The sequence below is a fragment of the Cupriavidus basilensis genome (assembly GCF_029335485.1).
Lineage (GTDB): Bacteria > Pseudomonadota > Gammaproteobacteria > Burkholderiales > Burkholderiaceae > Cupriavidus > Cupriavidus basilensis_E.
This window is the reverse complement of sequence record NZ_JARJLM010000688.1, coordinates 1-51454: the sequence shown is the minus strand read 5'-3', so window position 1 is coordinate 51454 and position 51454 is coordinate 1. Positions and strand designations below refer to the sequence as shown.

The 51454-nt window shown below is 65.1% G+C and carries 42 protein-coding genes; 15 read left to right on the top strand and 27 right to left on the bottom strand.

Annotated elements, in window-relative coordinates:
* Positions 1–41: 41 nt before the first annotated feature.
* Genes P3W85_RS42630 through P3W85_RS42615 form a run of 4 tightly spaced genes read left to right on the top strand, consistent with a single transcriptional unit; the run spans position 42 to position 5037 of the window.
* On the top strand, positions 42–785 hold the full coding sequence (locus P3W85_RS42630) for a DUF3348 domain-containing protein (RefSeq protein ID WP_276269248.1): 744 nt from the start codon (positions 42–44) through the stop codon (positions 783–785).
* A gap of 10 nt (positions 786–795) precedes the next feature.
* A complete protein-coding gene (locus P3W85_RS42625) occupies positions 796–3675 on the top strand; it encodes a DUF802 domain-containing protein (RefSeq protein ID WP_276269247.1) in 2880 nt (959 codons plus the stop codon).
* On the top strand, positions 3672–4319 hold the full coding sequence (locus P3W85_RS42620) for an OmpA family protein (RefSeq protein ID WP_276269246.1): 648 nt from the start codon (positions 3672–3674) through the stop codon (positions 4317–4319). Before P3W85_RS42625 ends, P3W85_RS42620 begins: the two co-directional genes overlap by 4 nt.
* Positions 4312–5037, top strand: a complete 726-nt coding sequence (locus P3W85_RS42615; protein ID WP_276269245.1) for a DUF2894 domain-containing protein — start codon at positions 4312–4314, stop codon at positions 5035–5037. Before P3W85_RS42620 ends, P3W85_RS42615 begins: the two co-directional genes overlap by 8 nt.
* A gap of 96 nt (positions 5038–5133) precedes the next feature.
* Here the strand turns inward: P3W85_RS42615 and P3W85_RS42610 are convergent, their stop codons facing one another.
* Positions 5134–5316, bottom strand: a complete 183-nt coding sequence (locus P3W85_RS42610; protein WP_276269244.1) for a hypothetical protein — start codon at positions 5314–5316, stop codon at positions 5134–5136.
* 627 nt (positions 5317–5943) lie between these two features.
* Between P3W85_RS42610 and P3W85_RS42605 the strand changes: the two genes are divergently transcribed.
* Positions 5944–6690, top strand: a complete 747-nt coding sequence (locus P3W85_RS42605; RefSeq protein WP_276269243.1) for a type VI secretion system accessory protein TagJ — start codon at positions 5944–5946, stop codon at positions 6688–6690.
* A gap of 71 nt (positions 6691–6761) precedes the next feature.
* Here the strand turns inward: P3W85_RS42605 and P3W85_RS42600 are convergent, their stop codons facing one another.
* The 19 genes from P3W85_RS42600 to gspG all read right to left on the bottom strand — a co-directional run bounded on the left by P3W85_RS42600 (position 6762) and on the right by gspG (position 33823).
* Positions 6762–7385 (bottom strand): SCO family protein, encoded by a 624-nt coding sequence (locus tag P3W85_RS42600; protein WP_276269242.1) that lies wholly within the window; start codon positions 7383–7385, stop codon positions 6762–6764.
* 238 nt (positions 7386–7623) lie between these two features.
* The gene (locus P3W85_RS42595; RefSeq protein WP_430869719.1) at positions 7624–9252 is read right to left on the bottom strand and encodes a c-type cytochrome; all 1629 of its coding nucleotides are present in this window, start codon (positions 9250–9252) and stop codon (positions 7624–7626) included.
* 122 nt (positions 9253–9374) lie between these two features.
* Complete coding sequence (locus P3W85_RS42590) at positions 9375–10151, bottom strand: hypothetical protein (RefSeq protein ID WP_276269251.1); 777 nt, start codon at positions 10149–10151, stop codon at positions 9375–9377.
* Positions 10152–10224: 73 nt separating this feature from the next.
* Positions 10225–11010 carry an outer membrane lipoprotein-sorting protein gene (locus tag P3W85_RS42585; protein ID WP_276269241.1) on the bottom strand — a complete coding sequence of 262 codons (786 nt, stop codon included), beginning with the start codon at positions 11008–11010 and terminating at the stop codon, positions 10225–10227.
* 47 nt (positions 11011–11057) lie between these two features.
* The gene (locus P3W85_RS42580) at positions 11058–11543 is read right to left on the bottom strand and encodes a hypothetical protein (RefSeq protein WP_276269240.1); all 486 of its coding nucleotides are present in this window, start codon (positions 11541–11543) and stop codon (positions 11058–11060) included.
* Positions 11544–11679: 136 nt separating this feature from the next.
* On the bottom strand, positions 11680–20448 hold the full coding sequence (locus P3W85_RS42575) for an Ig-like domain-containing protein (protein WP_276269239.1): 8769 nt from the start codon (positions 20446–20448) through the stop codon (positions 11680–11682).
* 17 nt (positions 20449–20465) lie between these two features.
* Positions 20466–22067 carry a multicopper oxidase family protein gene (locus P3W85_RS42570; protein WP_017225289.1) on the bottom strand — a complete coding sequence of 534 codons (1602 nt, stop codon included), beginning with the start codon at positions 22065–22067 and terminating at the stop codon, positions 20466–20468.
* 10 nt (positions 22068–22077) lie between these two features.
* The gene (locus P3W85_RS42565; protein WP_035807946.1) at positions 22078–23610 is read right to left on the bottom strand and encodes a multicopper oxidase domain-containing protein; all 1533 of its coding nucleotides are present in this window, start codon (positions 23608–23610) and stop codon (positions 22078–22080) included.
* A gap of 263 nt (positions 23611–23873) precedes the next feature.
* Complete coding sequence (locus tag P3W85_RS42560; protein WP_017225287.1) at positions 23874–24482, bottom strand: hypothetical protein; 609 nt, start codon at positions 24480–24482, stop codon at positions 23874–23876.
* A complete protein-coding gene (locus tag P3W85_RS42555) occupies positions 24479–24868 on the bottom strand; it encodes a type IV pilin protein (RefSeq protein WP_017225286.1) in 390 nt (129 codons plus the stop codon). The genes P3W85_RS42560 and P3W85_RS42555 overlap by 4 nt, the downstream gene beginning before the upstream one ends.
* 6 nt (positions 24869–24874) lie before the next feature.
* The gene (locus P3W85_RS42550) at positions 24875–25393 is read right to left on the bottom strand and encodes a type II secretion system protein (protein ID WP_035807942.1); all 519 of its coding nucleotides are present in this window, start codon (positions 25391–25393) and stop codon (positions 24875–24877) included.
* Between the two features lie 3 nt (positions 25394–25396).
* Positions 25397–27730, bottom strand: a complete 2334-nt coding sequence (locus tag P3W85_RS42545) for a type IV pilus secretin PilQ (RefSeq protein WP_276269237.1) — start codon at positions 27728–27730, stop codon at positions 25397–25399.
* Positions 27731–28342: a hypothetical protein gene (locus P3W85_RS42540; RefSeq protein WP_276269236.1), complete on the bottom strand. Its 612-nt coding sequence runs from the start codon at positions 28340–28342 to the stop codon at positions 27731–27733.
* Positions 28339–28905 (bottom strand): hypothetical protein, encoded by a 567-nt coding sequence (locus P3W85_RS42535; RefSeq protein WP_276269235.1) that lies wholly within the window; start codon positions 28903–28905, stop codon positions 28339–28341. Before P3W85_RS42535 ends, P3W85_RS42540 begins: the two co-directional genes overlap by 4 nt.
* A complete protein-coding gene (locus tag P3W85_RS42530; RefSeq protein ID WP_017230877.1) occupies positions 28902–29432 on the bottom strand; it encodes a hypothetical protein in 531 nt (176 codons plus the stop codon). The genes P3W85_RS42535 and P3W85_RS42530 overlap by 4 nt, the downstream gene beginning before the upstream one ends.
* Positions 29429–30337: a hypothetical protein gene (locus P3W85_RS42525; RefSeq protein ID WP_276269234.1), complete on the bottom strand. Its 909-nt coding sequence runs from the start codon at positions 30335–30337 to the stop codon at positions 29429–29431. Before P3W85_RS42525 ends, P3W85_RS42530 begins: the two co-directional genes overlap by 4 nt.
* The gene (locus tag P3W85_RS42520) at positions 30318–32021 is read right to left on the bottom strand and encodes a GspE/PulE family protein (RefSeq protein ID WP_276269233.1); all 1704 of its coding nucleotides are present in this window, start codon (positions 32019–32021) and stop codon (positions 30318–30320) included. The genes P3W85_RS42525 and P3W85_RS42520 overlap by 20 nt, the downstream gene beginning before the upstream one ends.
* Positions 32022–32034: 13 nt before the next feature.
* Positions 32035–33234: a type II secretion system F family protein gene (locus P3W85_RS42515; RefSeq protein WP_276269232.1), complete on the bottom strand. Its 1200-nt coding sequence runs from the start codon at positions 33232–33234 to the stop codon at positions 32035–32037.
* A gap of 67 nt (positions 33235–33301) precedes the next feature.
* Positions 33302–33823 carry a type II secretion system major pseudopilin GspG gene (gene gspG, locus P3W85_RS42510; protein ID WP_276269231.1) on the bottom strand — a complete coding sequence of 174 codons (522 nt, stop codon included), beginning with the start codon at positions 33821–33823 and terminating at the stop codon, positions 33302–33304.
* Between the two features lie 314 nt (positions 33824–34137).
* Between gspG and P3W85_RS42505 the strand changes: the two genes are divergently transcribed.
* On the top strand, positions 34138–35274 hold the full coding sequence (locus tag P3W85_RS42505) for a PAS domain-containing sensor histidine kinase (RefSeq protein ID WP_017230872.1): 1137 nt from the start codon (positions 34138–34140) through the stop codon (positions 35272–35274).
* A gap of 138 nt (positions 35275–35412) precedes the next feature.
* On the opposite strand, the gene P3W85_RS42500 is transcribed toward P3W85_RS42505, so the two are convergent.
* The gene (locus P3W85_RS42500) at positions 35413–36240 is read right to left on the bottom strand and encodes a response regulator (protein WP_051078635.1); all 828 of its coding nucleotides are present in this window, start codon (positions 36238–36240) and stop codon (positions 35413–35415) included.
* Between the two features lie 854 nt (positions 36241–37094).
* Between P3W85_RS42500 and P3W85_RS42495 the strand changes: the two genes are divergently transcribed.
* On the top strand, positions 37095–37979 hold the full coding sequence (locus P3W85_RS42495) for a peptidylprolyl isomerase (RefSeq protein WP_276269230.1): 885 nt from the start codon (positions 37095–37097) through the stop codon (positions 37977–37979).
* 60 nt (positions 37980–38039) lie between these two features.
* On the opposite strand, the gene P3W85_RS42490 is transcribed toward P3W85_RS42495, so the two are convergent.
* Positions 38040–38711, bottom strand: a complete 672-nt coding sequence (locus tag P3W85_RS42490) for a lytic transglycosylase domain-containing protein (RefSeq protein ID WP_276269229.1) — start codon at positions 38709–38711, stop codon at positions 38040–38042.
* Positions 38712–39014: 303 nt separating this feature from the next.
* Here P3W85_RS42490 and P3W85_RS42485 point away from each other — a divergent pair, with 303 nt between their 5' ends.
* From P3W85_RS42485 to P3W85_RS42475, 3 genes are all read left to right on the top strand, one after another.
* On the top strand, positions 39015–40337 hold the full coding sequence (locus P3W85_RS42485; RefSeq protein ID WP_276269228.1) for a cytochrome C: 1323 nt from the start codon (positions 39015–39017) through the stop codon (positions 40335–40337).
* 21 nt (positions 40338–40358) lie between these two features.
* Positions 40359–40679, top strand: a complete 321-nt coding sequence (locus P3W85_RS45405) for a high-potential iron-sulfur protein (protein WP_346430334.1) — start codon at positions 40359–40361, stop codon at positions 40677–40679.
* A gap of 444 nt (positions 40680–41123) precedes the next feature.
* On the top strand, positions 41124–41765 hold the full coding sequence (locus P3W85_RS42475; RefSeq protein ID WP_276269227.1) for a DsbA family oxidoreductase: 642 nt from the start codon (positions 41124–41126) through the stop codon (positions 41763–41765).
* A 185-nt stretch (positions 41766–41950) separates the two neighbouring features.
* On the opposite strand, the gene P3W85_RS42470 is transcribed toward P3W85_RS42475, so the two are convergent.
* The gene (locus tag P3W85_RS42470) at positions 41951–42742 is read right to left on the bottom strand and encodes a DUF2182 domain-containing protein (RefSeq protein WP_276269226.1); all 792 of its coding nucleotides are present in this window, start codon (positions 42740–42742) and stop codon (positions 41951–41953) included.
* 53 nt (positions 42743–42795) lie between these two features.
* Entirely contained in the window at positions 42796–43560 is a 765-nt protein-coding gene (locus P3W85_RS42465) for a DUF899 domain-containing protein (protein WP_276269225.1), read from the bottom strand.
* A 125-nt stretch (positions 43561–43685) separates the two neighbouring features.
* Here P3W85_RS42465 and P3W85_RS42460 point away from each other — a divergent pair, with 125 nt between their 5' ends.
* Both P3W85_RS42460 and P3W85_RS42455 read left to right on the top strand, forming a co-directional pair.
* Positions 43686–44906 carry a helix-turn-helix domain-containing protein gene (locus P3W85_RS42460; RefSeq protein ID WP_276269224.1) on the top strand — a complete coding sequence of 407 codons (1221 nt, stop codon included), beginning with the start codon at positions 43686–43688 and terminating at the stop codon, positions 44904–44906.
* 9 nt (positions 44907–44915) lie between these two features.
* Positions 44916–45602, top strand: a complete 687-nt coding sequence (locus tag P3W85_RS42455) for a Vgb family protein (RefSeq protein WP_276269223.1) — start codon at positions 44916–44918, stop codon at positions 45600–45602.
* A gap of 69 nt (positions 45603–45671) precedes the next feature.
* Here the strand turns inward: P3W85_RS42455 and P3W85_RS42450 are convergent, their stop codons facing one another.
* From P3W85_RS42450 to P3W85_RS42440, 3 genes are all read right to left on the bottom strand, one after another.
* Complete coding sequence (locus P3W85_RS42450; RefSeq protein WP_276269222.1) at positions 45672–46073, bottom strand: cupin domain-containing protein; 402 nt, start codon at positions 46071–46073, stop codon at positions 45672–45674.
* 82 nt (positions 46074–46155) lie between these two features.
* Complete coding sequence (locus P3W85_RS42445) at positions 46156–46983, bottom strand: AraC family transcriptional regulator (RefSeq protein ID WP_276269221.1); 828 nt, start codon at positions 46981–46983, stop codon at positions 46156–46158.
* A 119-nt stretch (positions 46984–47102) separates the two neighbouring features.
* Positions 47103–48041, bottom strand: a complete 939-nt coding sequence (locus P3W85_RS42440; RefSeq protein WP_051078465.1) for a MurR/RpiR family transcriptional regulator — start codon at positions 48039–48041, stop codon at positions 47103–47105.
* 90 nt (positions 48042–48131) lie between these two features.
* On the opposite strand from P3W85_RS42440, the gene P3W85_RS42435 reads away from it, so the two are divergent.
* The 3 genes from P3W85_RS42435 to serB form a co-directional block, all read left to right on the top strand.
* Complete coding sequence (locus P3W85_RS42435) at positions 48132–49295, top strand: M20 family metallopeptidase (RefSeq protein WP_276269220.1); 1164 nt, start codon at positions 48132–48134, stop codon at positions 49293–49295.
* Between the two features lie 51 nt (positions 49296–49346).
* A complete protein-coding gene (locus tag P3W85_RS42430) occupies positions 49347–50348 on the top strand; it encodes a Bug family tripartite tricarboxylate transporter substrate binding protein (RefSeq protein ID WP_276269219.1) in 1002 nt (333 codons plus the stop codon).
* 255 nt (positions 50349–50603) lie between these two features.
* Positions 50604–51454: phosphoserine phosphatase SerB (serB, locus tag P3W85_RS42425; protein ID WP_276269218.1), on the top strand; the 851-nt coding region annotated here is incomplete at its 3' end.

Here is a 51454-nt window from a genome sequence, read left to right as displayed (position 1 = left end):
CCGCCGGAGTGTAAACTCCTCCCTTTTTTGACTCTGGTGGTATGGTGCAAGCCCCCCGGCATACAGGTTTCAGCGGCCCGGCCCTCGTTCGCTTGCTGGCTCGCCTGACGAACGCCGATGTTCCCGAATCCAGCCAATCGCTCTCGGACCGGCTGAGCCAATGGCTTGGCTGGACGGATGCCATCGCGCTGTCCGCGGCCCTGAACGGCAGTCCGCCGGCGGTTGCCAGCGGCGCGCGGACATTCGGCAGCGCCGAGGAGCGCGAGTGCGCCCGTGTGCGGACCGCGCTGGCGGATGCCATTGCCAGCGATACCGCGTTCACCCCAGCCAGGCGGTCCGGGCGCACGCAGGCGCCGACGGAGGCAGCCCCCGCGGACACGGATGCCGATTACTCGACTTTTCGTCAGCGGTATCTCTCGCTGCAGCAGACGATGGAGACGAGCATCGGCAACCTGCGCCCCCGCCTGCGCGGGATGCTGGCAGCCAGGACGCCCGAGATGAGCCGGCTCGCGGTGGTGGATGCCGTGATGGAGCGCGGGCTGATTGTGCGCGAGCGGAGTCTGCTGGCTACGGTGCCCACGTTGCTCGCAGGTCACTTCGAGCGTTTGCGCCGGGCCGAGCGGGCGGCGCTGGCGGACGCCGAGGCCTCGGATGCGCCCGCGGCGATGACGCCCGGCACCTGGCTGGAAGTGTTCCGCAAGGATATGCGGAGCGTGTTGCTTGCTGAATTGGAAGTTCGTTTACAACCGGTGGAAGGCCTGCTAGCGGCTCTTCGCACCAGCTAATTAGGACGCCATGTCCCGAAATCTTGTTAATTTCGCTGTTTTCCTGGTGGGTCTGGCCGCCGTGTGCTGGATCGGCGCGGGCTATGCCGGCTCGAATACGCTGGCGCTGGCCGTCACGATGCTGGTTGGCGTTTGCTATCTGGCGGGCGCGTTCGAGTTGCAACGCTATCAGCAGGCCACGTCCAGCCTGATGCGCGCCTTGGCAGGCCTGTCGGAGCCGCCGGCCAGCCTGGGTGCCTGGCTGGATCCATTGCATCCCAGCCTGCGCAATGCGGTACGCCTGCGCATCGAGGGTGAGCGCGTGGGCCTGCCGGGGCCGTCGCTGACGCCGTATCTGGTGGGCCTGCTGGTGTTGCTGGGCATGCTGGGCACGTTCCTGGGCATGGTGGTGACGCTGCGGGGCACCGGGATGGCGCTGGAAAGCGCGACGGACCTGCAGGCGATCCGGGCTTCGCTGGCCGCGCCGGTCAAGGGCCTGGGCTTTGCGTTCGGCACCTCGATCGCCGGCGTGGCCACTTCCGCGATGCTGGGGCTGCTTTCCACATTGTGCCGGCGCGAGCGGATCCAGGCGGCGCAGATGCTGGACGCCAGGATCGCAACGACGTTGCGCATCTACTCACAGACCCATCAGCGCGAGGCGTCCTTCACGCTGCTGCAACGGCAAGCCGAGGTGATGCCCGCGCTGGTCGACCGGCTGCAGGCCATGATGACGGCCATGGAGCAGCAGAGCCTGGCCATGAACGAGCGGCAGCTGGCCAGCCAGGACGCCTTCCAGGGCAAGGTCGAGGCCGTCTATACCCGCCTGGCCTCCTCCATGGAGCAGTCCGTCAAGGAAGGCGTCGCCGAAAGCGCCCGCGCCGCGGGCGCGGCACTGCAGCCGGCCGTGGCGGCCACGATGGCGGGTCTTGCGCGCGAGACGGCCTCGCTGCACGAGACTGTCTCGCAGGCCGTGCAGCGTCAGCTGGACGGCCTGTCGGCGGGGTTCCAGGCCACGACGAAGGATGTGGCGGAGATCTGGCACAAGGCGCTGACCGGCCAGCAGCGTACGAACGAGGCGCTTGCCCAGGACCTGCACGCCTCGCTCGATGGCTTCGCCGCGACGTTCGAGCAACGCTCTGCCACCCTGCTGGACGGCGTCTCCGCCCGCCTGGAAATCGTGGCGGGCAGCGTATCCGCGGCGTGGAACGACGCGCTATCGCGGCACCAACACGTCAGCGAGAAGCTGGCGGGCGACAACCAGCACGCCTTGGCGGCAGCTGCGGCGACCCTGGAACAGCACTCGGCATCGCTGGTGCGCGCGGTGGGCCAGTCGCATGCGGACCTGCAGGCGGAATTGGCGGCGCGGGATGAACAACGGCTGGCGGCCTGGGCCGGGACGCTCGGTGCGATGACTGCAGCGCTGCGCCAGGAATGGGAGCAGGCCGGCGCGCACACCGCCAGCCGGCAGCAGGAGATCTGCGAGACGCTGGCGCAGACCGCGCGCGACATGTCGTCCCACGCGCAGGCGCACGCCAGCAGCATGATCGCCGAGATCGACCGGCTGGTGCAAGCCGCCGCGGAAGCCCCCAAGGCTGCAGCAGCCCTGCAGGCGGAACTGGCATCGCGGGACCAGGAGCGGCTGGCGGCCTGGACCGAATCCCTCGGTGCGATGGCCGCCACGCTGCGCCAGGAATGGGAACTGGCGGGTGCGCACACCGCCAGCCGGCAGCAGGAGATCTGCGAAGCGCTGGGTCAGACCGTGCGCGACATGTCATCCCAAACGCAGGCGCATGCCAGCAGCACGATCGCCGAGATCGACCGGCTGGTAGCCGCCGCCGCGGAAGCCCCCAAGGCTGCAGCAGCGCTGCAGGCGGAACTGGCGTCGCGGGACCAGGAACGGCTGGCGGCCTGGACCGAATCCCTCGGTGCGATGGCCGCCACGCTGCGCCAGGAATGGGAGCTGGCCGGCGCGCACACCGCCAGCCGGCAGCAGGAAATCTGCGAAGCGCTGGGTCAGACCGCGCGCGACATGTCGTCCCAGACGCAGGCACATGCCAGCAAGACGATCGCCGAGATCGACCGGCTGGTGCAAGCCGCCGCGCAGGCCCCCAAGGCTGCAGCGGCCCTGCAGGCGGAACTGGCATCGCGGGACCAGGAGCGGATGGCGGCCTGGACCGGGTCGCTCGGTGCAATGGCGGACACCCTGCGCAAGGAATGGGAGCAGGCCAGCACGCAAACGGCGAGCCGGCAGCAGGAAATCTGCGAGACGCTGGCGCAGACCGCAAGCGATATCTCGTCGCGGACGCAGGCACACGCCAGCGAGACCATTGCCGAGATCGGCCGGCTGGTGCAAGCCGCTTCGGAAGCCCCCAGGGCCGCGGCCGACGTTATCGGCGAACTGCGCCAGAAGCTCTCCGACAGCCTGGCCCACGACAACGCGATGCTGGAGGAGCGCAGCCGCCTGCTGGAAACGCTGGCCACCCTGCTCGATGCCGTGAACCACGCCTCCACCGAGCAGCGCACGGCGGTCGACGCGCTGGTGGCCACGTCGGCGGACCTGCTGGATCGTGTCGGCACCCGCTTCACCGACAAGGTCGAGGCCGAAACCGGGAAGCTGTCGGAAGTGGCCGCGCAGGTCACCGGCAGCGCCGTCGAGGTGGCAAGCCTGGGCGAGGCATTCGGTGTGGCCGTGCAGTTGTTCGGCGAATCGAACGACAAGCTGGTGGCCCACCTGCAGCGCATCGAAGCGGCGCTGGACAAGTCCCTCGCGCGTAGCGATGAGCAGCTCGCGTATTACGTGGCGCAGGCCAGGGAAGTCATCGACCTGAGCATGATGTCGCAGAAGCAGATCGTCGAAGACCTGCAACAGCTCGCCGGCCAGCGGGCACTCGCCGGCACCGAGGCAGCATGAGCGAGGACATCGACGGCGGCCTGGAGCCGACAGTACCGGCCTGGGCTGTTTTCGGCGACCTGATGTCGGTGCTGCTCGGCACCTTCGTCCTGATCCTGGTGAGCGTGATCGGCGTGCAGCTGGAACTCTCGACCCGGCTGGAACAAGAGGTCAAGCAGCGGCAGGTGGAGACGCAGCGCCGCAAGGCCCTGGAAGACGCGCTGGCGGGGCCGCTGGCGGCGGGCCGGGTGACGCTGGTGAATGGACGCATCGGCATCAGCGGCAGCGTGTTGTTTGCGCTGAACTCCGATCAATTGCAGCCCGAGGGACGGGAAGTACTGAAGAGCCTGACCGGGCCGCTGTCCGCATACCTCCAGGCCCGGGACGAGATCCTGATGGTAAGCGGCTTTACCGATGACCAGCAACTGCGCGACGGCAACCGCCGCTTCGCCGACAACTGGGATCTGTCGGCCCAGCGCGCATTGACGGTGACCCGCGCGTTGATCGATGACGGCATTCCGTCGTCCTCGGTATTTGCGGCCGCGTTCGGCTCCGAACAGCCCGTGGCGTCGAATGCCGATGTGGCGGGACAGGCCAAGAACCGCCGGGTGGAAATCGCGCCTATCTCCAGGCCATCCCGGGAATCGGTGAAGCCCCGTGAGTAACGACGGAACACAGAGCAGCGAGGCAGGCAGCGGGACAAGCCACGCCCGGGCGACGCTCGACGCATGGCGCGAGCGCGGCGCCGATCGCCTGGATCCCATCCGCTTCCATTTCATGGACGCGCTCGATCGGCGGGCAGCCGGCCACCGCGGCGATGCGCGACGCATCCTGGACGACAGGCTGTCCGGCCTGCTCAAGGCCTATGGCGACGATATCGAAAGCGCCGCGCGCGCGGCCGGCGATGCCGACGGCACGCCATCGGCACCCGCGCCCGCCCGCGGGGCGCTTGGCGATCTGATCGATTACATCGCCAGCCATGCCCACAGCCATGCCGAGCGCCACACCGCCAGCCAACCGCCGGCGGATGGCGGCGGCGCTGCGGCGAGCCCCCCCCTGCCCCGGCGCGCCGCCAAACCCGAACTGGAGGTGCTCGATTACTTCAGGGACACCTGGTCCAAGGTCAGGGTCAGTTCAGATCGACAGTTGCGGCAGTCACTGCAGCAGGTTCCCGACAATGCCGGACCGCTCAACTCGAGTCACCTGGTGCATCGGGCGTTCCTGCTGATGCACGAGCTGTCGCCAGGCTATCTCCACCAGTTCCTGTCGTACGTCGACGCCCTGTCGTGGATGGAGCAGCTGAACGGCGGCGGCGCCTTGCCTGCCAAGGACGCCCCTCGCGCCGGCAATACCAGGAAGGGTGCGCGGGGCAAGACACGATAGACAGTGCCATGAACGCCGGCAATCGCGCATTTTGCTCCTCTCCCCTGCGGCGAGCACAGACCCCAGCCTGCATCCCGGTGGGCAGGGCTCGGGCAATCAGACCCGGCTGGCAAATTGCCTGAGCACTTCCGCTATTTGCATCGCTTCCGATTCTGACAACTCAACCGGATCATTCTCCTTTGTAACTGCCTTGATATGGATGGATGAACCCTGCTCGATCCATACTCGAACGGTACCGTCGCAGGATTCGAAATAGTCTTCATTTGCCAGGTTCTGCATTGCTATTCACCAGGTTGGGGGAAGGTTGGATAGCGCCTTTGTCGCGCGGCCACCGAACAGCCTGTTCCGCGGTTCTTCCGACCCGCTGCTTCGCTGCCTGACCGCCATCGTATCCATATTCGCATCGAACGGCATCAACCGCTTTGCCTTTCGCCGCAGATTTGCGCTGCTGCCGCTAGCAGGAACTTGTCCTGCTTCGCCTGCGGCCCGCTTGCCTCACGCCGTCCTTTCGGCCTGACACCACGCCTGATTCGTAGGATGCTGCCCCATAGCAAGCGGTATCGCCCGCCTATACACTGCAACAATCGCGAGTGAAATCGCGCTGCGTCTGCAGGAAAAAACAGCCGCCTCGTTCCGATAGCCGAGGTGCGACGAGGTTCATCCCGACAGCGTCATATCCGTCTGTCCCGGCCTCAGGAAATCGGGAGAAACGCCATGAAGAAAAAGCTCGATAGCGGCTCTCCACCCGGGTCCCGGTCGAGCCAAGCCAGCATCGTTCGTCCGCCGCAGGGTTCGCTGGAGGATGGCGCGGCATGGGTCCTGGCTGCGCAGACACATATCGAATTCCTCCTGGCGGAGTCGCTGACCTGCACGAAACAGACACGGCAAGCCTGGCGCCCGCACTGGATGGCTTTCCAGTGGAGCTGTGTCACCGGCCAATGGCATATCGCGCGCACCATGCTTGCGCGCTGCGCAAGCACGGCTCCGGAGCTTCGCCAGTGCATCGACCAATACCACGGTTGCCTGGGAGCCGAGCGTCAGCGAGCGAGCGTCTTCCTCGGCCAGCCCGCTTCCGGCCCCTTGCGTCCCAGCTATCTGCCCGGCACGCGCCAGTGGGTCAGCCGACGGCTGTCTTCGATGCGGACCATCAATATCACGGGGCGCCTTGCAACGGATCTCGGCACCGCACCGTATGACGTGACCCCAACGGTGCTACCGGGAAGCACCAATCTTGGCCCGTTCTCATGGCTGCGCGATAGCGATGACCGGCTGGGGCCGATCAGCGAAGTATTTCTCGGGGGAAGATATTTCTGGATTCCATTCGAGATGATGGCCGTCATGACCTTCCCCCCACTCGTCTATCTGCTTGACAGGATCTGGCGGCCGGTCGAGATTCTGCTATGGGATGGGACAAGGCACGCCGGCTTTCTACCCGCACGCTATGTCGGATCGCAGTGGGTCGACGATGACCTCAAGCTTGGCCATGGCACAGCCTGGATATGGCTTAACGCGTTGCTGCAAGCCGGCCTTGGCGAGCGGCAGTTCTGCTCGGAGCTGCGCTGCTGGCCGCTCTCCCAACTGACCATCGTCCGTTTTCATTGCCCTCCGATTCCCGGCTTTCTGCTGGCAAGCGGAGACAGCCCGCAGGATTAGCGGGCGATGCCGGATATCGGGAGACGGGGATGAAGGACGCGCCACGCTCGCATCGCGCCCTCCCTTTTCATTCAACTCGCTTCGACCAGCTTCCGATACGCCTGCAGCAGCTCGTCGGCAGTGGCAAAACCGTCGATCCGCACCCATGGATTGCCAGGGGCCGCCCGCAGGAATACCACCGGACCGTGGTTCATCTTGTCCTCGTGATAGACGTTGAACGCGCGCTGCGTTGCTACGCTCGCGGCGAGCGCGCCGGTGTAGTGCTGCCATTCGGGGCCCGCCCCGAACTTCGTCGCATACTCCCGCAAGCGCGACGGCGTGTCCTGCTCCGGGTCGATCGAGATCGACACCATATGCACCTTGTCCCGGTCCGGGCCAAGTTCGCCCTGCAATTGCGAGAGCGTCTGACTGATCACCGGGCAAACCGATGTGCAAGTGGTATAGATGAACGTCAGCACGACCGGACGGCCATCGTCCAGCTCGCTCTTCAGGGAGACGGTCTGTCCATCATCCCGCACCAGCATGACGGAGGGTAGCGCGTAGGCCACCGTCGATGTGCGCGTGTCCCGCATCATGTGGTGATGCGCATGCGGATCGGCACCATCGTGCGCAATGGCATAAGGTATCACCGCGGCGGCCGTGCTTCCGGCCGCAATGGCCAGGACCAGCGCCTTGCCCCATCGTTGCTTGAACATTCCCATGGCATCCTCCTTCAGAAATCATCGAAGCGCTGCGGCAACAGACCGCCCGGCGCCGGGTTCCCCTCCGGCAGCTATCCCGCACCTGAATGGTAGAGACCGGCCATGCGGCGCGGTATGGGTCGACGCCCTACCGCGGCGGTAGGGCAATCCATCCTGGCCTCTCGCCGGGACCTGCATCCGCATCCGGCGACTCGCGGCTCCCCCGGGGATGGAGGCCTTTTGGGGCGCGTGGCTACGGCACCGTCCACTCGCCGTCGGCGGCCAGCCGGGTGCGCTCGGGTTCGGCGAACCGGACGATGTATCCGCCTTTGGAAGCAAAGCGCTGACCCGGCCCGAGCGTCAGGCGTGGATAGTATCCGGTGATGATCCGGCGTTCGATCATGTCGTCGATGCGTTCCACCAGATAGTCGCGCGCAAACGTATCGGCCATGTGGCTCAGGGTCTCCGCCAACAGGCCACAGGCAAGAAACGTATCGGCCTGCGTCTGCTCGGCGACGACGGGAATATGCCGGATCGAAAACCAGCCGAGCGCGTAGTCGACGCGGACGCGCCGGCGTTCCGGCAGATCGACAGGATAGGCCAGGCGTGTCACGCCGCGCCAGCCCGCAGGCAGGGGCGTGCCGTCGAGCCCACCCATCAGGCCCGACATGAACACGTCGGCGCGCGGCGGCGGCACGCCTCCCAGCGCGGCGACATCGCCCGGGCGCAGCCACAGCATGAGCGCGTCCGCTCCCGCTGCACCGCGCAGCGCCTGAGCAACGCTCTCGCCGTGCGCGAGAGCATGGCTTGACACCGCGACGCCGTGCCGCTTGAGCAATGCGGCGAGCGCCTTGGCGCCCGGCTCCCCGCTGTCGCCGGCACGATAAATCTGCTGCACCGACCTGGCCCCCTTGCCGTTGCCTGCATCGATGATCCGCTTCGCGATCAGCTCCGCTTCCAGCAGCACGCCGCTGGAGAAATAGAGGGAATAGAAGTCGGTCTCGCCGTTGACCGGCACTTCGACATTCGGAAACAGACATGGCACGGCTTCCTGCTCGCAGAATGCATGCACCGGCGCCCAGTTCCTGCCACCGAGCCCGGACACCACGGCAAAGACCGGCTCCGCCGCCAGATGCCGCTTGAGCTGATCCTGCCATGTCGCTTCCGGGCCGGTCAGTTCCCAGACGTGCAGCTGCCAGCGGCGATTGACCATGAACATCATCTTGCGCGACGCGCGTAGCGCCGGAGTCGGCCCGAGCGGGAACGTGTTCTTGTCCGCGAAGTAGTGCTCGAGCACATCCAGCATGCCGCGGCGCTTCACCGGATCCGCATCCGCGGTGATGATGGTGGCAAAGTGAAGCACCGTGTCCGTGACCCCGCTCGGCCGGCGCTGGTCCAGCCGCTTCAGATAGGCGATGAGTGCGGCCATGTCGGCATCGTTCAGCGCGAACTGCGGCATCAGGTAGTTTAGTGGCCGGCCCTCCGAGTCAAGGCCTTCGCGGATAGCTCGGGCAATGGTCTCATCGGTATACGGATCGCGATCGGCACGCATGCCCTCGACGAAGGGGAGATCGAGGTCCTCGAGATTCCTGGCACGCGGGTGAAAAAGATACCGCCCGGTGATCGGGGGGACGGTGCCAAAGCCCTCTTTGGCGCCAAGTCCGCTGCGCCGGTGGCAATTGACACAGGCCGCGGCCGCCCCCTGCATGCGCAAGCCGCCATCGCGGCTCGCAGAGAGCGGCTGACCCGAAGGCAACACGCCGCGCAGGAAGATCGCTTCACCGGCATCCGTTGCCGATGCGGCGCTGGCCTTGCCGCCCAACGCCGCCAGTGCGGCGACCAGAAAGCACACGAGGATCGCCCACGCGGCGGATCGGCGCACTCGCGCGCCAGCCGATCCGCCGGGCAACAGCCTTGCCCGAGGCGAGATCGCACCGTCACTCGCGCGCGTCCCGGCGGGGCGCACCGCCCTTGCAGCCGGAAGGAACGGTCTCCGTGCCATCGCTATGGGGCCCGCCGGACCATTCCGCCCGACCCTGGCCGCACCTCGGCACCGATCGAAACCGCTGCCTTGTCCTGTCTCGGCGTGCCAGGCTTCGCGAACATCCAGTCGCCCAGCGATGGGTTGAACGAGACCTCGTCGATCACGAGTTTATCCTTCGCCTGTGCCGTCGCCACGCCGCTCTCGATCGTGCACGGTATCTGCAACCCGTCGATTGCCCGGTAGTCACGGTAGAACACGGTGATCGTGTGCGACTGGCCGAGAACGTTGCGGGACTCCCGGTCGTACCGGATCTCCAGGAATGTCTTCGCGTCGATCCACAGCAGGCGGCTGCCGCCCGAAGGCAGCCGGATGCGAAGGCGATATGCCTTGTGCCCTTCAACTTCATCGGCGCCGTCGAGCGTAACGGCAATCCCCTTGGCCTGGTAGTCCATGAGCGGCCCGTCGATGACCTGCTCGTCATGCGCGAACTGCATCTCTTCCATCGTGTAGGGCTGCAGATTCGGCTTGCCGTCCTGGCTCGGATGGAGCTTCCAGCCGTGGCTGCCGTCAAACACGCGCACGGCCATCTGGTTGAGCGCCGTGATCTCGAAGCGCGTCTTGTTGGGGCGTTTCATCGCCAGCAAGAAGTGCGCAGGCGCATTCGCACTTTCCACGTGCCCGACCCAGACCATGGTCTGGATCTTCCGCCAGGCATCGAGCCCTCCCCTTGCATCGGCGTTCTTCTCGGCGATCTGGGCGGCGCTCAGATCGGACGCCATCACCGGCTCCGCCGCCATCGCCGCCACCGAGATGCAGGCGGCGAGCACCCTCGCTGCGATCCGTCTTGTTGTCATAGCCCCCCCAATCCCCTTACTTGCCTGGCACCTTGGCCGATGCCAGCTGCGGCTTTGCAAACAATGCATCGTCCACCGGCTGATTCACCGTCACTTGCTGAATGGTCATCTGGTGGGTTTTCTTGACGCCTTCGACAACCGTTTCCATGACATGCGGGATCTTCAGTCCGCCCTCTGCCTTGTAATCCCGGTAATAGACCGCCACGTTGTGCATCCTGCCGTCCAGCTTGCGGGGTTCGCCGTCCATCTTCACTTCAAGAAAACTCGTGGCGTCCACCCACAGGCGCCGCTCCACGCGGTCTTGCATCGTCAGCTTGAGCCTGTAGGCCTGATGCCCCTCCACTGACTCCATGCCCTGCAATTCGAGCTTGATGCCCTTCCTGGCATAGTCGACCAGCGGGCCGTCCAGTTCCGCCGCTGCGGCGGCCACCCTGGCCTCCGCAGGCGTGTAAGGCTCGACCTCGTCGCGCCCCAGGAAGGGCCTGACCTTCCACCCCTGCGTGCCGTCGTAGACCTGCAGGGCCGTCTGCTCCTGGAAGCGAAGCTCGAAGCGACTCTTGTGCGGCCGCTTCATCGTCGCCACGAATGGCAGCTTCACCTCCTTCTTGCCCCCAACGTCGATCTGGCCCGACATGGTCAGGCTGTTCACCGCGCGCCAGGCCTGGAGCCCGCCACGGGCCGCCACGTTCCTGTCGGCGATCTGGGCCGCCGTCATCCGGCCCGCGGGCGCGCTTTCCGTCGCCGCGCCGGCCGAGGCCGCCAGGGAAACCAGGCCCAATGCCAGGAAGAAAAACCGGTTCATGAGTACACCCCCCTCGATCCATGCCCCAGGATCCCGCTCACGCGCGATCACTCGACCACCAGGCCGTCGATATGAAAGGAACCGATCATCACGTTGACGCGGTCCCCGGCTTTGATCAAATTACCCTTGTTGGAAAACACCATCCAGTATTCCTGCCCGACTTCCAGCGGCCCGGACTGCCGGAGCTGGCCGATCTTGTCCATGACCGGAATCTGGAGCAAGGCCCGGCTCCTTTGCCCGAACAGGTAAGGCGTCGCGCTCTTGTCTGCCAGCACCTTGGCGATAACCGGATCGGTAACGCGATAGCTGAAGCGGATCAGGTTGCCGGACGCGGTCCTGCGTACATGCAGGTTGTCGACCCCGCCGTAGAGATCGTAGTAGGCCATCGCGTGCTTCGGCACCTTTACCGGGGAATAGGGCGAGGCCCTGGCGGGTGCCGCCACCGTGCGTGCCGGTACCGCCGGCCGGGCTTCCTCGGGAAAGGCCGACTCGGCGAAGGCACTGCTTACCTGGATGCTGCTCACAAGCAGCATCGCGATCGCCGTTACTCGACTGGCATGGCTGGACATGTTCGTACGTCACCCTGGCGGCCATCTGGTCCTGGTTCTTCGGCACGGGAGGCGGCACAAGCCGCACCCCCTCTCCCCTTGCTTCCAGCTCCCCTCCCCTTTAGCGTGTCGCCACTCCGCTCAAGGCCGACGTCTGCGTGCCGGCGCCATCGGTGATGCTGAGCGTGCCGTTCTGAGTGGAGTTAGCGGCATCCTGGCCAGGAGGCCTGAATTGCACGGCGATTGCACAGGTCCCGTTCGGCGCCAGGCTGGTGATCCTGTTCGCCGCGATCGGGTTTACCGTGCCGCACGTCGTCTGCTGTGGAACGATGATGAAGTTCGTAGCATCCACCGTGATCACCGGATTCGCAATGTGGGTCAACGGTACTCCGCCCGTGTTCTTCAGCGTGAACACATCGATCGCCCCGGACCCGCCGCGCGCCACGCTACCGAAGCTCTGCGTGGACGGTGTCAGGGCCGCGCCGGACGCGGTCCCGGCCACGAACTCGACCGCGCCGATATCGTACTTGCCGCCTTGCGGCCGGGTGGTACCGAAGAAGTCCTGCTTCGGAGCACCCGCGTCGGTGGCCGTATTGATTGCCGGCGAACCCGACGTGATGGCGTAGTTCCCCAGCGGTACGCTATAGCCCGGGCTGCCTGACGAGATGCTTGCATTGAACAGGGAAAGCGGCCCATAGGACATGTTGATCCACTGGTTGCCTTCATCGGGCGTCGCCGTCGGCATCAGGCCGAAGAGCGGGTTGGGCAGCACGGTATCCGCGATACCCGGAGGCACGGCGAACCCTACCCCGCCACCTTCGGGCGGCACCCGCGAGCCATTGCAGTACTGGCTGTAGACCGCCGGGTTGGAACCCAGGTTGTTCGCTCCCTGGTAGTCCGCGGCGTCGGTCAGGATCGAGAACTGCGGGTTGAGCGTCAAGCCCGACTCGTGTTTGCTCGGTCCCGAGTCGCCAAAGGCGCCGATGTCCCAGTAGACGGCCTTGGGATCGCAGTAGCCCGTCGTCTTCCCTGCCTGGTTCAGCGTCGGGTTCAGCGTCACCGTGTTCTGCAGGCCGGGGATCGATGCGTTGGGGCCGCCCACGGTGATGTAGAACGAACGGTTCTGCCAGAAGAGATTGTTGGCCAGCACCGGGTTCGAGAACGTCGTGCATATGTGGGTCGCTCCCGGGTCCGTCCCTGCCGGGCAAGTCACCGTGGCGCTGCTGAACGCTGCGATGAAGTTGGGCGTGTGACGCGCCGTCTCCAGGCCAGCCGGCTGGTAGGCCGACGTCGTGATCGGATCGCAGGTCGTCTCCGCACCCACCGTGGTGCAGTGCGTCGGTGGAGGTACATTGGCCTGAGCGGCTGCCGGCGTGTTGAAGAGCACGCCTGCCGACGCCGTCGCATCGTTGGAAACGATGGTGTTGTTGATGAAGTTGACGCCCACCGCATCCTGGATCGACACGCCGCCCCCTGCCCAGCCCGCGACGTTATTCGCGATGATGTTGTTGGTGACGGAAACCTGGTACCACTTCGACGAGTCCTTTGGACTGCGCTGCACATCGGTGCCGTTGATGTTCTGCAACCGCAGCCCACCGCCCTTGCCGCTTTCCGCCGTGTTGCCGACCAGGAGATTGCCGTCGATCGTCAGGCCCGGGCCCACGCCGTCGGACAGCTGCGGCGCGCAATCGACGTCGGTGGTCTGGTTCTCGCAGAAGGTGCCATCCGGCGGTACACCCTGGGCGATGATGCCGCCCCCGTAGGTAGGCAACGTCGGGTTGTTGCTTTGGTTGAACAGCACCACGTTGTGCGAGAGGTCGCCGTTGTAGCTGAACCCGAAGTGGGCAATGCCGCCACCATCGCCGCTGCTCATGTTGCCGCACACCCAGTTGTAGTTGAAGTGGTAGTTGTCGGCCCCGGAACAGAAGGTCACCCCCCCAGCGGACGACGGCGTGGTCGAGTTGATTTCGTCGCCATAGGAAGCGTTGGAGGTGACCGCGTTGTGATGCACGTTCACGTTCATGTTGTAGCCGAACGGAACCTGCGTCACGCCGTCCGCACCGATGGTCCCGTCGGGAACCTCCACCTGGCCAATCGTGATACCGCCCGTCAGCGTACCTGCATTGCCGAAGACGCGGTTGTTGGCGATCTCCATATTGTGGTTCCAGCCGTGCAGGAATATCCCGCCACCGCCTTGCGAGCTATTGGTGAAGGTGATGCCATCGATGCGCGACGGGTTGCACAGGAAATTGCTGGGATACGCAGCGCAATCCGCGGCGCTTGCCGTCAACGGCGTGCAGATGCCGTTTGCGAGGCAGTTGGCGTCCGGCTGTCCGTTGACATCCTGCACGCCCTTCGCCAGCACCGTAATGGCCGCCCCTTCGTACGCACCCATCAGCGTGGGCTCTATCAGAAGCTCGCCCAGGTTGCCGTTGAGCGTGTTGTCCCAACCGACGGTGGGCTCGAACGGTATCGGGTCGATCTGCCGCTGCATGGACGACGGGCAGCTGTAGGTATTGGACGGATCGAAGGCGTTGGTCGGCGAAATCGCACCGCCATTGCGAGACACACCGAACAGGCAGCTGACCTGGGCACGCCAGGGATCCATCTTGCCCGAGGGGTGGGTATTCGCATTGACCGTCACCGAGGCAGCGCCAACGCCCTGCAGCCGGACCGGCTTCCACATCAGCAGCATCTCCTTGTAGACGCCCGGGCCCACGATGATCAGGTCGCCTGGGCTGGCCTTGTCGATCGCCTTCTGGATGGCGTCGCTCGTGGCGTTCTCGCCGGCGACATAGGTAGGCGGCTTGCCGCCAATGGTAACGGTGACGGTGTCCACCGACTTCTTGCCGTTGCCGGCCGTGATCACCAGTTCGCCATGGTCCGACGGCAGGGTGGGCACGGTGACCGTGATCGACTGGTCGGTCCACGCCGTGATCTGCGCAGGCACGCCACCGATGGTCACGCTCGACGCCACCGCGCAGGCGCCGCCGGCGCTGGTGCACTGGCTTCCGAAGCCGTAATGGCGCGTGATGAACTTCTGGTTGAATGGCGCCTTGCTCGCCCCCGGTCCACTGTAGGCGTGATTGATCACCTGCTGATCGCCCAGGGCGGTGATGGTCAGGCTGCTGCCCGCGGCACCAACCCAGGGGCCGGCACCGCCGTTGCTGGCGTCGCCAACCACCGTCGAGATCCCCGGCGTGGCATCCGGGTACGCGCAGTCGGGCTGGTTATAGCCATCCGCGAAAGCCTGCACGGGCACCACCGGCGTGTCCATGTACTGCGTCTGTCCCGGCATGAATGGGATCTCGTAGCAGAACTGGCTGTACGCGGGGTTGTACAGGGGATCCTTGATGGTCTGGCCTGGATGCGCGGGATCCGGCATATCCGGGTCGTTCATGCACGCGACCATCATGGTGGGCGCGTAGCCGGTCGGATTGGGCGGATTGACCTGCCAGGTCGAATAATTCAAGCCATTGAAGATGCCCCACTGATCGGCATATACGCGGGCAACTTCATTGCCGGAGAAGTCCTTCATGGACACCGGCACGTTGGGCACGGCGAACTTCTCGCCGAATTGCGGCGAATACGGGTCGAACTCCGAAGAGAAGTCGTCCAGCATGAAGCCGGTGTAGTGCGCCGAGACATGCGTCGAGCTGAAGATCCAGAACTTCGCCAGCACGGTCATCTGATCCGTGAGGACGACTTCCTTGCGGTCGCACAGGTGGCGCGACGCCCCCGCGAACGGTGCCACCTCCTGTGAGCCCGGGAACAGGCTGATATAGTCCGGCACGATGCGCAGGGCACCCACGCAAGGCCAGAAGCTTTCGACGCTCCCGGTGTCGCCCTCGTGCCTGGGAGAAGACCCCAGATCCGAAGTCGGGTTCTGCGCATTGTTCGGGTTGTACGCGGCATTCACCGCCGCCTGGTCGGGCAGGATGAAGATATTGCCAATGCTAGCGAACTGCTGCGTCACCGGCGCGATGTAGTTGTCGCCAATCAGGATGTTCTTGTCTTCCTCCTTCACCAGTTCGTAGCCCGGAGGCACGATCACCTCCACCACGTACTTCCCGGGCGGCAGCATGGGGACGCCTCCCGGCGTTCCGCCAGGAGTCACCGGGCTGCGCGTGCAGATCTTGCAGTTGGTGCCGGTCGGCATGCCGGTTCTCGGGTTGCGGGCGGTCACGCTGGGGAATTGATACATCCCGTCATACGGCGCCGGCTGCAATTGATTGAACATATGCATGCCGTCATAGCACTTGAACTGCGAGTTTGACGGCAAGGCACGATGGTGCGGATCAAGCCACTGGGTGGTGTTCTTCAGTGTGAAGAAGTAGGGATCCGTGGTTTCCTGTCCCGGACAGTTCATATTGGGCACGCCGTCCGCGCGGAAGCCCTGCGCCCAGTCATCCCAGCTACTGGTCGTGGTGGTGTCCGCGAGGGTCAGGCTCGGCGTTCCATCCGCAGCGGTGCCCTCCTGATACAGGTTGACGGTGACGTTCGGCACATTGGGGGTCCACTTCGTGTGGATCAGCAGCATGGGATCGTCGAACGGGCGTGTCGAGGCGTAGATCACTTCACCCCGGATGCCGCCGTTCTCGTTCGTGGCGAACGGCGTCTTGCCGAATTCGATGAACGAGCTCTGGCCGGAGAAGCCTTGCCAGCCGAGCGTGGTCACCGACGGCGGATCGATCCGGCCGGTCGATGGATTGGACGTACTGCTGCCCGGGCCGTTCAGGATCGAATAGCCACTGCAGTCCGCGTTGTCGCAGTACACCGCGCCGGGTACCCGAAGGTGGGACGGGAGATGCGCAGTCGCGGATTCCGTTGTGTTGGCAAAGTGCTTGGCGATGGTCGAACTGCCTCCGCCAGGCGTGCCATCCGGCGGTCCTCCTGCGTCATAGACCACATGTACGCCAGTCTGCTTGAAACGGGTGGTATCGGCCTCGACCACATACCAGTTGAACAACGGGAATACCTCGTTGAAGGGAGCATAGCCGTTGAGGTCGGTGTTATTGAAGTTGGAATAGCTGCCATCGCGGAAGCGTATATTGGTCGGGACCAGCGTCAGGCCGGGCTCGCTGGATTGCGAGACACCATCGCCATTCTGATCCAGGAAGGTACGCGTGTAGAGATTCGTGTGCCATTGCAGGACCGCAAGATCGCCGACATTGACACTCCTTGCATTGGGTCCCAACTGCACTGCCGTGGCAAGGCCGTCGACGATCTGGTCGTTCCACTGGTCGAATACCGTGATTCTGAAGGTGCCGTCGGGCAGACCGGAAAAGCTGAACTCGCCCTTGTCGTTGCATTTGGTGAATGCAATATCCTCACCGTCCGGGTCGCCCATGCTGACGAAGCACTGCGTGAACGCCAGGGAATCGCGCGAACCGCTGCCGTGGAGATGCTGGTTGGGCGGGCGGCTGTAGTGCAGGTTGGTGATTCTGCCGTTGACCGAATTGGCGCAAGACGCTCCGGGAATGTCGCACAACCCGGATTTCGCGGCATTGGTCCGGCGATCGTTGATGATTTTCGCGTTGGCAAAGCCGACGGCGACGTGGAAGCCGGCTGGCCCGAACTCCTGGAAGTACGCCGGCCCGCCTATCTTGACGAACGCGTCATGGGCCTTCTGGCCGTCGAGCGTATTGGTCTGCAGCCACTCTTCTCCCCTGCCGATGCGGTCGGCGGCCGGTGTGGCCACCACCCCGTACCTGCCGGGCATCAGGTTGGCGATGATGGCCTGGCCGACCAGCGGCGAGGGCGTCTTGCCGTCGGATTCATATTTCGGGCAGGTCGGAACCATGCCCACCAGTCCGTCGTTCGTCGTGGTCGAGATCGGGCACGCATTCAGGTGCGTGACGGGATCGATCATCCCCTGCAGGGCATTGGACAGCGGCATGTTGAACATGTCGTAGGTCATCTGCCCGGTCGGGTCACCCGTGCCGCCAGCGTCGTCCCAGAGCTTGATCTCAAAGCCACCCAGTCCCGGTTCGCGGGCCGTCCCGAAGGTGTCCGTGCCACCGCTGACGTCGACTTCACCGTTGAGCGGCGCATCGTCCTCGAACACGAACACCGAGACCTTCGCCGTGGGCACTGGTGTCTGTGGCAGCAGCACGTTGACCGTCTTCTGCGCGGGCGCGATCGGTGCACCGCCCATGGTGTGGCCGCAGGCTCCCGATCCCGGGGCGAAATCCGCCCCGCCCGGGCCCGACGGGCAATCCAGCGCGATGCTGAACGGCCGCTTGGCCCCATTCGGCTTGCTCGGGTCGACCGGCTTGGGCGCACCCGCTCCCGCAGCGAATGTATTGCCGGCATCTCCCGGCAGGATCGAGATGTAGTAGTGCTTGGTGGGGTCGAGTACGACCTGGCTCGGATCGACGGGCGCCTGTTGCACGGCGTCCGTGCGGCAAACGCCGTTGCCGATGTCGCATACGGCAGGCATGTGCGAATTGCTCGACGGGTCGAACACGGTCTGCCCACCTTCGCAAGCCGCGCGGCCGACACAGCCCGAGGCAACTACCGGCATATAGCTGACATGGAAACTGGTGCCCAGGCTGGGAACCGGCAGCGGTGGGCAGTTGGCCGGCCGCTTGGCCGAATTCACCTGGCAGGCGGGATCGATCTGGAAGGTGCGGTCTTCCTCGATAATCCAGCGATAGTCGGTGAGCTTGACCGGCGTCATCCCGGGCTGTGTGCTCGGTGCGTCAAGTACGTTGACAGTCAGGCCACTGCCGCCGTTGAAGGTCACGGTTGCCGTCGCGCTATTGCTCGGCGTCTTCTGCGAATTGACCGCCCGGTACTGGAAGCTCACGCTGACGCTTGCGCCCGCGGCCGGCGGTGTTGAGGGTACCGCCGTGAACGAGCCGTCCGCGTTCAGCGTAACCGTGCCATTCTTCACGGTACCGGCGACAATGGAGGCCGACAAAGGTAGTCCCGATGGATCCTTGTCATTCGCGAGCACACCGGGCGGCGCGATCCGCAACTGCGATGCCACATTGCTGGTGAAGCTGTCGGCCATGGCCATGGGCGCCCCGCCCAGGCAACTGCCGGTACAGGCGGCCAAGGTCACCGTCGCCTTGATCGCGGGATTGCCGTTCGCCTGATACGTGAAGCTGTCGGACGTCGTATTGGCATTCGGCGCATAGGTGAATGTACCGTCCGCGTTCAGGGTGACCGTGCCCCTCGTGGGCGCGGTCAGGATCTGGACGCCGTAGACGCCGACGTCGTTGGCAATCACGCCCTTGGCGGGGTCCGATATGGTCAGGCTGCTCCCCGGAACCAGGAAGTAGGAATCGGGGTTGGCCTTCGCCGTCACGCCACTGGCGGGAAGGGTTGCGCCGCTGGCACCGATGTAGGCCAGCATGCCGCCATCGCGCTGATTGTTGGTGGACAGGCTCAACTGGCGGTCGAACACCGCCAGCGCCGCGGGCGTGGTCGCCGGAGCGACAGGCATGGGCGCGTTGACCAGCACATCGTAGGTCTTGCCCGCGGCCAGGAATACCTCATTCTGGATCCGGGGCTTCCCGGGGAGCGGGTTGCCGTCCTCTGCGACCAGCGAAAACCCGGAGGTCACCTGTGGCTTGCCCGAGCTGCTATCCGTGGTCAGCCCCCCAACGATGGAGGGGACATGCATGCGCAGCCCGGCGTTCACGAATCGCACCAGGACATTGCCGGTGGCGGAGGCAGGGCTGGTTGCGAACAACGAACCCGTGGCCTTGGTCCTGTCAAAGGCGACGCCGTTGATCAGGTAATAGCGCGGATCGTAGTTGACCGCCGGCGGATAGCATGCGGCCGCGCCGTCGCTGCAAATGACGCCTTTCGTTGACAAGGCCGCCACCAGTTGGGCGTCGGTGCCGGCGCCGCCGGTTCTCGTTGCCGCCGCGGCAGGAACCGAGTAGTAACCTGTACCGCCGCTGTCCACCGCGACGGCGGTGATTGCGCCGCTACCGTCGACGCTTGCGACATGGCCAGTCGCGGCAACCGAGGCGCCGCCGCCGGAGAACGTGACAGGGTCGTTGACCTGATAGCCTGAGCCACCGAGCGGATTCCCGGCGGAGTCGAGCGCCACGGATACGACGCTGACTGTGTCCCTGAGGACGCGGGCGGAAGTCTCGCTGAACTTCGCTGTCGATACGGCCTGCGCCACGCCGGCGTTCTGCGCGGCGTCGATTTCACTGAGAAGCAGGGGCACCTCTGCGTTGTAGGTCACGCCCGGATAGGCAGTGCCCAGTGCGGGCGCCACGGGAGCGGTGGTGACCACCAGCACGCCATACAGGCCCATCGGCCCCTGGATCGAGGGGTGGGTGCCCGATTCGATCAGGTAGGTGCCCGGCTTGAGGTTGTTCCAGGTCAGCACCGTCGCGCTGCCGCTCCCGGTCGTCGGCACCTCGGTGGCAAACGACTGGACACGAGGCCCCTGAGCGGGCGGATTGAACGTGGCGCCGTTGGTGGTCCCCGCGACCGGCCAGGTGACACTCTGGATGGCGTGGGTCGGGCTGGCCACGGTTGTCCGTGTGGTGCCAAGGCCGCCGCCCAACTGACCCACGATCACCAGTGACGTGGGTATGCCGGTGGCCGCACCCGGGGGAATCGGCAGATTGTTCTTCAGGTTGATCGTCAGGTTGCCCGGCGGGACGGTGATCACGATTGGCGACCAGCTCATCCCGGCGTTCGGATTCAATCCCGCGCAGGTGGCCGGCGCTGCGGCGCCGGTGCAGGTGTAGCCCCACATCGGGACAGACTGCCCGTCGGGGAGCGTGGTGGTGGTGGCATTCGCAGTCAGGTTGACGCTCTGCGCGAACGACGCGCAGCTCGCCATGGCGAGAATGGATGCCGCGAAACCTGTCTTGACCAAGTCGAAGAGGCTCGCCTTGAACTGGTTGGATCTCATCGCGTTTCCCCTGACCGCTAATTGGCTTCGTTGATATTGAAGGCTTGCGGATCGACCAACATCATCATCATCATCCCGCCCGGGAAGATATTGTTCGTGGTGATCTCCCGCTCATTGTGGGAGTGCCACATGAACGCAAAGCCTGCTTCCGTGGTTGGCGGGTTCGCGACCGTGCCGGAGGGCGGAATCGTGCCTGTGGGGCCCACGGCGCGCACGGTTGCATCCGGTCCGAGATAAGGACTGCCGCCGTACCAGACACCTTTGGTCAGGATGTTCGCGTCGGGCAGCGTGACAGGACCGCCGCTGGCGACCTGGCCGAACGGATGGGCCTCGAGGCCTTTGTTATGGTCCTGGCACCACTCGTAGTAATTCGGTGCCGCCGGGTCGGCCGTGTAGTACCCGTTGGCGTCGGGCGTGCAGACTACCGGCTTGCCCAGATAGGCGGGAAACGCCGGGTCGGTGTAGACGCCGCCTTCAACATGGCCGTACACGTCCCAGTTCAGGCCTCGCCCTGTCCAGTAGAAGATGCCATCCATCGCCACGCCGGGCGTCGTCGTCGTGGTAAACAGCAGTGGTCCGGCAGGCGAGGCATTGTCCGTCTGGCTCAGCAGCAGGTTTCCGTCCCGCGCCAGTATGCGCACATGGTTGCCGTGCTCGTGGAACGGATGCTGCCAGCGGCCGTTGCCGATGATCCGCAGCAGCACGAGCTCGCCGGGATGCATGTGCGGATTGCCGTTGTACGGCTGGTGCGGATATTGCGCCGCGTAGTTCGGGTCCATGTCGTCGGGCATGGACCGGCCATTGATCATGAAATAGGCCGGATGGTAAGGCTCGGTCTCGACCGTCATGCAGCCGTTGGGCCGCGTGCAGGCCTTCCCGGCCGGCGTGCCCACCTGCTGCTCCGCCTGCGTATGGATGCGCGGATCCATCTCCGAGAACTGGAACAGGTACTCCCGGTCGTAGCACGCGGCGCTGTTGCTGTAGGCTGCCGCGGCATTGCGGAAGTCGGTCTGCCCGTCCGGCAGCGTGCTGCCGACAGCCCGGCAGCCAGCGGGAATGCCTTTGGGCAGAACGATGATCGCCCCGTACAAGCCCATCTCGATCTGCAGATCGCTCTGCGTGCCGCTGTAGTAGCCATGGGTCCCCTCCGTCGCCGCGACGAAGGTATAGGTAACCGAGGCGCCGTGTGCGGCTTCTCTTGTGAGCAGACCCGGCACGCCGTTCGACGTGGTGACCTGGAATCCCGGGAAGAGAATCGAGGTGTTGCCCGCGGCCGCCGGCAGGTTGTTCCTGAGCGTCACCGTCACCGTGTCACCCTGATGGACGATCAAGGTCGGCCCCGGTATCTGCATGCTCGGACAGTTCGCACCGGGAATCACCGCTGGCGACGGCGAAAACCCGGACGGCGCAGCGCCGCCGGCACGGCAACCGTATCCCCACGAGTAGACGCTCGACCCGTCCGGCTGGCTGATACGGGCCGCCTCGGCAGACAGATCGAAACTGGTCCCCGTGATGCCCGGCGACGCGGCTTGCACCGGCATGCAGAGCAACGCGGCGAGCATGGCGGAGGCGAGCCGCGCGAGATTCGCGATCCACGTGTAGCGTGTAGTGTGGCCCACGGCGCTTCTCCTATTTGCACAGCTTGGTAATCGGGTCGAACGCACCGCAGATGTGAACCTCGGTCATCAAGCCACCGAAGTTCTCGGCGTCATTCGACAGGTGGTCCAGATTGGGCGTGTACAGGTAATACGTCGATCCCGCCGGGTAGCGGAAATTTCCGCTTGCGTCCAGGGCGCTTGCGTCCAGGATCACGTCGATTGACTCACCGCCGCCCAGCGTGATGGAGTTCGTGTAGTAAGTCAGGTCGTTGCCCGACATGTCGCGCAGCAAGCGCGCGTTGATGCCGATCACGTGCATCGGGATGCCGAGCGAGGCCAGCGTCTGGAACTCGGTGACATCGAGATCCGAAATCCGCAGCAATGCCTTGCCGCCAAGCGGGATGTTGATCAGCGTCGGCAGCGGTTGAGAGAAGTGCGCCGAGCCATCCGACACCTGCGTGCTCATGGGTCCCGGCGTCACCGTGTCCGGATAGCTTCGCCCGTTCAGCAGGAAGTACTTGTCCTTCATGTCGGTGAACGGCTCCGGGTTGAAGGTCATGCCGACAAAGTGGAAGTTCGGATCGAACCCATGGATCTGGATCGGATACTCGACATCGTATGCAGTCGAACCATCGCCATCGTTGTAGGCGTAGAGCGTCGGCGAGCCACTCTTGTTGAGCTGGTGGGTGGCGCCGTTGTCCACGCGCGGCAGTGGCGTCGAGCACAGGATGTCGGTACCGCACCTGGTGCGCAGATCGTTCTGCTGGGCCTGCAACCCGGCGTACAGGGACGCGCCGGTGGGAACGCGGTTCTGGCGCGGCCGCACGTAGATCTGGCCCACCATGCCCATCTGCAGGTGCTCCGGCGGGGTGATGTGGCAGTGCCAGAAGTAGGTTCCGGCATCCGGCGCCAGGTAGTAGTAGGTGAAGCTGCCGCCGATATTGATGGCAACCGAGGCATCGGGCACCCCGTCGTAGAACGAGGAGGCGTTCGGGTAGCCATGGAAATGCACCGTGTGCTTCTCGAACAGGTCGGGCCGCATGATCATGCCGACATTGGTCAGGGTGAGGAAGAACTCGTCGTCCTCGTCGATGGCCATGGTCGGCGCCGGTATATTGCCGTTCATCACGCCGACATCCATGATGGGCCGCGGATCGACGTGGCCGGTGATCGCCCCGCCGGCATCCGGATCGGGGACCAGGCCAACCGCCCCATTGAAGGTGCTGACATCATGTACCCCATCGTGGATCGGATAGGGCCAGAGCGTATTGAACACCGATGACGGCTCCGTGCCGGGCAGGCCTTGCTTGATGTCCGCGAGGCCGGACAAGGGGCCGAAGGAGAACATGTAGGTCTGCGTCCCGTCGCCCATCGTCGAGTAGCCGTCGCCGCCCGAGATCTGCTGGCACTTGATCCCGTCGCTGACCACCCCGGCGGACGACTTTGGGTGCAGCACCGTGTTGTCCGGGCATTGGACCCGGAACGACTGCGCGAGCGCCGGTAATGCAAAGAGAAGCAATAACAGCGCCGAAAAGCCGCCTCGATATACGCGAGCACTGAACATACCGCCTCCTTCCTGCGGATCGGCCTGCGCGATCCCCATGGGACATCAATTCCTACGCCTGCGGCAACCACGTCCGTCGCTGCCGTCCATCCCTGCTCGACACCATCGCGCCATCGGCGCGGCGGGAACCGGATACCTGCATCTCGTCTTCCGTGGCTCCCTCTCCTTCCTTGTATTGTGGGGAACGCCGGCGATGGTTTGCATGGGTCAACACCCTACTGATGCGGTAGGGCATTCCATCGACGGATATCGCACCGGCGAACTCATTTCGCCCACCCATTGGTACTGAACGCAGACGCGTTGTTCGCGCCTGCGCGCCGGGCCGCCGCGTCGGCCCGCGGGCCCGCGCCTTGCGTGCCCGGGAGATCGATACCCGTGCGGATTCGGCGACCCGGCGGCAGATAATAGAATTGCCACTCGCCGTAGGTTTTCGCATTGGCGAAATCCGCATAGCGCCGGGGGAAATTCGCGTGCTTGATCGTCTGCGCGGCGGAGCTGCTCTGGACACCGTAAATGCGGTCGCCGTCGTGCAGGAACAGCCAGTCGTTCTTCCCGGTGATCGGATCCGGGTAGGCGCGCCGCAGATGGTGTAGCGGCACCGGGAAGCGCTTGTCTTCCAGCAGATCGTCAACGGATGCGGGCAACGTCCTGCCGGCCTGGTAGTAGCGCTGTATCGCCAGCCTGTATTGGTTGCCGACGAACAGCAGTTCTTCCTCTTGCAGCCGCTTTCGTTGTAGCGCCCAGACATCGAGCGCGCCCATCAGGGCCACTGAAACAAGGATCAGGGCGATCAGCAGGGCAAGCAGCACCAGACCGCGGGCGCCCCTGCCCTGGCGGCGCCAGCCCGCACGCATGCTGCGGGTGCCATTCATTTTCCCTGCACCACGGCAACGGCGGGAGCCGCCGCGGCTTCGCTCGCCGGCGCCACGTCATAGACGCCGGCCTTGTCGGCGTCCGGCGACGCAATGACGGTCCAATCGGTTCCGCCGCTGACCGGGTCCTCAGGCACGCTGCGCAGATAATGCTTCTGAACCAGCTCGTCGAGGTTCTCCGGATACTGCCCGTTGTCTCCGAAAAATTTGTCGATGGCATCCCGCATCACGGCGATGTTCTGCCGCTGCACCTGCGCCTTGCCGCGGTCGATGCTGCGAAGGTAGCGCGGTAGCGCGATCGTCAGCAGCAATCCGATGATCGCCATCACGACCACCAGTTCGATCAAGGTGAATCCATGCAGCCGATGGCCGCGAGCGGGCTTCATTGCGTTTCACCATTCTTTATAGGGAATGCCGTTGAGACCGGTGCGGTCGGCTCTGGACGACACGTCGAACACGTCATTGCCACCCTGCGGACTGCTCTCCGTGCTGCCATAGGCGCGCAGATTCCAGGTTTCCTCCGCCGGCGTGGCGGCGTCGCCGTTGAAGAACGGATCGCGCGGCACGCTGCGCAGGAACATCAGCAGGCCTGCCTTCGGATCCTTGGCATCCTTGACACCGGTCACCAGCACCGTCAGCGTGGGCGGATAGCCCGATGCGCCTACTTCCCTTTCGATCGATCCGAAATCGCTGGCGTCCTTGTAGGCATCCAGCGCGCCACGGATCTGCCGCAACGCCACCCTCAGTTCCTGCTCCTTCTCCCGCTGCACCATCAGCTCCGAGAATGGCACGATCGCCAGCGCGACAATGCCGACAAGCGCCAGTGTCACCACCAGCTCTATCAAGGTGAATCCGCGGCCAGCTGCGTTCCAGCGGCCGCGGCATCGCGCTGTGTGGGTCGGGGGCCTCATGGGTCAATGCGTTCCAGCAGGGATGGGATAGAGCGGGTTCTCGCTCGCCATATCGTTTGGCGGCATCCGCAGGATTGGCGCGGGCAAGGGCGCCGGCGCCGCGGCGGGGCCGGGCACTGGGGTCACGACCGCCGTGGCGGGCGCATCCGGCACGGCAGCGTTCCCATCCGCCGGCACAGCGGCGGCGGCTGCCGGAGCCGGTGGCGCGGCCTGGATGGCCGGGAACCGCGCCGCGAACGGGTCGGGCGGCGGCGTCGTCCGCGGCGCCGCGGGTGCCTGGCCCAGCGAGCCTCTCGGCGGTGCTGCAAAGGGTACGGGCGGCGCCGTGCTCCCTGCTGCCGCGGCCTTGGCATCGCCCCCAACCGCCGCGCCATCGACACTCGCCGGCGTGGCCGGTGCCACGGGTACAACCGGTGTCAAGGGTACAACCGGTGTCGCGGTACCGCCCCCCACCCTTCCTGGCTTGACAGGCGCGACGGGAGCGGCAACGGGCAGCGCTGCGCTGGTGGGATCGAGGCGCAACTGTTCGGTGCGCACATTGGCGTCCGTTCCCGACCAGACTTCACGCGTGTCCGCATCCGCAACACGCTGCGGGCGGATGATATGCGGCGTGATCTGCAGCACGATTTCCGTCTTGACATGATCGCCGTTATGATCCGAGAACAAGCGCCCGAGCACCGGCAGCTGGCCCAGGCCAGGCACCTTGTCCGCGGTGGTGCGGTCGGCATCCGAGATCAGGCCGCCCAGAACCTGCGTCTCGCCGTCCCTCAGGCGCAGGCTGGTCGATGCGCTGCGCGTGCCGATCTGGTAGGCCAGAGAACTGAGGCCGGTCTGCGCGTTGCTGCTCGATATCGTCTTCGTGATGTTGCTGACCTCGAGATTGATCTTGATGCCGACATCGTCGTCGCGATAGACCTGCGGCTCCACCTCGAGCTTGATGCCGACGTCCAGGTACTGGATATTCTGCGCATAGGACGGGCCACTGGTGCTAGGGGTGCTCGAGCTCGAGATCACCGGTACCTTGTCGCCGATCAGGATCTTCGCCTTTTCCTTGTTGCGGGTGCGGATGCGCGGGCTGGCAAGCAGGTTCGCGTCGGTATCCGTCAGCTTGAAGTTGGCGGTGGCGGACAGCCCGCTGACCACCAGCTGGTTGATGGGCAGCGTGTGGAGCGCACCCCATGTCGACGCGGTGCTCGGCGTGGCCATGGTGAAGCTGTTGGGCCACGCGACCCCGAGGTCGGTCAGCCGCTCGTGGGAAACCTCGAGGACCTGAACCTCCAGCATGACCTCGGGCTCAGGAAGATCCTGCGCGGCGATCAGTTGCTCCGCCAGCCGTATCGTGTCCGGCGTACCGCGAATCGACAGGGTATTGGCATGTTCGTCGATCACGATTTCCTTGATCTTCAACAGGCTCTTGAGCAATGCCTGCACCTGCTTTGCGTCGATGTTCGACAACTGGAAGGTCCTGACCTTCAGCTCCTGGTACTCCAGTTGCTTGTTCGGCGTGGCCGGGTAGATGAAGAGCGTGTTCGCGTTCAAGACCTTCTTGTCGAGCTGGTTCTGCAGCAGGATCAGATTGACCGCGTCCTCGATGGCGGCATTGGTCACGAAAATCGTCGTCTTGAGGTCCGTCCGCACATCGCGATCGAAGATGACGTTCAAGCCAGACGTGCGCGACAGCGCCTCGAAGACCATCCGCACGTTGGCATCGCGGAACTGCAGCGTCACCGGCGTACGCATGATGGATGCGGCGGCGCTCTTCTCTTCCCGCTCGGCCCGCAGCTGCCGCCGCTTGTCTTCGATCAGCTGCATCATCTGCCGCGCCTGGACATTGGTCGGATTCTCCGCAAGCACGTCGCGAACTCGCTCCGCCGCGCTGTCATACGAGCCGCGTTGAAACATCCGTTCGACCTCGGCCAGGATGACGAGGTCGCGCAGATCGATCTGGAGCGCGGCGCCCAGCTTCCGCCCCCGCTCGCTGCTTGGATCGATCCGGCTCGCTTCGTCGAGCTTCAGGATGGCTTCGTGAAACTGGAGCCCGGCCCGCAACCTTTCCACCTCGTCCAGGATTGCGTTCACCTGGCGGTCGCGCACGTGCACGTAGTTCAACTGCAGTTCGGCATTGGTAGGCTCGCGCGCGCTGGCTCTATGCAGCGCTTCCCGATCCACCGCACAGCCACCGAGCGCGATCGCTATCAGAACCGCGCCGAGTCCGCACGTGCGGCAGCCGGGAACCAGCGCGGATGGTGCCGCGCGACCTGACGCGGCGATCGACCTTTGGGGCGCGTTGCAGCGGTCTACTCTGCAGGCAATGCCCGATCTGCACGAGGAGTTCATTTACTTTCCTTCGCCCTGGGTGGACATGACCTGTTTCACATTCAGCGGCAGATAGGTAAAGGTCACACCTGTTGCCGTGATCGACTCGAGACGGTACTGGCCGTCAATCACATCGCCCAGCGAGACGATCAACAGACGCTCGCCGCTGCTCAGGAACACCTGCTCCTTGGCGGCATCCGCTCCCAGCGCGCCCACATAACCAAATGGCAGAGGCGGCGCCGTGGGTGCCGCGGGTGGAAGCGCCGGCGGGGGCGGCGCGGGTGGCGGAGGTGGTGGAAGCCAGGATGAAACGCTGAATGGATCGTTGGCCGTATCCGGCGACAGGGGGGCACGCAGCGACGCGAGCCGTTCTCGCGGCGCTATCGCGGCGACCGCATCCGCGGCGCTTTCGCTCGCCGCGACGGGCGCGCGCCGCGGCCCGCCCGCGCTCGCGGCCGGCGCGGCGGCCTGGGGAATGGCGGTCCCCGCCGGGATGCCGCGGCCATAGGCCGCCTTGATTGCCGAGACGACATCGGGAACGCGGTAGCCAGGCGCCAGGCCCCAGCAGATCAATGCCGCGATCGCCAGGCCAGCACCGGCGAAAAGCATCCTCCTGGCGAGAGCGCTGTTCATGGCCGGTCCGTCCGATAGATCAGGTCGAAGCGGATGCGGGCCTCGAGAACATTGCCGTCAACCGCCGGCCGTTCGACATGGATCTCCTGCAGCGCGGCGTTCGGCACGCTGTTGAGCACCGACGCCACAAAACGGCGAATCGTGCCGTACTGGTCTTTGACCGGGAACAGAACCTGATAGTGCGTGAAAGTCGCCCCGGGCTCCGTGACGGTCTGATACTGCGCCGAGCCAAGCGCCAGGTGGCTCTCCCGTGCCTGCGCGAAGATCACGGCAATGTCGTTACCGCTTTCCGCGAAGGTCGAGAACAAGGCCGGCAGCTTGCCCAGGGAATTCACTTCGGCCGCCCCCCGGCCGGCGTCGTCGGGATGCCGGGCTTTCGCGGCGCGTGCCTGCCGCGCGCTGTCCTGCAAACCTCGCGTCTGCGAGTCTACGGTGGGGATCGCGCTCCATGTCATCGCGGCGGCGGCCAAGGCCATTGCCCCGAGCAGGCCTGGCACGCCGAATGCGCGCCGCATCTCGAAACGCAGCGTCAGCAGGAAGTCGGGGAGCCGGCGGGCATTCATGGCTTTCTCCACACCGCTATGATCTGGAAACGCACGGGCGTCCCGGGGACGTTGGTCTCGACCAGGTGGCCGCTCAGCACCGCCTCGTGCAGGAGCACGCTGCCTTGCAGGTACTTCAGGTAGGCGATCATCCCGTCGGCGTCCTTGGCTTCGGCAGTGATGCGGATCTGGCTCTGCGCGGGACTCTGATCGATGCCGATCAGCGCGATGTCGTGGCCCGGATAATCTTCCACGATCGACAGAAGCCTCTGCCATGGCACGGTGAGCTCGCGCAGGATCGCCTCACCCTGCTTCTCCGCCAGTTTGGCGCCAGGCGTGGGAGCGGCCTTTTTAGGGGGCTTCCTGGAGATGTCTTCGCGCACCGCCATCTCAAACTGGTTTCGGGCATGATCGTTGTCCTGATACGCCCGCCACAGCGCCCTGGCGCCAAGCAGCAGCATTGCGCCCGCCACGATCAGCAAGACGACGCCGGCCGGCGCCACCGCTGACGGACGCCGGCTGAAATCGATCTTGAGCTGCGGCATCATAGTGCGAACTCCATCAAGCGCAGCGGAGCCGAAGCACCCGGCGCAACATCCCGCAAGCAACGCGCGGAGGCGAACCGCCCCTCGAACGCCGATGGATCGAGGCCGAGCCCCGCCAGATAGATCGTGCAGTCCTCCCGCCGCGCATTCGTACAGCGTTCGAATACCTGCTCGGCAATCGTCGCCAGCCGCAGCGCATCGCCGGCATCGTCGGCAAACAGGCGTTGCGCGCCATAGGCCACCCAGCGGTTCCGGTCCATCAGCACCGCATGCAGCGCCGTCTCCGCCACCACCACGAGCATCGATGCGCTGCCGCCGACGGCGCGCCGCGCGCGATTCATCATCTGCGGCAACCCGAGCTTCAGGCTCTGCACCTCCACGCGCGCCGCGTCGCTAACGTCGCGGATACCTTCGTGCAACGATCGCGACAGCGCGCTTGCGAACAGCGCGCGCCCGCCCCGTTGCATCGCGGCGCGGACCACGATGGCATCGGCATCCAGTCCGAACGTCTCCGCGAAGTAACTACGGGCGATATCCTCGACCTCCCGGGTGCGCATGGCGCGGAAGTCGCCCCGCAGGATCGCGTGATTGGCCCAGAAATCGTCCAGCACGATGCACGCGCGCCGCTTCGAATTCGCTGCGCGCCCCGAGACACCCGGTGCTTGCTCGAATGCCTGACGGAGCGCATCCAGCGCCCCCTGCTCGGAAAAGCACTGCGCCTGCGCCATCTCGATGCTGGCATGCTCGACAACCGGCGGCGGCGGCGCAGCCGAGACGGCAGCCCGCCCCCCAAGCCCGGCGCGCTGAGCCAGGCGACGCAGGTATTGCAGCCGCGAGGGGCGCACCCCGACCGCCACTGCGCACGTGCCGAGTCCGACGGCGAGGGCGTCATTCAACGATCGTGACACGATTGATCTCCTCGAGGGTCGTCTCGCCCTTCGCCATCAGGCGGACCGCGGCGGTGCGCAGGGTCTCCATCCCATAGCGGAATGCGGCGCTCTTGATGCGGCCGAGCGGCGCACGCTCGGACAGCAGTTCGCGCAGTTCATCGTTCATCCGCAGTGTTTCCGCGATTGCACGCCGGCCACGATATCCCGAGCCCCGGCAAGCTGCGCAGCCGAGACCCCGCCGGAAGCGAAATCCTGTTGCCGTGCCGGGATCGATCCCGGCGCGCGCCAGCGCGTCCGGGTCGCCCTCCTCTTCGACCGCGCACTCGACGCAGCATTGGCGCACCAGACGTTGCGCGACGACGCCATTCAGAGCCGATACAAAGCTATAAGGATCAACATCCATATTGGTGAAGCGGCCAATGACATCGAATACATTGTTCGCATGCACGGTGGTGAAGACCTGGTGCCCGGTGAGCGCAGCCTGTACCGCGATCTGCGCGGTCTCCGGATCGCGGATTTCACCGACCATGATCTTGTCGGGATCGTGCCGCAGGATCGAACGCAAGCCGCGGGCAAACGTCAGACCCTTCGCCTCGTTCACCGGGATCTGGAGGATGTCCCCCAACTGGTACTCGACCGGGTCCTCGATCGTCACGATCTTGTCGAGACCGTCGTTGATCTCGGTCAGGATGGCATAGAGGGTGGTGGTCTTGCCGCTGCCGGTGGGCCCCGTCACCAGCAGCATGCCGTACGGCATGGCAGCGACAGAGCGCATGAAGCGCATGTCGGCGTCCTGGAAGCCGAGCGCTTCGAGCGTCAGGCCACCCGCCGCCTGCGACAGCTGGTAACGATCCAGGATACGGAGCACGGCATCCTCGCCGAACAGGTTCGGCATGATCGACACCCGGAAGTCGATGTCCCGCCCCGCGTACTGTGCCTTGAAGCGCCCGTCCTGCGGAACCCGCCGCTCGGCGATGTCGAGTTCCGAGATGACCTTGACGCGCGATAGCACCTGGTCGGCAACGCCACGCCCCTCCGCCCGGCCGACCACCGCCAGCACGCCGTCCACGCGGCATTTGATCACCAGTCCGTTCGCCCGGCATTCCAGGTGAATATCGCTGGCTTTCATTTTCAGTGCGTCGTAGATCGTCGAGTTGAGCAGGCGCACCACTGCGCTGTCGTCGCTGCTGATGCCCTGCAGTGTCAGAGCCAGTGCCGATGGGTCGCTGGCGCGCTGTATCGGGTCATTGAAGGCAAGCGTGTCCAGCGCCCGCACATCCTTCTCACGCGCGGCCAGATAGGCAGTCAGGTCGCCGACGCTGGCCAGGGACCAGCCGTAGTGCATCGTTGGGCGGGCGCGCATGCGCTGATCGACGTAGCCGCGGGTGCGCGCGTCCAGCGGATCGGCGATCACGAACAGCAGGCCTGCGCCTTGCCGGAAGCACACGCACAGCCTGGTGGCCGCCTCGACAAAGGGCAGCACATCGAAGTCAGGCTCGAGCTGATGCAGTTCGCGGATAGCGATCGGGGGCATCCGAAACTCATCCGCCAATTGCGCAAGCACCGCGTCGGCCCCCGTCGACTGCTGCGCAAACAGCGCCTCCACGGCGCGGATGCCCGAGCCGTGGCGTTCGCCGAGCTCGCGCAGCGTGGCGCGGAACGGAACGCTCCCTTTTTCCTTGTCCGCGCCGGTCGGGTTCATGGCGTACCTGTACCTATTGGATGCTGGAGGCAATTTCAAATATCGGCAAATACATCAGTACGACAATGCCGCCGATGACGAAACCGATGAAGACCATCATCATCGGCTCGATCAATCGCGAGATCACATCGATCGCCCGCGACACTTTTGCCTCCTGGAATCCGGCAATCTTGTCGAGTACGGGACCGAGGCTGCCGGTCTTCTCGGCGACGGTCAGCAGGCGATAGGTGATTGCGCTCGCCAGTCCGCAATCCTGGAATGCGTCGGACATCTTTCCGCCATTGCGGATGGCGTTCATCGCCGTGGCGAGCGCCATACGATCGCCGCGGCCGATCAGGCCGCGGGCGAGATCGAGGGCCTGTACCACCGGAATGCCTCCGTCCACCAGCATCGCCGAGGTTCTGAAGAACTGCGACTGGCGATAGATGCGGAAATGCAGCCCGATGCCCGGCATCGCAAGGATGCGGTCGGCAATCCAGTCACGCACGTCTTGCCGGCGCATCACCACGATCGATCCCAGCACCAGCGCAGCGAACCCCGTTGCCAGGGACGACCCGTGCGTGTGCACCAGCCCGCCCCATGCCATCAGCCATCGCGACAGCAGCGGAAGCTCGCGGCCGCTGTTCTCGAGCAGGTTCGCGAAGCGCGGGACGACAAAACCCAGCAGGAACAGCACAACGGCCAGTCCGACCACCATCAGCACGCATGGATAGATTGCCGCCGAGACCACCCGGGAACGCAGTTCCCGCAGCGTGGCACTGTTGCGCGAGTAGCGCTTCAGGCTTTCGGCAAGACCGCCGGTTTGTTCGCTGGCCTTTACGCACGCAATCAGGACAGTCGGGAAGACGTTGTCGGCATGCGCCAGCGCGGAGGACAGCGAATGGCCTTCATCCAGTTGCCGGAGCAGCTGGCGATACACCTTCCCCGAGGCGTCGCGGCGCTCGTTTCCGCCTAGCGTGCGCAGGGCATCGATCACCCCGACACCCGCATCGAGCAAGGCGGCGAGCTCTCTTGCGAACAGCTCGACGTCGAACTTCGCCACCTGCAGTGTCAGCCAACGGGTGCGTCCGCGGCTGGCGCCGGCGGTCCGAATCGAGACGACACGTAGCCCACGCGAACGCGCCGTCGCGGCCGCACCGGCAGGCGAGTCGCTGTCGATGTGGATGGTCTGCACCTCGCCACAGGTATCGAAGACACGCATCAAGTACTTCACTTCGTTCTCCCTGCGTTCTCCCCGTGGGCCTTCCGGCACGCCGCCGCTTCACTGGCGGCACCGCGGCTCACCAGGACGTGACATCCGCGTTCTCGCCCTCGCCTCCGGCTTGTCCGTCTTTTCCGAAGGAGACCAGATCGTAGTCACCGTGCTCGCCCGGCGAGCGGTACTGATAGGGCCTGCCCCACGGATCCAGCGGCACGGCCTTTTCCAGGTAGGGCCCGCTCCAGCGCGGCTCGTTCTGCGGCTTGTTCACCAAGGCATCGAGGCGCTCTTCGGTGCTCGGGTAGGATCCGACGTCCAGGCGATACTGGTCCAGCGCCTTGCCCAGGGAGCTGATCTGCGCCTTGGCGATATTGGTGTTTGACTTGCCAAGCTGAGCGAAGTATTTTGGCGCGACGAGTCCTGCCAGCAAGCCGATGATGACCAGGACCACCAGCAGTTCCAGCAGCGTAAAGCCGCGAATCCGGCCTTCGTCCTCCCCTGCATGCGGATGGCGGCACTGCCTGGACGGGCATGCATGCTGGCACAGGCCGGTGCACCGGCCTGTGCACCTGTCAGGCGGAATCCGTTGCATATCGATGCGCATGGAAAACCCCTTGCTTTCGATCGGGCGCCTCGGCACAACCGCGGCCTTTTTCCCATTCTTGGCCAGCGAACGAAGGGAAAGTAGTGGGAATACCCGCCGAACGGCATGGGTAGAGACCCTCCACCTGCCCATGGCAAAACGCCGTATTGGCATTTGCCATCCGGGTACATACAATAAGACACACCCGAAGGGAAGTCCCCTTGGACAGCGTCTTTCCGTCTTTCCGTATTCCCGGATGTCGCCCTTGCGTGAGGAGGTGATGGCGCTTTCCGGCCGTCGTGGGCCGTGGCCGCAGCAGTATTTTAGGAGTTCCGATGGACGCAAGCACTCCCCCGGGCGGAGAGTATCTGAAGCTGCGTGACGTCACCGATGCCATGCGCAAGATGATGGCCGCGATCGATTCGAGCAACAGGGTCCTCCGCGCGATAACGGACGTTCGTGGCACCGCACTTGCGATCCTTGCGCCGGGTGGCCGGTTCCTGTCGGCAAACAGCAGCGCCGCGGCACTGTTCGGCTACTCGATTGCGGACCTGATCGGCAAATCACTTGTCGATATGGTTCGGGACAGCGACCAGACAAGAGTCAGCGAAGGATTCTCCGGCACCGCGTCGAGCGCGTTTCATTCTTTTGGCGCGGTCCTGCGCGGACGAGGAGGACGAGACACCGATATCCTGCTGCACAAGCAGCCGATTGCGGATAGCGAAGGCAAGTTCAGCGCATTCCTGGTGGTCTTCGAAGAGCCGGTCATTCTGCAGCAGGAGAGCCTCGAAGCACTGAGCCGGCCCCAATCGGAGTTTCGGCGTCTCTACGCGCACCTGATGATCGGCCAGGAAAAAGAGCGCAAGCGCGTCTCCGCCGAACTCCACGATGGCCTCGGGCAGGCGCTCACCCTGATCAAACTGATGGTCGAAGACTCCCTGCTGCGCATCGAGCGCGGCAGCGTGGATGAAGCCATCGGCTTGCTGGAATCCACGGTGCTGCGTATCCGCGAGACGATCGGCGAGGTACGCCATATCTGCAACGAGCTGCGCCCCAGATTGCTTGACGATCTGGGGCTGGCCCCCGCGCTGGAATCGCTATGCCGGCAGATAGAGCGCGCTTCGGGGAAGGTGGTCGTCATTTTCGACTGCCGGGTGAGGGAAGACGAGGTTCCGGATGGCCTCAAAGCGGACATGTTCCGCGTGGCCCAGGAGGCAATGAACAACGTCGTGAAGCACGCCGTGGCGACCGAAATCAGGGTGAGCTTGCAACGCGTCGCCAGCAATATCCTGTTGACGATCCAGGACAATGGCATCGGCTTCGAGCACTTGCCCTTGTCGGCGGACGATGCGTCGTCTTCGGGCCTGGGCCTGATCGGGATGCAGGAGCGGGTCGAATCGAACGGCGGAAGTTTCTCCCTTCAGTCAAGCGAGTCCAGTGGCACCCTGGTCTCGGCAACGTGGAGGACCTGAGCCGCCCGGCGGCAATGGCAACACTCACACGGCGGCCACCGGCGCGGCCACGCCTGCCGGCGCCGCGCATTCGTGCGGGCGCACGCCCCGCACTCGAACTGATCGCCACGAAGTGCCGCCACGACGCCGGCCAGGCAGCTACGTTGCATCGCGACAAGGACCGTTGAGCCGCCCGTCGTTTCCGGCAGCGCTGCCGGACCGGCCGTCCCTGGCGTCATCGCCGCTCCCCATATCGTCATCGGGCGCTTCGGGAGCATGCGTCAGCGACGGCTTCTCGCTGCGAGCGGGATCATAGTACTGCTTGGCCAGGGAGGTGATCAGACCCATATTGATCGCGATCAGGACCAATCCGGTCAGATTGGTTATCCCCAATTTGTGCATCAGGCTGGCACGGTATTTTTCTATCGTTTTCGGACTGAGATTCAGATACTGGCCGGCCTGCTTGTTGGACCGTCCCTCGGCCACCAGTTTCAGGACGCTGCGCTCCCTGGCGGTAAGGATATCCCACGCATTGTGCGTCGGCGCCGCAGGGTCATTGCCGCTAACAAACGATTCGACCAAGCTCCCATACATTTCCGCGCTCAGATGCTTCTTTCCCTGCATGACCGCGTGCATGGCAAAAACCAGCTCCTCGAATGAGGCGTCCTTCAAAACATAGCCATCGACACCGGCGCGCAGCGCTTCCCGAACGTACTCATCGCTCTGGTGAACGGTCAGCGCGATGATCCGGATGGACGGTGTACGGCGCCTGATCGCGGCGATCGCGTCGATGCCGTTCATGCCCGGCATCGATAAGTCCATCAGGATCAGATCCGGACTCAGCGAGATGGCAAGATGACATGCCTCCCTGCCGTCCTTCGCCTCGCCGACGACGTTGTATTCTGCGATACCGGACACCATCGAGCGCAGGCCGCTTCGTAGAAGATGATGATCTTCCGCGATCAGTACATTGCATTTGATATTCACTTTCACCCTCCCTGGGCAATTCTTCTTCTAATTCTCGTTTCCGCCGCTTCTCCGAAACGGCGATGATCTCCCATAAGAGGTTGGTCGGGATACTGTGCGGCCGCACGTGCGGCGGGCATGGGAACGTGCTCGCGCCAGATTGTCTCCACCCATAGCGTGGTCGATCCGAGCGCGGCAAGCACCGGTCTTCGGAGCGCCTCTGCGGTACGAATGCAGGTTCTGTTCCGGACAGCGTCCACCGGCGGCTCGCGGGGCCTGGCATGGAGTCTCTTCTCCATCTGCTGGCCGCCCGGCGGCTTCAGCTCGTTTCTCCCCAGGCATGGCGGTGCGGGGCACGCCGGTGCAGGCTGCGCAACGCTTGTTCTTCATCGCCTCCCCCCGGCTTATCTTTCGCCCAGCGTAATTCCGCGTAATTTTTCGTAATCCGTCGTGATACAAGGCTAGATAGGAAATCCACGGGAATGTACCAACCAGATGGATTAGTGATGTGCGAAACACAATTCATCTGAGCACAAGATGCATGTATGAACCTGGATACAAGAACGCCTGGCCCGTGGCCGGCTGCCATGGCCGGCTGCGACTGGATGGTGGCCCACCAGCCGGACGGTGGAGAGCCCTACCGCATCTGTAGGAGATTGCCCCATGGCAGGCCCGATCGCCCCCCCGCACAATGCAAAGGCCAGGAGAAAGACAAGCGCCGCCTTGTGCCACAAAACGCGAGACGAGGTGGCGACAGGATCGGCATGGGCGCCGGTTTCCGAGCAATGAACATGCGTACAACATTGCCGGGAGAAGGCTTGAATGAATGCGCGAAGCCTTAGCCGGTCATCCTTATGCCCAGGACGACGGGCTTGTTGGCGACACGCAACCGGGACACGCAAATGAATACGAACGCCTTGGCCCTCGTGGCCGTTTCCTTTGCCTTCGCGCTTGGCCAGGCAACACCCGTTTCCGCCCAGGACGCCACCAGCAAAGCCGCCGTCAGCTTGCCGAAGGACACCCTGGCGATCGTCAATGGCGTGCCGATTCCGCAGTCGCGGCTCAGCGACGCCATGCGCGCTGCGCGTCAGCCGGATACGCCCGAGCTGCGCCGGCTGTTCAAGCAGGAGCTGATTGCGCGCGAGGTGCTGCGCCAGGGTGCCGAGAAACAGAACTACGGCGCGAAGCCGGCGGTGGTGGAAGCCGTCAATGCAAGCAAGGCCGCTACCGAGACTGAACTCTACCTGCGGGACAACGTGCATCCCGAGCCGATCACGGACGCCCAGGTCCAGGCTCGCTACAGCGAAATTGTAGGGTCGATGGGAGAGGAGGAGTACAAACTGCGGATTCTCTCCGTTGCCGATGACGCAACGGCGGCGAAGGTGCTGGAACGATTGAAGTCGGGCACTGCGTTCGACGCGCTCGTGCGCGAGTACAGCATTGCGGCAAGCAAGGAAGACGGTGGCGAAATGCCGTGGGTCAGTTTCAAGACGCCGGCAACCGAGGGAAAGACGCAAGGTGTGCCGCTGGCCGTCGCCCAGGCCGCGGCGCAACTGCCGGCCGGCGGCGTCACGCCCGCGCCGCTTGTCGTCGACAACGTGCGCGTGATCGTCAAGCTGGAAGCCAAACGGGCGGCACACGTGCCGACCTTCGACCAGATGAAGGGCGCGATTCGCCAGCAGCTGCAGATCCTCGCCCTCAAGAACGCGAGCGCCGGCTTCATCGGTGCCCAGGTGCAACGCGCGACGATACAGCAATGACGGCAGGCGCCTCCGGCAGGCGACAGGCCGGAGGCGCTTGTCACTGACTGTCACCGACTGTCACTGACGCAGCGAGAACGGCGCCCGCGGATAGCCGCTGCCCCCGCTCAAGCGCCGATAGTGGGCCATGACCATCGGCACATAGCTCTGCGTCTCCGCATAGGCCGGGATGTGATAGCCGGCCTGGATCACCGCGTTCTCTCCCGCGTTGTACGCCGCCAGCGCCAGCTCGATATCATCCCTGAACAGATCCAGAAGAAAACGCAGGTACTTTGCGCCGGCCCGCACATTGTCGCGGGGATTGAGTATGTCGCCGGCGGAGAACCGCCTTGCGGTCTCCGGCATCAATTGCATCAGGCCCCGCGCGCCCTTCCTGGACACCGCATTCGGGTTGTATCCGGATTCGACCGCGATCACGGCCGTGATCAGTTCCGGTGGCACGCGCGTGTCGCGGCTAGCCTCGGCGATGATCTCGGCATACCGAGCGGCATCCGGCGAGGCCGGGGCAGCAGCCGGGGGGTCTTTTCTTGCGCCGCGCGCTGCCGGTTCGCTGGCGGTGACTACCAGGTGCAGCGCCGGATTACCCGGACTGTTGGTCAGCATGATCGATCCGTCGGCGTTCACGGAACCGAAGATCTGCGCGCCGGCCACGCGCGGGCAAGCCAGGCCCAGTGCGAAGGACGCAACGAGAAGGCTGACTCTCAACAAGGGCGGCAACACACGAACACGCATCTGGATATCCCCCAGACTGCATTCTGCGGACAAGCGATGCGGCATGGTATGGGTCGCGCCCCTACTGCCGCGGTAGGGCAAACCATCGCTGGAGATCCGCCTTGCATCGCGCCCGCTGCCCGGGCAAGGCTTGCGCACTCTGTTCCCGGCACGCCAATGGTGATCCCACCCAGATGAGCAGGAGTAGTTCTCCTCCTTAAAGACCGCATGCGGGCGGCCTAGAATTTCTTACAAGCTGGAGCCGAGTCAAGGACAGACGGGAGTACCGCAATGAAAGCCCCCTGCACAGTCATTAGAGGCGTCATGCTAGCGCTTTACCTGCTAGCCGGATTCGCCGCCGTTCCGCGTACCGAAGCGAATCCGCTCTTTGCCAGGCAAACGGGCCTGGCCTGCGCTTCCTGCCACACGATCTATCCCGAGCTGACTCCGTTCGGCCGGAAATTCAAGCTTGGAGGATACACGCTGGGTGAACGCGAAACGGTTCCACTCGCCCTGATGGCAGTGGTCTCGCGCAACTCCATCAACGACAATACCGACAAGTCGACCGGAGACAAGCTTTTCGGCAAGAATAAAGAGTTTGTTGCAGAAGCCATCAGCCTTTTCTCCGGCGGCAAGATCACGGATAACGCCGGGGCTTTCATCCAGTACACCTACAACAATATCAGCACCACGGACAACCAAACCTTCGTCGGGCATAGCGCGCTCGACAATACGGATCTGCGCCTGGTGAAACTCCTGGGATCGGAAGAAAAGCCAACGATCTTCGGCCTGACACTGCATAACAACCCCACCGTCCAGGACGTCTTCAATACGGCGCCGGCCTGGAGCTTTCCGTACTGGAGCCCGAGTATCGCGGCCCCGGGCCGGGGCGCCCTGACATTCATCGAGTCGGGTGCGCGCGTGGCCGGGGCTGGTGGCTACGCATACCTGCTGGATTCGCTATACCTCGAGGCAACCTCGTATCAGACGGCAAAAGGGGCGCTTTCGGTCCTGCGCGAGGGTACTCCAGACAATCAGAGAGTCACGCTCAATGGCGCCAATCCGTACTGGCGCATCGCCTACACACTGGGCGGGGAGCATCAGAGCTTTACGATCGGCCACTTCGGCACGATTGCAAGCGTCGAAGCACCGGGCAGCAGCGGAACACCCGGAGACCGCTTCCGCGATCTTGGCTTCGATGCCCAATACCAGTTCTTCAGCAAGGACGACCGGCACATCATCAGCGCACAGGCTGCCATGATCGACGAGAAGACCGACTGGCGATCGGGTTTCCCGAACGGCACCAATGACAATCCCAGCTCGAAGCTGCGCTCGACCCGGGCGAAGATCACCTATCTGTACGACCGCACCTACGGCATCACCGCCGGCGCGTTCAAGGTGACTGGCGACGCCGATTTCGCAAGGTTCGGCACGACCACGGGCAAACCGGATACGTCGGGCTACATCGTCGAGCTGAACTATTGGCCCAAGTTCAAGTTTGCGTGGGACCCGCAAATGAATGTTCGCTTCGGGCTTCAATACACCGGCTATACCAAATTCAATGGCAGTCACTCGAACTTCGACGGGACGCTCAGACGCGCAGCGGATAACAACACCCTGTTCTTCTATGCGTGGTTCATGTTCTAAGGGACGTATTGATGCATCGCTATGGACATTGAGGAACATTCGGGAGGAAATGCCGTGAAAACAATCATACCGTTATCGCGCCGGACTCTGCTTCGTCGAGGCACGATCGTGCTGGGCTCCATTGCGCTGATTCCAATCGCGATTCACTCGCTCTCCGGCAAGGCAGGGTCGGCAACGAAGGGGATGCTGCACTACCAGGACAGCCCCAAGGATGGCCACTCGTGCTCCGGGTGCTCTTCATTCAGGCCACCGACCGCTCCCGATGCGGAAACCGGCACCTGCAAGGTTCTGGAAGGCCCCATCAGTCCGCACGGGTGGTGCATGGCCTATTCACCCCGGTAAATCATTTCCCGAATCCTGCCTCCCTTCAGCAACGCAATGGCGAAGCCGAAGATGCGTCTGCTGCCAATCCTGCTGCTAGCGGGGAACCCGTCCCGGCATTCGACATCCAGCCCGTTGACGGCCGGCGCATCACGCCGGCCGCAGCGGCCGGCCGCATTGCCGTCATCAATCTCTGGGCAAGCCGGTGCGGACCGTGCCGCAAGGAGATGCAAAGGCGTATAGCTTGACGTGCTTGCCCAGGTTCACCGTGGCGCCCGTGCTCGCCCCATCGCCTGGCGCAGGCGAAGACCGGCAGCCTTGTGCGCACGGCCAGTCGAGAGCGGTGCTCTTCATGCCCCGGACCGCCGACGATCCTGCAGGCATTGGCAATTTGGGCTACCCTGTCCGCGCCTGCCGCCCCCATACCGGACCAGTTGCGCGGCAGGCCACCCCAACAGGAAAGCCATGACACAACCGCTTAGAATCGATTTTGTCTCAGATATCGCATGCCCATGGTGCGCTATAGGCCTGTCCTCGCTCCAGCTTGCACTATCGCGCCTTGGCGACACCGTTGACGCCCACATCGTCATGCACCCCTTCGAACTGAATCCGCAGATGGGAGCGGACGGAGAGGCCATCGCTGATTATCTCGGCAGGAAATACGGACGCACGCAAGCCCAGATTGCGCAGACTCAGGCCATGATCCGCGAGCGTGGTGCTGGCGTTGGCTTTGCCTTCGGCCCGCGTACACGCGTCTACAACACCTTCGACGCGCACCGCCTGCTGCATTGGGCCGGGATCGAAGGCAGGCAGTTGCCGCTCAAACTGGCGCTCCTGCGGGCTTACCATGGCGAGGGAAAAGACCCGAGCAGCCACGATGTTCTGGTCGAAGCCGCGGAATCGGTGGGACTTGACGCCGCACAGGCACGCCACATACTCCAAAGCGGCGGCTACGCCGGTGAGGTTCGTGCCGAAGAAAGGGAGTACCAGGCAATGGGCATCCAGTCGGTGCCGTCGATCATCTTTGACAACCGCTATCTAGTGACCGGCGGACAACCCGTGGAAGCCTTCGAGCAAGCTATCCGGCAGATTCTGGCCGATCAGTAGCCGTGGCATCCCGCCGTAGCGGCGGCTCGCCGGATCAATACTGCCTGCGAACAAGGCGCTGACCGGCATGTGGCTGCAGCACCCCTTGCGGCACGGTTGCGCTTTTTCCGATTTGCCCTCGCAGACCGACACGCATGGTCCCGGGCGCGCGGTGCACGCAATCCAGGCCTGCCATGCGAGAAGCGTCATCCAGGCCCGGCTGCCCGCGCGATCAGTAGCAACCCTGCCCAGACGATGACGGTGCCGATGGCGCGCGCCACACGCTCACCACACGGTGCGAGACGTTCGACCGTGATGGTTGCCGTCACGACAGCCATTGCACGCAGGTCCATGACCCCGATGGCGAGAAGGATCGCCGTCAGGCCAGCACAGGCGCAGCTGCAGTGAAGGCCGAGGCGCAGGCCGTGTCGCCAGGCCGTCGCGGCGTCCGCCGGCAATCTGCTGCCGCGCCCCGGAAACGCCCGGCAGCAAGCGAGGTGATGCGCCTTCCATGCGGTGAACTGGAGCGCACCGGCGATCAGGACGACCGCACCGGTCGCGACCGGAACGGCGCGCGCCAGCGCCGGCAGCTGCATCTCTGCCGCCGCCAGCGCGGCGCCCAGCGCAAAGGCGGCCATGCCTAGCCCGGTCCATACGAGGAAGTACCCCACGCCCGCCAGCGCGGCCAGCCGGCCCAGGCGTGTCTCGCCTGCCCCGCCGGCGGCCTGGCGGTAGCGCCACAGCGTGGGCACCAGGGATGGCAACATCATCGCCACCATCATCGCGCCCCACATGCCGAGGAACGACGCCGCGACGCCGGGCCACGTCTGCCCGCACATCCGCATCCACGCCATCGACATCGTCCAGCCGCCGGGCATCGGCATCCCCGCCATCGCCGGCATGGACGCCCGCCAGACCACCGTCACCGCCACGCTGGCGGCGAAGAGCAACGCCGAGACGCCGAAGAAGGCTCGCCGGGAAGTCCGTTCGGAAACCATGCGTCGCAAGATCTCCCGCCGCACGGTTGCGCCAACGACAGGCATGACTCGCCTCAGCGCTTGCCGTACTCGTCGTGGCGGCGCCACCAGGGACCGGTCTCGTTGCGACCCCTGGGCGCACGGTCGAGCCACTGGTACATGCCCCAGAGACCGTCCAGTCCGCGTGCAAAGGTGGAATAGGTGTGGTAGACGACGCCGTCCTCGAGCACGAACGCGCTCAGGCCCGGCCTGTCGCGCGAGTACGTGGGCGCGTCGGTTCCGCATGTGGCCGCGAACTGGACGACGGGTTCCGGGGCGGTTGTCGCGTCCATCGCGTGTTCGCCGCGCCGGTAGTTGTATTCGATGCTCCCCTCGCGCTGCTGCTGCTCGGTGAACGAGACATTGAAGTCGAAGTTAAAATCGCCGCCGAGCGAGGACGCCCAGGGAAACGTCCACCCCATCCGCCGCTTGTACGCCTGCAGCTTCGCGATCGGCGCCCGCGACACCGCCGACAGCGTGACATCGTGGTTCGCCAGGTGGATCGCGAAGCCGTCGAACCCGTCCGCGATCGCCGAGCAGGACGGGCACCCCGCCGTATAGTCGGGCCCAAACATGAAGTGGTAGACGAGGAGCTGCGAGCGTCCCCTGAAGAGGTCCGCCAGCGAGGCGCTCCCCTCATCGGTCTCGAACCGGTACGCCTTGTCGACCCGGACCCACGGCAGCGCCTGGCGCCGCCGCGCCAGCTCGTCGCTGCGCCGCGTCAACTCCTTTTCCGCTTCGAGCAGCTCGAGCCGCGCTGCCAGCCACGCTTCACGTGTTCCGGTCATGTGTGTCGTCATGCTTCCCTCCGTTGGGTGTCTTTCGCCGTTCGTTCGGTTCCCGATACGACGAACTGGTTGGTGCTTGTGTGATAGATTAGGCTCGGACATCGAACGGTGGGAGTGACAAGTGTGGCGGGATTCGGATGGATTCACTGATTACGGCCGCCGCGCGCGCGCTCGCGGCGGGTGATCCGCTCGGGGCGCTGAACCGGGTCGCCTTGCGCGACGACGCGCCTGCGCTCGCGCTTCGCGGCATCGCGATGGCGCAACTCGGCGATCTGGTTCGGGCGAAGGCGCTCGTGCGCAGCGCGGCGCGTGCCTTCGGCCCGAAAGAGGCCGTGGCCCGCGCGCGCTGTGTCGTCGCCGAGGCCGAGATCGCGCTCGTCTCGCGCGACCTGGGCTGGCCTGCGAAAGCGCTCGACGCGGCGCGGGCAACACTCGAAGCGCACGGCGACCTGGCGAACGCCGCGCATGCGCGGTATCTCGAGGTCCGGCGCCTGCTCCTGACCGGGCGCCTCGACGAGGCCGAGCGCACGCTCGCCGAGCTCGACCCCGCGCCCTTCCCGCCCGCGTCAAGGGCCGCTCACGAGCTGGTCGTCGCGGGGATCGCGATGCGGCGCCTGCGGACAAGGACGGCGCGCGCCGCGCTCGCCCGGGCCGGGCGAGCTGCGCTCCACGCAGGCATCCCTGCGCTGACCGCTGAGGTCGACAGTGCGTCCCTCCTCCTGGACCAGCCCGCGGCGCGCCTGATTGCGCGTGGCGAGGAACGGCTCCTGCTGCTCGAGGAAGTTGAAGCCTTGCTGGCGTCGGGGGCGCTCGTCGTGGACGCGTGCCGCCTTGCCGTGCGCGACGCAGGCACGGTGGTCTCGCTCGCGAGGCGTCCGGTGCTGTTCGCGCTCGCACGCGCGCTGGGCGAAGCCTGGCCCGCGGACGTGCCGAGGGACACGCTCATCGCGCGGGTGTTCCGGACAAAGCTTGCCGATGAATCGCATCGCGCACGGCTGCGAGTCGAAGTCGGCCGGCTTCGCGCGGCGCTTCGGACGCTGGCCGGCGTGAGCGCGACCAGGCGAGGATTTGCGCTGGCGCCGCCCCACGCACGCGAGATCGCCGTGCTGGCGCCGCCGGTCGAGGAGGAACACGCGACGGTGCTCGCCTTCCTCGCCGACGGCGAGTCGTGGTCGAGCTCGGCCCTGGCGCTTGCGCTTGGCGCCAGCCAGCGCACCGTGCAGCGCGCGCTCGACTCGCTTGCGGCAACAGGCAAGGCGCAGTCGTTTGGCCGCGGGCGGGCGCGCCGCTGGATCACCCCGCCCGTGCCGGGATTCGCGACGACCTTGTTACTCCCCGCTCCGCTACCAGGCGATTAGGATGCGCGCATGAAAAGATCATCAGCCGAAATCATCCGTGAATATGGCCCCTTTCCGGGTGTCGACAGCGTGCACGGGGTCACGTATGACGGTCAGCACGTCTGGTTTGCTGCCGGAGACAAGCTGAACGCCCTGGATCCGGCGAGCGGGCAGGTGCTGCGCTCGCTTGACGTCGCCGCGCATGCGGGAACGGCCTTCGACGGCAAGTACCTCTTTCAGATCGCCGAGGACCGCATCCAGAAGATCGATCCGAAGACCGGCCATGTGCTCTCCACGATCCCGGCGCCCGGCGGCGGCGGTGACTCCGGGCTCGCCTGGGCCGAAGGGACGCTCTGGGTGGGACAGTACCGGGAGCGCAAGATCCATCAGGTCGATCCCCAGACAGGGGCGATCCTTCGCACCATCGAGTCCAACCGCTTCGTCACCGGGGTCACCTGGATCGACGGAGAGCTCTGGCACGGCACCTGGGAAGGTGACGAAGGCGAACTGAGGCAGATCGACCCTGGAACGGGAGAAGTCCTGGAGAAGCTCGATATGCCGCCTGGCGCAGGCGTGTCGGGACTCGAGTCCGATGGCGGCGATCGGTTCTTCTGCGGAGGCGGAAACAGCGGGACGGTGCGAACCGTTCGCCGCCCCAGGCGAAACCCCGCGTCCGGCAGCAGCGCCGGGATCCCCGCCGACGCCGCCGGCGAGTAATCGAAGCGGTCCTCCGGGACGCGGCTCGCGCAGCGGAAGTACCGGGCCGAACGTCTTCGTCCTGACGAATCAAACCCAGATATCATTCGGTGCCGTCCTGTCGTTTTCCGCGTCGCCGGTATTCAGAACGCCGCGCGGCTCGATCAGCAGCATCTTCACTTCGCTCGCCGCATACGGCTTGTGTTCGACGCCCCTGGGCACCACCGCCATCTCGCCTGCGTGCAGCAACTCGGCGCCGTCGCGGAAATCGATTCGCAACACACCTTCGAGCACGATGAAGGTCTCGTCGGTGTCTGCGTGCGCGTGCCACAGGAAATCGCCTTCGATCTTCACCACTTTGAACTGGTAGTCATTCATTTCCGCAACGACGCGCGGTTGCCAATGGCCATCGAGTCGACTGACCTTGTCGAGCAGGTTGATGGCGACGCGCTGGCCGCGGGATGCCGGTGCTGGCTGGGATGCCTCGTTCATGTGTTGCTCCGTTTGCGGTTGGGGATGCAACGAGCTTACGGTGCATGCCAGAGCCACGTCTTGAACGATTGTGCGTGCCGGCTCAGTTCCTGCCCGAGCCGCTTGCCATCCGCAGCCAGCGTGCCGGAGGAATCCCATACGTCTTCGTGAAATGCCGCGTCATGTGGCTCTGGTCGGCAAAACCGGCGGCCTCCGCCACGTCGATCAGCGCCATGCCTTGCAGCATCAGCCTGCGCGCGGCCTCGAGGCGGCGCATCGTCAGGTAGCGATACGGGCTCGTACCATAGAACGTGCGGAAATCGCGCGATAGACTCCAGCGGTCACTGCCGGTCGCCGCCGCGAGTTCATCCAGCGTGACGGTGCGTTGCCACGCCGCGTGCAGATATTCGCGCGCTATCCGCGCGCTGGCAAAGTCCGCCGAGGCACGCGCCGGCGGTGCACCGGATGCCGCATCGAGCGCGAACGCCAGTTCGACGAGTGCGTCATCCTGTTCGAGCGGCTCGAGCGGGTGAGACATCTGCTGGAGCAAGGTCTGCGTGGCATGCAGAAGACGGGGGTCCCTCGTCAGGCCCCCCTCGATGAACGGCAGTGCCTTGCCGCCCAGCACCGCCTGAAACAGCGCCGGTTCAACATAGATCATCCGGTAGCGAAAGCCTTCGTCGGTGCCGGCCTGACCGTCGTGCGGCTCGTCGGGATGGAGAACCATCGTATGGCCGGGCAAGCTGCGGCGCTTGCCACGCCGATAGTTGAAGCTCTGTACGCCGGTGAGCGTCCGGCCGATCGCGTAGGTATCGTGCCGATGCAGCGCATAGGCGTTGCCTAGAAAGAAGGCCTCGATACGCTCGACGCCCTGCACCGGCTCGGCTCGAAGCAGCCAGTCGGTGCGGCCATGATCTGTTTGCTGATTCATCGTGTCTCTCTCATTGGGGCGGCGCGGATTGAAGGCGCGTTCAAGGAAAGCACTGAACCACGAACCACCCGCCGAACGATTTCCCCGGTCCGTTGCATCCACCGGTTGCATCCGCAATCTTAGCTGCGCGGACTGCCCGCGGTGCCGCCAGGTGCGCCGCGGCGCAGGCCGTCGACAGGATCGGATTCGAAGGCTTCCCACAGTGCGTCGCGCCGTTGCAGCGCCTTGATGACATCCGGATGGCGCAATTGCGCTACCGCCGAGACCAGCGCATTGCACAGGAAAAAGGCTGCCGTATAGGAATCGAAGGGTGAGGCATTGGCCGTGCGGACCAGTAAATGATGATGCGACAGCGGAATCAGCGGCGCGGCCGGGCTGTCGCAAATCGCGATCACGCGCGCACCGCGTTCGCGAAAGGCGCGAGCGATGCTGACCGGCGCGCTGGAATAGCGGCGGATGCTGAAAGTCAGAAGCACGTCCTCCGGTTCCACCCACAGCATGGCGTCCGTCGCGGTCACCGCTCCGGCGCCCAACTCCTGCACCTGCGGCCGGCACATGTTCAGGTGCAGCGCCAGCCATGCGCCAACCGGCGCGCTGTTTTTCTGCGCCAGCACGAACAGCCGGCCGCGCGGATCGGCCAGCAGGCGCGCAATCGCCTCGAAGGCTGCGATGTCCAGCGCTTCGTGGGTGGCAGCCAGGTTGTGCTGGTCGTGCAGCAGCGCGTCGTCCACGCAGGCGCGCAGCGTGCGCTTGTTGCCGATGGTGGCTGGGGCGCGCTGGCCCGCGGTGGGCAGGAGCGCGGTCACGCTGGCCCGTGCTTCGCGCTGGGCGTCGGAGTAACTGGCATAGCCCAGCTTGGCGAACAGCCGCACCACCGTCGAAGCGCTCGTGCCGTGCTGGGCTGCAAGCGCCGTGGCCGATTCCAGCAGCGCATGCGGATAGTCGCGGCCCAGTGCATCGGCCAAGGCGCGCTCGCGGGCGGTCAGCGTGGCCGCCTCGCGCGCGAGGCGCTCGAGCAGCGTGGCGCTCTGGTGGGGAGTCTCCTGGCGATTTTTCATGGTGTTGACACGTTGCAATGTGTATTGCATGATCATATCACCTTTGCAATACGCAAATCATTTCCATACAACGGAAGGAGCGGGTCCCATATGTCGGATAGCGCGATGCTTGCCCAGGCGGCCGGCAAGGTGATCGATTGGCTGGGCGGCCAGCAGGCCGAGATGCAGGCGCTGCTGCAGCGCATTGTCGACATCGACAGCGGCAGCCGGCAGGAAGCCGGCGTGACGGCCGTGGCGGAGGTCCTGCGCGCACGCCTGGAGGCCGCCGGCATTGCGGTCACGCTGCATGCCGTGCCCGGCTACGGTGTATGCCTGGATGCGCAGGTGCGCGGCTCCGGCGACGGCGCGCCCATTCTGCTCATGGGCCATATGGACACCGTGTTCCCGGCCGGCACGGCGGCGCGGCGGCCCTTCCGCGTGGAGGACGGACGCGCCTACGGACCCGGCGTGGCCGACATGAAATCGGGGCTGGTGATGAATGTGTTCGTGGCCGAAGCCCTGGCGCGCTTCGGCGGCAATGGCTCGCCGCTGCGGCTGTTCTTTTCCTGCGACGAGGAGATCGGATCGTCCGCCACGCGGGAACGGATCATGGACGTGGCGCGCGGTGCGCGCACCGTGTTCAACGCCGAGCCCGGCCGCGTCAGCGGTAACCTGGTGACCGGACGCAAGGGGTCGATGGTGGTGGAGTTCGAAGTCGAGGGCGTAGCCGCGCACGCGGGCATCAACCATGCCCAGGGCGCCAGTGCCATCGACGCGCTTGCGCAGAAGATCCTGGCGCTGCACGCGCTGACCGATGCCGAACGCGGCATCACCACCAATGTGGGCTGCGTGAAGGGCGGCATCGTGCCCAATATGGTGGCGCCGCATGCGCAGGCCCAGCTCGACGTGCGCTTCACGGCTGACACGGACGTCGATGCGCTGTATGCGCAAGTGCGCGCCATCGTCGAGGCCGAATCGCCGCCACGCACACGGGGCCGGATCACTGCCATGCGCCGCACCCAGCCGATGGCGCGGACGCCCGACGCCCTGCTGGCGCTGTACCAGCGCGGCGCGCAGCGGCTGGGCTTCGCGGTGGAGGGCGAGTTCACCGGTGGCGCGGCCGATAGCGGCCTCACCGCCTCGGTGGGCACACCCACGCTGTGCGGCACCGGCCCGGTGGGCGGCCATGCGCACACCGAGCGCGAGTACTGCGAGCTTTCCACCTTCGTGCCGCGGGCTCGGGCATTGGCGCTCGCCATCCTCGAGCTGCGTTGAGCCGGCACTTTCCGCCTGCACCGTTTTTTTAACTACTTTCACCTCACTGCCATGCAGAACGTGCCATCCTCCCGCCGCCGTTTCCTTCGTACCGGCCTCAGCGCAGCCGCGCTCGCGTGTGCCGCACCTCTGGCCCTGCATGCCCAGGGCGCCTATCCCTCGCGTCCTGTCACGCTGGTGGTGCCCTTTCCGCCCGGTGGCTCGGTGGACATCATGGCGCGCCAGTACTCGGAACCGCTTTCACGCATCCTCGGCGTGCCGGTGGTCGTCGACAACCGGCCCGGCGCCGGCGGCTCGGTAGCCACGCAGGCGGTGGCGCGCAGCAAGCCCGATGGCTATACGCTGGTGGTGTCCTCCCAGAGCAGCCATCTGGCCAACCCCTTGACCCAGCCGAAGCTGGGCTACGACCCGATCAAGGATTTCGAGAATATCGCCATCCTGGGGCGCCAGCCCAACGCCCTGGTCGTGCACGCCAGCTTGCCGGTGCGTACCTTCGCGGAGTTCCTTGCCTACGCGAAGAAACACCCGGGCAAGCTCGACTACGGCAGCGGCGGGGTCGGCAGCATGGGCCAGCTGAATGTGGAGATGCTCAAGGCCAGCACCGGCATCTATGCCACGCACATTCCCTATCGCGGCGGCACGCATCTGATCACGGCGGTGCTGAGCAATGAGGTCCAGTTCATCCTCGACAACCTGGTCATCATGCTGCCCTATATCAAGGAAGGAAAGGTGCGTGCGCTGGCGGTGGCCTCCGAACAGCGCCTGCCGCAACTGCCCGATGTGCCGACACTGGCTGAACTGGGCTATCCGCAGCTCAACCTGAGTTCCTGGACGGGCATCGCCGCGCCTGCCGGCACGCCCGAGCCGGTGGTGCGGAAGCTCTACCAGGCGGTGCGCCAGGCCGCCAGCGATCCCGCCATGCAGGCGGCACTGCGCGCGCGGGGCGTGGTCCCGCCCGAGGAGATGGCGCCAGCCGCCTTCGAGCGGATGATGGCCGAGCGGATGCAGCGCTATGGCGAAGTGGTGCGGCGAGCCAAAATCTCGGCGGAGTGAGTGCGGCGGACCGGCCCGCTTTGCATGAGGCCGGAACCGCGTGCCGACGCCGGCCGCCAGGCCGGCGCATGAGGCCATGGGGTGGAGCGATCTGGCCGCGCAGTGCAAGGCCGATGTGCCTGCGGCGTCAGCCCGGGCCCAGGCTGGCTGCGCCGCATGCGCGCACGCATATACAATAGCGGTCTTCGCCGCCACCGCGGCATGTACTCCGCACTTACCGCCATCCGCCGGCCTGCCCGGCCCGGCATTCGCGCCATGTCCCTGATTCTGCAAAGTCCCGCCCCGCTGTCCGCCAACGATATCGATGCCATCCGTGCCATCGCCCAGGCCCCCGCGCTCGCGCTGCGCGCCGAGACCGTGGCCGCTGCGGACGCCAGCGCCGCGCTGACGCCGGCCCTGCGTGAAGCGCTCGACGCCTACTGCGGCCCGCGCGCCATCGACTGGGCGATCGTACCCGCCAGCCGCAGGCTGTCGGAGTTCAAGCTGGTGGCGATGGATATGGACTCCACGCTGATCACCATCGAGTGCATCGACGAGATCGCCGATTTCTGCGGGCTCAAGGCGGAGGTCTCGGCCATCACCGAGGCCGCCATGCGCGGCGAGATCACCGATTTCAACGAAAGCCTGCGCCGCCGCGTGGCCCTGCTCAAGGGACTGGACGCCAGCGTGCTGGATCGCGTCTACGAAGAGCGCCTGCGCCTGTCGCCTGGCGCGGAAAACATGCTCCGGGCCGTGCAGGCACTGGGCATGCACACCCTGCTGGTATCGGGCGGCTTCGTGCACTTCACCGACAAGCTGAAGCCCCGCCTGAAGCTTGACGTGACCCGCGCGAACACGCTGGAGATTGTCGACGGCAAGCTCACCGGCCAGGTGCTGGGCGAGATCGTCAATGCCGACGTCAAGGCCCGCACGGTGCAGGAAGTGTGCGCGCAGATCGGCGCGGACCCGTCCCAGGCCATCGTCATGGGCGACGGCTCCAACGACCTCAAGATGATGGCCGTCGCCGGCCTGTCGGTGGCCTTCCGGGCCAAGCCGGTGGTGCGCGCCCAGGCCAGCGTGGCGTTCAACCACGTGGGGCTGGATGGCTTGCTGCAATTGTTCCCGCA

What these genes read in the sequence shown, in the direction of transcription:
- P3W85_RS42565 (WP_035807946.1), bottom strand. Translation starts at nt 23,610, where the DNA reads ATGTTCAGTGCTCGCGTATATCGAGGCGGCTTTTCGGCGCTGTTATTG.
- P3W85_RS42430 (WP_276269219.1), top strand. Translation starts at nt 49,347, where the DNA reads ATGCAGAACGTGCCATCCTCCCGCCGCCGTTTCCTTCGTACCGGCCTC.
- P3W85_RS42585 (WP_276269241.1), bottom strand. Translation starts at nt 11,010, where the DNA reads ATGAACCGGTTTTTCTTCCTGGCATTGGGCCTGGTTTCCCTGGCGGCC.
- P3W85_RS42605 (WP_276269243.1), top strand. Translation starts at nt 5,944, where the DNA reads ATGGCTTTCCAGTGGAGCTGTGTCACCGGCCAATGGCATATCGCGCGC.
- P3W85_RS42555 (WP_017225286.1), bottom strand. Translation starts at nt 24,868, where the DNA reads ATGAAGCCCGCTCGCGGCCATCGGCTGCATGGATTCACCTTGATCGAA.
- P3W85_RS42490 (WP_276269229.1), bottom strand. Translation starts at nt 38,711, where the DNA reads ATGCGTGTTCGTGTGTTGCCGCCCTTGTTGAGAGTCAGCCTTCTCGTT.
- P3W85_RS42580 (WP_276269240.1), bottom strand. Translation starts at nt 11,543, where the DNA reads ATGCTGCTTGTGAGCAGCATCCAGGTAAGCAGTGCCTTCGCCGAGTCG.
- P3W85_RS42435 (WP_276269220.1), top strand. Translation starts at nt 48,132, where the DNA reads ATGTCGGATAGCGCGATGCTTGCCCAGGCGGCCGGCAAGGTGATCGAT.
- gspG (WP_276269231.1), bottom strand. Translation starts at nt 33,823, where the DNA reads ATGCGCATCGATATGCAACGGATTCCGCCTGACAGGTGCACAGGCCGG.
- P3W85_RS42540 (WP_276269236.1), bottom strand. Translation starts at nt 28,342, where the DNA reads ATGAACAGCGCTCTCGCCAGGAGGATGCTTTTCGCCGGTGCTGGCCTG.
- P3W85_RS42465 (WP_276269225.1), bottom strand. Translation starts at nt 43,560, where the DNA reads ATGACGACACACATGACCGGAACACGTGAAGCGTGGCTGGCAGCGCGG.
- P3W85_RS42620 (WP_276269246.1), top strand. Translation starts at nt 3,672, where the DNA reads ATGAGCGAGGACATCGACGGCGGCCTGGAGCCGACAGTACCGGCCTGG.
- P3W85_RS42450 (WP_276269222.1), bottom strand. Translation starts at nt 46,073, where the DNA reads ATGAACGAGGCATCCCAGCCAGCACCGGCATCCCGCGGCCAGCGCGTC.
- P3W85_RS42470 (WP_276269226.1), bottom strand. Translation starts at nt 42,742, where the DNA reads ATGGTTTCCGAACGGACTTCCCGGCGAGCCTTCTTCGGCGTCTCGGCG.
- P3W85_RS42530 (WP_017230877.1), bottom strand. Translation starts at nt 29,432, where the DNA reads ATGATGCCGCAGCTCAAGATCGATTTCAGCCGGCGTCCGTCAGCGGTG.
- P3W85_RS42520 (WP_276269233.1), bottom strand. Translation starts at nt 32,021, where the DNA reads ATGAACCCGACCGGCGCGGACAAGGAAAAAGGGAGCGTTCCGTTCCGC.
- P3W85_RS42560 (WP_017225287.1), bottom strand. Translation starts at nt 24,482, where the DNA reads ATGAATGGCACCCGCAGCATGCGTGCGGGCTGGCGCCGCCAGGGCAGG.
- P3W85_RS42445 (WP_276269221.1), bottom strand. Translation starts at nt 46,983, where the DNA reads ATGAATCAGCAAACAGATCATGGCCGCACCGACTGGCTGCTTCGAGCC.
- P3W85_RS42590 (WP_276269251.1), bottom strand. Translation starts at nt 10,151, where the DNA reads ATGGCGGCGGAGCCGGTGATGGCGTCCGATCTGAGCGCCGCCCAGATC.
- P3W85_RS42625 (WP_276269247.1), top strand. Translation starts at nt 796, where the DNA reads ATGTCCCGAAATCTTGTTAATTTCGCTGTTTTCCTGGTGGGTCTGGCC.
- P3W85_RS42545 (WP_276269237.1), bottom strand. Translation starts at nt 27,730, where the DNA reads ATGAACTCCTCGTGCAGATCGGGCATTGCCTGCAGAGTAGACCGCTGC.
- P3W85_RS42600 (WP_276269242.1), bottom strand. Translation starts at nt 7,385, where the DNA reads ATGTTCAAGCAACGATGGGGCAAGGCGCTGGTCCTGGCCATTGCGGCC.
- P3W85_RS42455 (WP_276269223.1), top strand. Translation starts at nt 44,916, where the DNA reads ATGAAAAGATCATCAGCCGAAATCATCCGTGAATATGGCCCCTTTCCG.
- P3W85_RS42575 (WP_276269239.1), bottom strand. Translation starts at nt 20,448, where the DNA reads ATGAGATCCAACCAGTTCAAGGCGAGCCTCTTCGACTTGGTCAAGACA.
- P3W85_RS42460 (WP_276269224.1), top strand. Translation starts at nt 43,686, where the DNA reads ATGGATTCACTGATTACGGCCGCCGCGCGCGCGCTCGCGGCGGGTGAT.
- P3W85_RS45405 (WP_346430334.1), top strand. Translation starts at nt 40,359, where the DNA reads ATGGACATTGAGGAACATTCGGGAGGAAATGCCGTGAAAACAATCATA.
- P3W85_RS42505 (WP_017230872.1), top strand. Translation starts at nt 34,138, where the DNA reads ATGGACGCAAGCACTCCCCCGGGCGGAGAGTATCTGAAGCTGCGTGAC.
- P3W85_RS42550 (WP_035807942.1), bottom strand. Translation starts at nt 25,393, where the DNA reads ATGAGGCCCCCGACCCACACAGCGCGATGCCGCGGCCGCTGGAACGCA.
- P3W85_RS42535 (WP_276269235.1), bottom strand. Translation starts at nt 28,905, where the DNA reads ATGAATGCCCGCCGGCTCCCCGACTTCCTGCTGACGCTGCGTTTCGAG.
- P3W85_RS42610 (WP_276269244.1), bottom strand. Translation starts at nt 5,316, where the DNA reads ATGCAGAACCTGGCAAATGAAGACTATTTCGAATCCTGCGACGGTACC.
- P3W85_RS42485 (WP_276269228.1), top strand. Translation starts at nt 39,015, where the DNA reads ATGCTAGCGCTTTACCTGCTAGCCGGATTCGCCGCCGTTCCGCGTACC.
- P3W85_RS42475 (WP_276269227.1), top strand. Translation starts at nt 41,124, where the DNA reads ATGACACAACCGCTTAGAATCGATTTTGTCTCAGATATCGCATGCCCA.
- P3W85_RS42630 (WP_276269248.1), top strand. Translation starts at nt 42, where the DNA reads ATGGTGCAAGCCCCCCGGCATACAGGTTTCAGCGGCCCGGCCCTCGTT.
- P3W85_RS42440 (WP_051078465.1), bottom strand. Translation starts at nt 48,041, where the DNA reads ATGAAAAATCGCCAGGAGACTCCCCACCAGAGCGCCACGCTGCTCGAG.